Raw genomic sequence first — 55,742 nt, 5'->3', positions numbered from 1 at the left:
ACATCACCGCGCAAAAGGAGCAGGAAGAGCAGCAGCGTCTGGCGGCCACGGTGTTCGAAGCGGCCAGTGAAGGGATCGCGATCCTCGATGCGGGCTTCCAGCTGCTGGCTGTCAACCAGGCCTTTTGCCAAATCACAGGCTTCGACCGGGAAGAGCTATTGCAGCGCAATGCCCTGGAGTTGCCCTGCAGCCGTGACGCCCGGCGTCACAGCCAGGCGATCGGCCAGGCGCTGGAGCAGCAGGGGCGCTGGCAGGGCGAGCTGGTCGAGGCGCGACGCAACGGCGAGCTGTATCCCCAGTGGTTGCAGCTCAATGGCGTACGTGACGCGCGGGGCAACATCAGCAATATCGTAGGCTTCTTCACCGACCTGTCGGCCCGACGGGAGTCGGAGGAGCGCCTGCGCTACCTGGCCCACTACGACGACCTCACCGGGCTGGCCAACCGCGCCTTGTTCCGCCTGCGTTTGCATGAGGCCGGGCAACGGGTTCGGGTGAACGGGCGCAGCCTGGCGTTGCTGCACATCGACTTGGACCGCTTCAAGCTGCTCAACGAAAGCTTGGGCCACGAACTGGCCGACCAGCTGTTGAAAAAAATGGCCCTGCGCATCGCCAATGCGGTACCTGAAGCAGACACTGTCGCGCGCTTGTCTGGCGATGAGTTCGTCGTGCTGTTCGATGGCTACAGCAACCTTTCCAGCCTGGTGCGAGTGACGACCCGCCTGCTCGACAAGCTGCGCGTCCCGCAACGTCTGGGTGGGCATGAGCTGGTGATCAGTGCCTCGGTCGGCATCAGTGTGTTGTCGGACCCCAGTTTCGACCTCAACGCATTGCTCAGCCAGGCGGACATGGCCAAGCAGCATGCCAAGCATCTGGGCGGCGACAACTTCCAGTTCTATACCGAAAGCCTGCGCGCCAGCACCCTGGAGCGCCTGCAGCTGGAAAACCACTTGCGCAAAGCCATCGACGAAGGCCAATTGCTGGTCTACTACCAACCCAAGCTTTGCCTGCGCAGCGGCCGCCTGCTCGCCGCCGAAGCGCTGGTGCGCTGGCAGCATCCGCAGTGGGGCATGGTGCCGCCGGGCGACTTCATCGGCCTTGCCGAAGAAACCGGACTGATCGGGCCGATGGGCGAGTTCGTGCTGCGCGAAGCGTGCTGGCAGGCTTTTGAATGGCGGCGTCAGGGCATGAGCGTGCGGGTTTCGGTGAACCTCTCCGGCTATCAACTACGCCAAGGCAAGATCGTCAGCCTGGTGCGTCAGGTGCTGGCAGAAACGGGCCTTGCGCCGCAGTTGCTGGAGCTGGAACTGACCGAGAGCCAATTGCTGGACAGCGTCGAGCACATCATCTCGACGTTCCAGCAACTGCACCAGCTGGGGGTCAAGTTGGCGATCGACGACTTCGGTACCGGCTACTCCTCGCTGAGCTATCTCAAGCGCTTCCCGGTGGACTACGTGAAGATCGACCAGGCGTTCATTCGCGGTCTGCAGGAGGGCAGCCAGGATGCGGCGATCATCCGCGCGATCATCGCCATGGCCAAGAGTCTGGGCTTGAAGGTCGTGGCTGAAGGGGTGGAAACCCAGGAGCAGCTTGCCTTCCTGCATGATCACGGGTGCGATGAGGCGCAGGGGTATCTGATCAGCAGGCCGCTGGATGCCCAGGCGTTCAAGGCTTTGCTGGATAAATCCCCGAGCATCCTGATGAGCTGATCGATTTCAGCTGTGCCAATGCCGGCCCTGATGGGCCAGCAGGCTGTTGGCCTGCTCCGGGCCGTTGCTACCGGCAGGGTAGGGGCGAGGCGCCTGGAAGTGCTCTTCCCAGCCTTGCAGGATCGGGTCGATCCAGGCCCAGGCGGCTTCGACCTCATCGCGACGCATGAACAAGGTCGAATCGCCCGCGAGCACATCCAGCAGCAGCCGCTCGTAGGCTTCCCAGCGACGGGTCTGGCCGAACACTTGAGCCAGGTTCAGGTCCAGCTCCACCGGCTCCAGACGCATGCCTTTGCCCGGGCTCTTGGTCATCATGCGCAGGCTGATGCGTTCATCGGGTTGCAGCTGGATCAGCAACTGGTTGACCTGCCCGCCACTGAATAGCTCATGGGGCACTGGTTTGAACTGGATGACGATCTGCGAGGAGCGTCGTGCCATGCGTTTGCCGGTACGCAAGTAGAAGGGCACGCCAGCCCAGCGCCAGTTATCGATGTGCGCCTGGACCGCGACGAAGGTCTCGGTGTCGCTGTCGTTGTCCACGTCCTTTTCGAAGTAGTAGGCCGGCACTTCCTGGCCGCCGATCCGGCCGGCGCCGTATTGCCCGCGCACGGTCTTGTCCTGCACATCCTGACCGGTGATCGGTTTGAGGGCACGCAGGATCTTCACTTTCTCGTCACGCACCGCTTCGGCTTCGAACTGTGCCGGCGGCTCCATGGCCACCAGGCACAGAAGCTGAAGCAGATGGTTCTGCAGCATGTCACGGGTTGCGCCTGCGCGGTCGTAGTAGGCGCCGCGGTTCTCCACGCCCAATGTCTCGCAGACGCTGATTTGCACGTGGTCGACCTGGCCATTGCGCCAGACCGGCTCCAGGAGGGCGTTGGCAAAACGTAGCGCCATGAGGTTCTGCACGGTCTCCTTGCCCAAGTAGTGATCGATGCGAAACACCTGGGACTCGTCGAACACCGCGCCGATCGCTTCGTTGATGGCCGTGGCTGACTCAAGGGAGTGGCCGATGGGTTTTTCCAGCACGATACGCGCCTCGCTGTCGGCAAGGCCTGCGATGCGCAAATGGTTGGCGATGGGCACGAACAGGTTGGGTGCGGTCGCCAGGTAGTAGATGCGCGCCAAGCCGCCAGGCTCGCCCAGGTAGCGTGCCAGGCGAACGAAATCGGCACTTTGCGAGGCATCCATGGCGATGTAGTCCAGGCGTGCGCAAAAACGTCGCCAGACCTCTTCGTCGAAATCCTGGCGGGCGATCTGCGCCCTGCAATTGCGTTCGGCGAGCTTGAGGTATTCATCCCGGGGCAGGTTGCGCCGCGCCAGGGCGATGATCCTCACGGCATTGTGCAGGCGGGCCTCGCGGTACAGGTGGTAGAGCGCCGGCAGTAGTTTGTGCAGGGCCAGATCGCCCGTACCGCCGAAGACCAGGATGTCGCAAGGAATAGTCAAAACCACCACTCTCCACATTGGTTTAGCTGGGCGGGTCGCTGGTCATGTAGTATAACTACAAGAAAGCTACATCCCGGCCAGCCGATCATAACCGAGTCCAGCCTGTGAATCTGTTGCAACATATCGCCCAATCGCGCCATTTGCTGCGCAAATCGGAACTGAAAGTGGCCGACCATGTGCTGCTCGATCCGGCTGCCGTCATGCACAGCTCGATGGCCGACCTTGCCCACAGCGTGGGCATCAGCGAGCCGACCATCGTACGTTTCTGCCGCGCGATTGGTTGTTCGGGCTTCCAGGATCTCAAGCTCAAGCTGGCCCAGAGCCTGGCGGCAGGCGCCAGTTTCGGCCAGTTCGCCATCCACGAAGATGACTCGGTCGCCGACTATAGCCTGAAGATCTTCGATACCACCCTGCACACCCTGATGGAAGTGCGTGAGCACCTCAATCCCCAGGCTCTGCAGCAGGCGGTGACCGCCATGGCCCAGGCCCAGCGCGTAGAGTTCTATGGTTTCGGTGCCTCCGGCGCGGTGGCCGCCGATGCCCAGCACAAGTTCTTCCGCCTATTGCTCAGCGCTGCGGCGTACTCCGACCCGCACATGCAAGCCATGTCGGCGGTGACCCTCAAACCTGGCGATGTAGCGGTGTGCATTTCCCAGTCGGGTCGCTCCAAGGATCTGTTGATCACCGCCAATCTGGTGCGTGAAAGCGGCGCCAACCTGATCACCCTTTGTCCGAGCCAGACGCCGTTGGCCGAGTTGTCCACCGTCAATCTGGCCATCGACGTGCACGAAGACACCGAGATCTACACCCCGCTGACTTCGCGAATCGCTCACCTGGTAGTGATCGACGTACTGGCCATGGGCGTGGCCATGGCCCGCGGACCGAGCCTGGTGAATCACCTCAAGAGCGTGAAACGCAGTTTGCGTAGCCTGCGACTGTCGCCCAAGTCGATCAAGGCGACCGACGACTGAGCCTGCTGCCGATGCAGGCTGTTCGCGGGTAAACCGCGAAGGGCCAGAACAGGCAAAGCAAATTTCACGGTTTTGTCACCAATCCACAGCCAAACCGTAAACCTGCAAGGCCAACCTGAAGCTCCCCGCATCCTAACTGGGAGACAGGCAATGGCACGTGATCATGACGGTTCGTTCCAACCCACCGCCAAAGCTCGCAAGCAGCAGGAAAAGGACCAGCGTCGCATGGAGTTCCGCCGCGCGATCGAAAGCTACTGCGACCAGCGTCAGTTGCTGCGCGACATTACCGATTACCCCGACCTGCGAGACATCACGGTTTGGCAGGTATCGGCGGCATCTTCCCCGAAAATCGCTCCACAAGCCCGCTGATTTTCGCTCGTTCATTACGTATGAATGCAAGAAAGGCCAAGGCCACCGGTGATTGCCGCTTGGCCTTGGACTGCACCACGCACCAACTGCGATACAGCGGCAGCTCCTCTACCGGCAGTTCTTTCAGCACCCCGGTGGCCAACTCCAGGTTCAGCGCATGGCGGGTGAGCAGGGCGATTCCCAGGCCTGCGATCACGCACTCGCGCTGGGCATCGGCCGAGGCGACTTCCAGCGTCTGAGTGAAGTGCACGCGTTTGTCCTTGAAGTATTCCTCGCAGGCCTTGCGGGTGCCCGAACCCTGCTCGCGAATCAGCAAGGTATGAGGCTCGAGGTCCTGCAGGCGCAGCTTCTCCAGCTTGCACAGTGGATGGTCCGGCGGTGCCACGGCCACGATCGGGTTGTTCAGGAACGGCATGAACTCAAGCCCCATGTCCTGGGGCACCATCGACATGATGATCAGGTCGTCGCGGTTGTCCGAAAGCCGGCGGATCGCCTGTGCCCGATTGACCACCGTCAGGGTCAGGTTGACCTCTGGATGGCGTTGCTTGAACGCGGCGAATAGGTGGGGTACGAAGTACTTGGCGCTGGATTCGATCGCAAGTTTCAGCTGGCCCTGCAGTGAGCCCTGCATGTCCGAGAGCTGCATGTCGAGGTTTTCCAGGCGACCGAAGATGTCCCGGCTGGCGCGCTGCAGGGCCTCGGCCGCTTCGGTCAGGTAGAGCTTCTTGCCCACGTACTCGAACAGCGGCTGGCCAATCAGCTCCTCGAGCTGGCGGATCTGTAGACTTACGGCGGGTTGCGTCAACGCCATTTCCTCTGCCGCACGGCTGTAGGAACGCAGATCGCACACCTCGTTGAAGATCTGCAGTTGACGCAATGTCATACGCATCAAGGACTTACGCATTTTTCCCCAGTCTCCCGCAAAACCTTGTTACGGCACTATAAGCTTTTGCTTATGTCGACCCTAACAAATATTGATTTTTGTTTATCAACCTACAGCGATAGGGTTGGTTTGCGACTGGCCAGCAACCTCTGGCCACGCGCCGACCGGGGAATCCGGCTCGTGTGTTCCATCGGCTTTGGGAAGACTCCAGTGATAAAAAAAATCCTGATCGCCAACCGGGGTGAAATCGCAGTTCGGATCGTGCGTGCCTGCGCCGAGATGGGCATTCGCTCTGTGGCGATCTATTCCGACGCCGACCGTCATGCCTTGCACGTCAAGCGCGCCGACGAGGCCTACAGCATCGGAGCCGAGCCCCTGGCCGGCTATCTGAACCCGCGCAAGCTGGTCAACCTTGCCGTGGAAACCGGCTGTGATGCCTTGCATCCAGGTTACGGTTTCCTGTCGGAAAACGCCGAGCTCGCGGAAATCTGCGCAGAGCGTGGCATCAAGTTCATCGGCCCTGCCGCCGACGTCATTCGCCGCATGGGCGACAAGACTGAAGCGCGCCGCACCATGATCCAGGCCGGTGTACCGGTAACGCCCGGTACCGAAGGCAACGTCGCCGACATCCACGAAGCCCTGGCCGAAGGTGATCGCATCGGTTACCCGGTCATGCTCAAGGCCACCTCGGGTGGTGGCGGTCGTGGCATCCGTCGTTGCAACAGCCGCGAAGAGCTCGAGCAAGCTTTCCCCCGCGTGATCTCCGAGGCCACCAAGGCCTTCGGCTCGGCGGAAGTGTTCCTGGAAAAATGCATCGTCAACCCCAAGCACATCGAGGCGCAGATCCTGGGTGACAGCTTCGGCAACGTGGTGCATCTGTTCGAGCGCGATTGCTCGATCCAGCGCCGCAACCAGAAGCTCATCGAGATCGCCCCCAGCCCTCAGCTGACCCCGGAACAGCGCGCCTACATCGGCGACCTGGCGGTTCGCGCGGCCAAGGCCGTGAATTACGAGAACGCCGGTACCGTGGAGTTCCTGCTCGCCGATGGCGAGGTGTACTTCATGGAAATGAACACTCGCGTGCAGGTGGAACACACCATCACCGAAGAAATCACCGGCATCGACATCGTGCGCGAGCAAATCCGCATCGCCTCGGGCCTGCCGCTGTCGGTCAAGCAGGAAGACATCCAGCACCGTGGCTACGCGTTGCAGTTTCGCATCAACGCCGAAGACCCGAAGAACAACTTCCTGCCCAGCTTCGGCAAGATCACCCGTTATTACGCGCCCGGTGGCCCAGGTGTGCGTACCGACACCGCGATCTACACCGGCTACACCATTCCGCCGTTCTATGACTCCATGTGCCTGAAACTGGTGGTCTGGGCATTGACCTGGGAAGAAGCCATGGACCGTGGCCTGCGGGCCCTGGACGACATGCGTGTGCAAGGCGTGAAGACCACCGCCGCGTATTACCAGGAGATCCTGCGCAATCCGGAATTCCGTAGCGGCCAGTTCAACACTAGCTTCGTGGAAAGCCACCCGGAACTGACCAATTACTCGATCAAGCGCAAACCCGAAGAGCTGGCCCTGGCCATCGCCGCCGCCATTGCTGCACACGCAGGCCTGTGAGGAACCGAATAATGTCCAAGAAAATCTTTGTCACCGACACAATCCTGCGCGACGCCCACCAGTCCCTGCTGGCCACCCGCATGCGCACCGAAGACATGCTGCCGATCTGCGACAAGCTCGACAAGGTGGGCTACTGGTCCCTGGAAGTCTGGGGTGGCGCGACCTTCGATGCCTGCGTGCGCTTCCTCAAGGAAGACCCGTGGGAGCGTCTGCGCAAGCTGCGCGCCGCTCTGCCCAACACCCGCCTGCAGATGCTGCTGCGTGGCCAGAACCTGCTGGGCTACCGCCACTACAGCGACGATGTGGTCAAGGCCTTCGTCGCCAAGGCTGCGGTCAATGGCATCGACGTGTTCCGCATCTTCGACGCCATGAACGACGTGCGTAACCTGCGTGTGGCCATCGAAGCGGTCAAGGCTGCCGGCAAGCACGCCCAGGGCACCATCGCCTACACCACCAGCCCCGTGCACACCATCGACGCCTTCGTCGCCCAGGCCAAGCAGATGGAAGCCATGGGCTGCGACTCGGTCGCGATCAAGGACATGGCCGGCCTGCTGACCCCATACGCCACCGGCGAGCTGGTCAAGGCGCTCAAAGCTGAGCAATCGCTGCCGGTGTTCATCCACTCCCACGATACCGCTGGCCTGGCCGCCATGTGCCAGCTCAAGGCCGTGGAAAACGGTGCCGACCACATCGATACCGCGATCTCCAGCTTCGCCTGGGGCACCAGCCACCCAGGGACAGAGTCGATGGTCGCCGCGCTCAAGGGCACCGAGTTCGATACCGGCCTGGATCTGGAACTGCTGCAGGAAATCGGTCTGTACTTCTATGCCGTGCGCAAGAAGTACCACCAGTTCGAGAGCGAGTTCACCGCCGTGGACACCCGCGTGCAGGTCAACCAGGTGCCAGGCGGCATGATTTCCAACCTGGCCAACCAGCTCAAGGAGCAAGGCGCCCTGAGCCGCATGAACGAAGTGCTGGCGGAGATCCCACGCGTACGTGAAGACCTCGGCTTCCCGCCGCTGGTGACGCCGACCTCGCAGATCGTCGGCACCCAGGCCTTCTTCAACGTGCTGGCCGGCGAGCGCTACAAGACCATCACCAACGAGGTGAAGCTTTACCTGCAAGGCGGCTATGGCAAGGCGCCGGGTGTGGTCAACGAACAACTGCGTCGCCAGGCGATCGGCAGCGAAGAAGTGATCGACGTGCGCCCGGCTGACCTGCTCAAGCCGGAGATGGCCAAGCTGCGTGCCGATATCGGCAACCTGGCTCGCTGCGAGGAAGACGTGCTGACCTACGCGATGTTCCCGGACATCGGTCGCAAGTTCCTCGAGGAGCGTGAAGCCGGCACCCTGACTCCAGAAGCCCTGCTGCCGATTCCGGAAGCCGGTGCCGTGGCAGGCCCGGGCGGCGAAGGTGTACCAACCGAGTTCGTCATCGACGTGCACGGCGAGACTTACCGCGTCGATATCACCGGCGTGGGCGTCAAGGCCGAAGGCAAGCGTCACTTCTACCTGTCCATCGACGGCATGCCGGAAGAGGTGGTGTTCGAGCCGCTCAACGAGTTCGTCAGCGGCGGTGGCAGCAAGCGCAAGCAGGCCACTGGCCCGGGTCACGTGAGCACCACCATGCCGGGCAACATCGTCGATGTGCTGGTCAAGGAAGGTGACACCGTCAAGGCCGGCCAACCGGTGCTGATCACTGAAGCCATGAAGATGGAGACCGAAGTCCAGGCCCCGATTGCCGGCAAGGTCACCGCCATCCACGTGGCCAAGGGCGATCGCGTCACGCCGGGCGAGATCCTGATCGAGATCGAAGGCTGATCCAAGCCTTCGACTGCAAGCGGTTTACCTCATGGGGAGCGATATGCTCCCCTTTTTTTGTGCCGAATTTGTCGGTCTCTTTCACCAGCAGGCCCGCTCCCAGAGGGATAACGTATCCCCGTGGGAGTGGGTGTACCGCCGGCATTCTCAGCCTTTACGGCAGGCCTCCAAGGTCTTCACTTGCCCCTCGGGCTGCTGGTTCTCTGCGCTCAACCAGCGCTCGAAGCCTGCCGCCACGCTTGGCCACTCATCATCGGTGATCGAGTACCAGGCCGTGTCCCGGTTGTGATCCTTGACCACCATGTGCTTGCGGAACACCCCTTCGAAGACAAAGCCGAAGCGCTCGGCGGCGCGTTTGGAGCGGGCATTGGCGTTGTTGCACTTCCACTCTAGGCGCCGGTTGCCCAAGGCAAAGCCGAGCTGGCTCAGCAAGTAGACGGCCTCAGTGCCGCGAGGGGTGCGCTGCATGGCGGCGCCGAAGGCGATGTGGCCGATTTCGAAGCGGCCCTGTTCGGGGACGATCGACATGTAGCTCAGGATGCCCTGGGCCTGGCCGGTGGCGCGGTCAATGACGCTGTAGAACAGCGGGTCGCGACTGGCGGCGTTGCCTTCGAGCCAGCGGTCGAAGCTCGCGCGCTCATTGAAGGGCCCGTAGGGCAAGTAGTCCCACAGCACTGGGTCCGAGCCAGGGCCCTGCAACACGTCCCAAAGGTCATTGCCGTGGCGGGCCGGGTCGAGTTTTTCCAGGCGGACGAAGCGTCCTTCGAGAGGCTCGGCGTTGGGCGTTGCCGCGGGTTTCCAGTTCAGTGCTTCTGTCATGGGCCTACAAGCCTTTACGAAATTGAATGAAGCCCGGCCGCTCTGCGACTTGCTCGTACAGGCGGATGGCGGTGGCGTTGGTCTCGTGGGTGAGCCAGTGCACCTTGATGCAGCCGGCTGCCTTGGCGGTTGCGTAGACATGCTCGATCAGCTGGCGACCAATGCCCAGGCCGCGCTGGTCGGCGTTGACGTACAAGTCTTGCAGGTAGCACGAATTCTCGATGCTCCAGTTGGAGCGATGATAGATCCAGTTGACCATCCCCACGGCTTTGCCATCGACCCAGGCCAACGCTGAATAGGTGGGCTCGTTCTCATCGAGCAAACGCTGCCAGGTGCTGGCGCTGACCTCATCGGACAATTCGGTTTCGTAGAAGCGCAGATAGGCGTGCCAGAGGGCGAGCCAGGCGGCATGGTCGTTGGCGCTCACTGGGCGCAGGGTAACGCTGGGCATGGTCTTTTCCTTCAGAGTTGGCGCATCTGCGCTGCGAGTTGGTTGTCCAGGTAATCGGAACTGCTGCCCAGACCGTCACGTACGCCGGCGATGTCTTGCGCCGAGCGGTTCTGGCTGAGCTTGCGCGCGCCTTGCAGGCGGGCGATGGGCATGCGCAGGCCGACGATGGCGCGCAGCATGCCGTCGATGTAATCGCTGGGTGCGTCGCTCACCTTCCAGGGTTCGGCGCGGTCTTGTTCGTGCCGATCGCTCAGGCGGCTGACGATCTCCAGCAGGCGAGGGGCGTCGTGGATCACTTGCACCGCGCCATAGGCGTGCACGGCCAGATAATTCCAGGTGGGCACGACCCTGGGGTTTTCGGCCTTGCTCGGGTAGTAGCTCGGGCTGACATAGGCATCTGCGCCTGGGAAAACCAGCAACGCTTCGCCGCCTTGCTCCAGGTCCCGCCATTGAGGGTTGGCCCGGGCCAGGTGAGCATAGACAGTGCCGTACTCGCCTTGAGCTGTATCGAGCAGCACGGGTAGATGGGTCGCGAGCAAGCCGTTTTCGCCGTGGCTGACCAGAACGGCGAGGCGGGTGTCGCACATTTGCTGGTGCAGGCGTGCGAGGTCATGTTCTTGGTGGGGCTTGGCGTTGTACATGCGAGATTCCTTGTCCAATGGCTTCATCCTAGGCAGGCTATTGGTACTCTGTAAGAGCCAATACAGCCTGTTTTTATAGGTCCAATGCCATGAACGAATGTCCTCTCGCGCTGCCCTTCGACCCCACGGGTATCGTGCTCGACCGCCGGCGCGGGCTCAGTCAGCAGCTGTACCAGGCATTGCGGGCGCGGGTGCTGGATGGACGCCTGGGCAGTGGCACGCGTTTGCCCGCCACCCGCGACCTGGCGGCCATGTTGTCGCTCTCGCGCAACAGTGTGGTGCGGGCCTACGACCAGCTGTATGCCGAGGGTTACATTGAAAGTCGGGTTGGCGATGGGACTTATGTGAGCCAGCTGCCCAAACTATCCACACAGGTATCCACAGGGTTATCCCTGGGGTTATCAACAGACTTATCCACATTTTTGCCTTCTGGTACTGAAGATTTATCCAGTTCAGGGCGCTCCAGCGAGCCTTTGCAGCGTCTTAAAAACAACCATCTTCCACCACCCAAGGCTGGTGCGCCGAGGGCTTTTCGCGTCGGTGTGCCGGCGTTCGATTTGTTTCCCTTTGAGGTCTGGGCCAGGCTGCAAGCGGGTTTCTGGCGAAATCCCGATCCTTCATCGCTCGGCTATGGCGACCCGGCGGGTGAACCGCAACTGCGCGAACTCATCGCCGCCTACCTGCGACGCTCACGTGGGCTGTCGTGTGGCGCTGAACAAATTGTGATCACCAGTGGTGCCCAGCAGGCTATCAGCCTTTGTGCACAGTTGCTGTTGCAGCCAGGCGATGGAGTGGCTGTGGAAAACCCTGGGTACCGGGCGGCCGGCCACACTTTTGCGTTGGCAGGGGCGACAGTCAGGGGCGTGCCGGTGGACGATGAAGGCCTGGATTGTGCGCAGCTGGCGCAACTTCCAGATTGCCGGATGGCCTATGTGACCCCGGCGCACCAGTACCCCACTGGCGTCACCATGAGCCTGGCCCGGCGCCTGTCATTGCTGGATTGGGCCCAGCGTCAGGATGGCTGGATCATCGAGGACGACTACGACGGGGAGTATCGCTACAGCGGTGCGCCACTGGCGCCCTTGGCCTCCTTGGACCGGCAGGGACGGGTGCTGTACGTAGGCACGTTCGGCAAGATCGCCTTTCCGGCCCTGCGCCTGGGCTATCTGGTGCTGCCTCGACCGTTGGTGGAGGCATTCAGTCAGGGGCGGGCGTTGGCGGTGCGCCATTCGGAGGTCGGCACCCAGTGCGTAATGGCGCAATTCATGGCCCAGGGGCACTTTCAACGGCATATCCGGCGCATGCGCAAGGCGGCGCTGGCGCGTAGAAACGTGCTGAAAGCCGGGTGGCCGGAGGATGTGCCAGGGCTGGGCGCCATGCCGGAAGTGGCGGCTGGGCTGCATGTGAAAGTGGCTGTGGATAACCTTGCCCGTGAGCAAGAGTTGGTGGCCAGAGCAGAGGCGGTGGGGGTGGAGGTCAACCCGCTGAGCAGTTACTGGCGCGAAGACGGCAATGTCCCTGTGGATAAGCGCGCCGGACTGGTGCTGGGGTTCGCGGCGGTGCCTGAAGCGCAGATTGCGGATGCAGTGATGCGATTGCGCAGGGCGTGGCGACCTGTTCGCGGATGAACCCGTTCTCACAGACACAGCGCTGTACTTACAGGCAGCGCTGTACCTGTGGAAGCGGGTTCAACCGCGAAGCATCCAACTCAAGTCCCGGACTTGATGCGTGTCCAGGCCCGGGTGCGCGCCCGTTCGGCCTCGCGTGGCAGTGGCTTGAGGGTATACAGCTTGGCCATCGCTTCGGCGGTCGGGTACAGGTTGGGGTTGTTGCGGATCGCCGGGCTGACTTTGTCGGTGGCGTCCTTGTTGGGGTTGGGGTAGCCAACGAAGTCACTGATCGGCGCGATCACTTCAGGGCGCAACAGGTAGTTGATGAACGTGTGTGCATCCTCAGGATTGGCGGCATTCTTGGGAATCGCCAGCATGTCGAACCAGATCGGTGCACCTTCCTTGGGCAGGCGCATGTCCACCACCACGCCATTCTTGGCGTCGCGCGCGCGGTTGGCAGCCTGGGAGAAGCTACCCGAATACCCCACCGCCACGCAGATATCGCCGTTGGCGATGTCAGCCATGTACTTCGAGGAATGGAAGTAGGTGATGTGCGGGCGGATCTTCAGCATCAGCTCTTCGGCTTTCTTGTAGTCGGCCGGCTTCTCGCTATTGGGTGGCAGCCCCAGGTATTGCAGCGCCAAGGGCAGGATCTCCGACGGTGAGTCGAGCAGGGCGACGCCGCACTGCTTGAGCTTGGCGATGTTCTCTTCCTTGAAGATCAGATCCCAGCTGTCCACAGGCGCCTTGTCGCCGAGTACCGCCTTGACCTTGTCCGGGTTGAAGCCGATCAGCACGGTGCCATACATGTACGGCACGGCGAACTTGTTGCCCGGATCGTTGGCCTCGATCAGCTTCATCAGCGCCGGATCCAGGTGCTGCCAGTTGGGGAGCTTGGATCGGTCCAGAGGCTGGAACACACCGGCTTCGATCTGCTTGGCGAGGAACACGTTGGACGGCACCACCACGTCGTAGCCGGAGTTGCCGGTGAGCAGCTTGGCTTCCAGGGCTTCGTTGGTGTCGAAGATGTCGTAGATCAGCTTGACGCCGCTGTCCTTCTGGAAGTCCGTCAAGGTCTGCGGCGTGATGTAGTCGAACCAGTTGTACACGCGCAGGGTGCGCTGTTCGGCCTGGGCCTGAAGGGCTCCGGTGAACAGAGTGGCAGCGATGAACGGGGCGAGCAGACGCTTGAGTCGGACCATTACCGGGCTCCTGGCTGGGCATGCTGGAAGCCTTCCAGCACGTTGACTGCGTTGATACCGATTTCTTCCACAGCGTAGCCACCTTCCATCACGAACAAGGTCGGCTTGCCGAGCTGGCCGATACGCTTGCCCATCTCCAGGTAGTCTGGGCTGTCCAGCTTGAACTGGGAGATCGGATCGTCCTTGAAGGTATCCACGCCTAGGGACACCACCACCACGTCCGGCGCGTAGGCGGCGATACGCTGGCAGGCGTCCTCCAGGGCAGCGCTCCAGGCGGCCCAGTCACTGCCGGCGGGCAGCGGGTAATTGATATTGCAACCTTCGCCTGCACCTTCGCCGGTTTCGTCGGCATAGCCGAGGAAGAACGGAAACTCGTCCTGCGGGTCGCCGTGGATCGAGGCGAAGAACACATCGCCGCGCTGGTAGAAGATGTCCTGGGTGCCATTGCCGTGGTGGTAGTCGACATCAAGGATGGCGACCTTGCGGTGGCCTTGGTCAAGGAAGGCCTGGGCTGCGATGGCGGCGTTGTTGAGGTAGCAGTAGCCCCCCATCACTTCGGCCGCGGCATGGTGCCCTGGTGGACGGCACAGGGCGAATGCCGAATGGGCGCCTTGTTGGATCGCCGCCTGGGCAGTGAGGGCAACCTGGGCTGCGCTGTAGGCAGCTTGCCAGGTACCGGCAGTGATCGGCGCGCCGGCATCGAAGCTGTAGTAGCCAAGCTCACCATGCAGGCCAGTCGGTTTGACCTTACGCAGGGTGCGGGCTGGCCAGGTGAAGGGCAGCAGGTCACCTTCCTGGCCCATCTGCGCCCAGCGCGCCCAGGCCCCTTCGAAGAAATCCAGGTAGTCGGCGCCATGCACTCGCAGCAAGGGCGCGCGGCCGAAATCACGCGGTCCTTCGACAGGACCCAGGTTGCGCTTCTTGACCTGCTCCAGGACGTGGTCGGCGCGCGAAGGCATCTCGAAGCAGGGCATCAGCTTGCCGTCGATCAGCTCGCAGCGGCCGTGGTGCAGGCGGTGATCATCAGAATAGATCGTCAGCATTTTTATTCTCCGGGTTTACTGGCGTGGCCTCATTGTGTGAGTCGGCGCGCGGGGGGAGAACGTTGCAAACGGCCAAAAGGGGATCGATGTGGCCAAAGACAGTGTCCGGTGTGGGGGCTTGTTCGCGGTTAAATCCGCTCACACAGGCCTCCTGCTGATTTTGAATTCAGCGCACTACCGCTGGGAGCGGGTTTACCCGCGAAAAGGCCGGCACCGATCAGCCGCGAAAATGACTGGGCGCCACGCCGCTCCAGCGCTGGAAGGCATGGCGAAAGCTCGCAGTCTCGCTGAAGCCGAGCGTCTCGGCGATACGGTAGATCGGCATCTGGTCCTCGGCCAGCAACTGCTTGGCCCGCTCGAAGCGCAGCTCATCGAGCAACTGCTGGTAGCTGCAGCCCAGGGCTTGCAGGTGCCGACGCAGGGTGCGCGAGGAGCAGTTCATCTGGCGCGCCAGGCCTTCGAGCCCGGGGGCGGCATCGAGCTGGTTGATCAGCAGTTGGCGGATGCGCCCCAGCCACGCCTGGCGCCCCGTGAACTCCAGGTTCAGCTGGCGGCAACGCTCGGCCATGGCCTTATGGGTAATGGGATCGGCCAGGGGCAGGGGCATGTCCAGCCAGCGGCGCTCGAAGGCAAAGGCATTGTCATTGGCCTCGAAGCCCAGGGGGCACGGGAACGCATCGGCATAGAGCGCGTGATAGTCCGGTCGTGGATGCTCGAAGCGCGCCGCGAGCAGCGGCAGGGGGCGCCCCAGCAGGTCGTCGCAGATGACTTTCAGCGACACCAAGCAGAATTCGGCATTGAAGGCCGCCAGCGCAGGGCTGTCCTGATAATCGCTGGCACTGAACCAGATCCGCTGGCCGTCGTCCTCCAGGCGCAGGTGAAAGGCTGTGCCCAGCAGCGCGGGATAGCGCAGCGCCAAGCGCAGGGCGTCACCCAAAGTGGCACTGGAGAGCAGGGCGTAACCGAGCATCCCGTAGCATGACACATGCATGCGCCGGCCCAGTTCCAGACCGATCTCCTCGCGCAGGGCTACGGCATTGGCGCATACCTGCAGTTCTTGCTGGGTGGTGATGCGGGCATCGGCATGGCCCAGGTCCGCCGCGCCGATGCCGCTGCCGCAAAGCAGCCGCTCGGCATCGCAGCCTTCTTCCTGGAAGACCTTGAGAATCAGCGAAACTGCGTTGAGGGTGGTCAGGTGGCTGTGCAGCATGCTCGGTATCCCGTGGGGCTGGGAGGCATTATGGAGCAAGTTGTGTGCCGGACGGCTACGTGGCGCTGTTTTGCAGCCCATCACGGCCCTTGTACCGCGCGCATAAAAAAAGGGCCCGTAGCGTGCGCTCGGGCCCTTGAAAGGTTGAGAGGTGTCTAGTCCCTCGACCTGGTGAGACGTTTTACAGCGGCCTGGTTACGCCTTCAGCGGAACCAGACGTGGAGCGATCATGTTTTCCGGACGCAGGATGTCGTCGAGCATCGCGTCGTCCAGCAGCTTCTCTTCACGCACCAGTTCCAGAACACCGCGGCCGGTTTCCAGGGCGACGCGGGCGATACGGGTGGCGTTTTCGTAGCCGATGTACGGGTTCAGGGCGGTGACCAGGCCGATCGAGTGCTCGACCAGTTCACGGCAGCGCTGTTCGTTGGCGGTGATGCCGACGATGCAGTGCTCGCGCAGCATGTCCATGGCGCGCTGGAGCAGACGGATGGAGTCGAAGATCTTGTAGGCGATCAGCGGTTCCATGACGTTCAGCTGCAGCTGGCCACCTTCGGCGGCGACGGTCAGGGCCAGGTCGTTGCCCATGATGGCGAAGGCCACCTGGTTGACGGCCTCCGGAATAACCGGGTTGACCTTGCCTGGCATGATCGAGCTGCCTGGCTGGCGCGCCGGCAGGTTGATCTCGTTGATGCCGGTGCGCGGGCCGCTGGACAGCAGGCGCAGGTCGTTACAGATTTTCGACAGCTTGACCGCGGTGCGCTTGAGCATGCCGGAGAACAGTACGAAGGCGCCCATGTCGGAGGTGGCTTCGATCAGGTCGGCAGCCGGGACCAGCGGCTGGCCGCTGATGGTCGCCAGGCGCTGCACGGCCAGGGCCTGGTAGCCAGGGTCGGCGTTGATGCCGGTGCCGATGGCGGTACCGCCCAGGTTGATTTCGGTCAGCAGCTCCGGAGCCAGCGAGCGCAGGCGCTGCAGATCTTCGGTCATGGTAGTGGCGAAGGCGCGGAATTCCTGGCCAAGGGTCATCGGCACGGCGTCCTGCAGCTGGGTACGGCCCATCTTCAGTACGTGGTCGAATTCCTTGCCTTTGGCCGCGAAGGCCTGGATCAGGCTGTCGAGGCTGGCCAGCAGGGCGTCATGACCCAGCAGCAGACCCAGGCGGATCGCGGTCGGGTAGGCGTCGTTGGTCGACTGCGCCATGTTCACATCGTTGTTCGGGTGCAGGTACTGGTACTCACCCTTCTGGTGGCCCATGACCTCCAGCGCGACGTTGGCGATGACTTCGTTGGCGTTCATGTTGGTGGAGGTACCTGCACCACCTTGGATCATGTCCACAACGAACTGGTCGTGGAACTCACCGCGGATCAGGCGGGCGCAGGCCTCGCTGATGGCGGCGTGCTTGGCATCGCTCAGGTGGCCCAGCTCACGGTTGGCGTCGGCAGCGGCCTGCTTGACCATGGCCAGGGCCACGACCAGCTTCGGGTAGTGCGACAGCGGAACACCGGAGAGGTGGAAGTTGTTGGCAGCGCGCAGAGTCTGGATGCCGTAGTAGGCATCGGCAGGGACTTCAAGGGTACCAAGCAGGTCTTTTTCGACGCGGAACGATGCAGCGGAGGACATGACGGATATCATCTCGATTTAAACCCGGCACCTGCCGGAATGCCGCCAATCCTAGGCCTGCCCGGATTTTGCGGCCAATGCTGTTGCACGCTAACCTATGCACAAACGGCATACCGATTCATGTGACGCCAATTGACAAACGAGCGTGTTCCATTTTGGTGCGCGCTGGGAGACCGCTTCATGAACCTCGAAAGCAAGTGGCTGGAAGACTTCAGCGCCCTGGCCGCCACCCGCAGTTTTTCCCAGGCGGCGGAGCGTCGTTTCGTCACCCAGCCGGCCTTCAGTCGGCGTATCCGTAGCCTGGAAGCGGCGCTGGGGCTGACTTTGGTGAATCGTTCCCGCACACCGATCGAACTGACCGAGGCCGGGCAGTTGTTTCTCGTAACGGCGCGCACGGTTGTCGACCAATTGAGCGAAGTTCTGCGCCACTTGCACCATCTAGAAGGCGGGCAGGGTGAGGTGGTCCAGGTGGCTGCCGCGCACTCGCTGGCATCGGGCTTCTTCCCACGCTGGGTGGCCCAGTTGCGCAACGACGGCCTAAACATCGCCACCCGTCTGGTGGCCACCAACGTGGGCGATGCCGTGCATGCGTTGCGTGAAGGTGGTTGCGACCTGATGCTGGCGTTCTATGACCCGGATGCGGCCTTGCAGATGGATGCGGAAATCTTCCCCTCGCTGCACATGGGCACTACCGAGATGCTGCCGGTATGCGCCGTGGGCGCCGACGGCAAGCCGTTGTTCGACCTTGAAGGCGAGAGCAGCGTGCCGCTGCTGGCTTACAGCGCTGGGGCTTTCCTCGGTCGATCGGTCAACCTGCTGCTGCGTCAGCGCAACCTGCGCTATACCACTGTCTATGAAACCGCCATGGCCGACAGTCTGAAGAGCATGGCCCTTGAAGGTATGGGCATCGCCTGGGTGCCACGGCTGTCGATGCGCGGCGAGCTGGAGCGTGGCGAACTGGCGATCTGCGGGGGCAGCCAGTGGCACGTGCCGTTGGAAATACGCCTCTATCGCTGCGCCTTGGTCCGCAAGGCCAACGTGCGTCTGCTCTGGCGCAAGCTGGAGGGTGGCACGACGACCGCACCTGTTGACCCAAAAGTCAGCCAAAGCCCCGAAAAATAAGGCCGACAGTTGGTCGCCGGGGGTGCCTGGATGGCTTCGCGTTACGTTATACTTCGCGGCCCCCAGGCCGGATCGATCCGGCCATGATCAGCAAACAAGCCACGCCGGTCGTCCCGCGTGGCTTGTTGTTTTTTGACGCGCCCAAGGGCGCACAAGCGAAGAGGCTCGACGATGAGTGCACTGGTTGGCGTGATCATGGGCTCCAAGTCCGATTGGTCCACCCTTAGCCACACCGCCGATATGCTGGAAAAACTCGGCATTCCCTACGAGGTGAAGGTGGTTTCCGCCCACCGTACGCCGGATCTGCTGTTCCAGTATGCCGAAGAGGCCGAAGGCCGCGGCATCGAGGTGATCATCGCCGGTGCTGGCGGTGCTGCCCACCTGCCGGGCATGTGCGCCGCCAAGACCCACCTGCCGGTGCTGGGCGTGCCGGTGCAGTCGTCGATGCTCTCGGGTGTCGACTCGCTGCTGTCGATCGTGCAGATGCCCGCAGGCGTACCTGTCGCCACCCTGGCCATCGGCAAGGCCGGTGCCATCAACGCGGCGCTGCTCTCGGCGAGCATCCTGGGTGCCAAGTACCCGCAGTATCACGCGGCACTCAAGCAGTTCCGCACGGAGCAGACCGAAACCGTCCTGGACAATCCGGACCCGCGTCAGGCCTGAGGCTATCAACATGAAGATCGGTGTAATCGGTGGTGGCCAGCTCGGCCGCATGCTGGCCCTGGCGGGGACTCCGCTGGGCATGAACTTCGCTTTCCTCGACCCGGCCCCGGACGCCTGCGCGGCTGCCCTGGGTGAGCACCTGCGCGCCGACTACGGCGATCAGGACCACCTGCGCCAGCTGGCCGACGAAGTCGACCTGGTGACGTTCGAGTTCGAAAGCGTTCCGGCCGAAACCGTGGCCTTCCTCTCGCAGTTCGTTCCGGTCTATCCAAGCGCCGAAGCCCTGCGCATCGCCCGTGACCGTCTGTTCGAAAAGAGCATGTTCCGCGATCTGGGCATCCCGACGCCGGCATTCGCCGACATCCTGTCCCAGGAAGACCTGGACGCGGCGGTAGCCAGCATCGGCCTGCCGGCAGTCCTCAAGACCCGTACCCTGGGCTATGACGGCAAGGGCCAGAAGGTCCTGCGCAGTGCCGAGGATGTGGTCGGCACCTTCGCCGAGCTCGGCAGCGTCCCATGCCTGCTCGAAGGCTTCGTGCCGTTCACCGGTGAGGTGTCGCTGGTGGCCGTGCGTGGCCGCGATGGCGAAACCCGCTTCTACCCGCTGGTGCATAACACCCATGAGAGCGGCATCCTGCGCCTGTCGGTCGCAAGCGATGCGCATCCGCTGCAGGCGCTGGCCGAAGACTACGTGGGTCGCGTGCTGCAGAAGCTGGACTACGTGGGTGTGATGGCTTTCGAGTTCTTCGAGGTTGACGGTGGCCTGAAGGCCAACGAAATCGCCCCGCGGGTCCACAACTCAGGGCACTGGACCATCGAAGGGGCCGAGTGCAGCCAGTTCGAAAACCATCTGCGCGCCGTGGCCGGCCTGCCGCTGGGCTCGACCGCCAAGGTCGGCGAGAGCGCTATGCTCAACTTCATCGGTGAAGTGCCGGCTGTGGATAAGGTCGTGGCCATCGACGACTGCCACCTGCACCACTACGGCAAAGCCTTCAAGGCCGGCCGCAAGGTTGGTCACGCCACCCTGCGCTGCGCCGACATGGCCACTCTCAAGGCCAAGATCGCCGAAGTCGAAGCGTTGATTGCCGGCTGATTGAACCTCTGCCCTGCGCAGGCCCTCTGAAATGGCAACAAGCCAAAGTGCTGTCTAGGCTTTGGCTTGTTCCATCTTCAAAGCAGAGGGATTGCCATGGGTATCATTGGAACCATTTTCATCGGCCTGATCGTCGGCCTGCTGGCCCGTTTTCTGAAACCAGGGGACGACAGCATGGGCTGGATCATGACCATTCTTCTCGGTATCGCCGGGTCCCTGGCCGCGACTTATGGCGGGCAGGCGCTGGGTATCTACCAGGCGGGGCAGGCCGCAGGTTTCTTTGGCGCCCTGGTGGGTGCCATCATCCTTCTGGTGATCTACGGATTCATCAAGAAACGTGGGTGACTGGTTTAGAATGCTCGGCAATTGACTGAGTTGCCGAGCATTTTCATGCGTGCGTTTTTCCTTGTTCCCCTACTACTGGCCAGTGCACTGGCCCATGCCGAGTTGCCTGAGACCGACTGGCTGGAACTGATGCCCAAGTCGGACCAGAAGGCACTCGAGCAGATGCCCGAAATCGACCACGACTCTCCCGAAGCCATGGGCACCTTCACCGACAAGGGTGGGCTCAAGCAGGCCAAGGGTCTGCCGGCGGTGATGTACTCCACCAAGACCGTGGCCGCCATGAATGGCAAACAGATCCGCCTGGGCGGTTATCCGGTACCGCTGGAAAGCGACGCCAAGGGCAACAGCACCTTGTTCTTCCTCGTGCCGTATCCCGGCGCCTGTATCCACGTGCCGCCGCCGCCACCCAACCAGCTGGTGCTGGTGCGTTATCCCAAGGGGATGAAGATCGATGACATCTACACACCGCTTTGGGTCAGTGGCACGTTGAAGGTGGAGAAGGTCAGCAACGACCTGGCCGATGCGGCCTATGCGCTGGAGGCAGGGAAGGTGAGAGTGGTGGAGGACGCTGACCTCTGATTCGATCTCTTCCGAGCTGCTCCCACAGGTCATGCCCGAACACTGTGGGAGCGGGTCTGGTCAGAGTGCTTCGCTGGTGATCGTAACGCTCAGCGAATGGCTCGCCCCCGGGGCCAGGGTCACCACGTCGTCCCACACATTCGCTGTCTCGATGCACAGCATTCGTTGCCAGCCATCATCCGCCATGTCCGCCAACTCCCGGGCGCGATCGGTCCATGGGTTCCAGATCACCGCCGAGCGTGAGCCCGTAGCGTGCAAAGTGATGCGGCGGTTCCATTGCGGGTCGACGATCTTCAGCAGATCAGGTGTCTGCAGGTAGATGCGGTCGGTCTCGCCGGCAAAGCCCAGGGTGCCGTGCTGCTGGCGCAGTTCCCAGTCGGCCAGGGTCTCGATGTAGCCAAGGTTCTCCACGCCCTCGACCCGAGCCTGTCGCACATCGCTGACTGCGAAGTAGCTGTGCAGGGCTTGGCTGATGGTGACGCTGTCATTACCCAGGTTGAGGCTGCTCAAGGTCATCTTCAGTTGCGTGCCCATTTCGATCAGCAGCTTGAGCTCGACCTCATGGGGCCAGCCAGCCAGGTCGCCCAGCGCTTCCGGCAGGCTGAACTCGATGCGAAGGCCTTCTGCGGCCTCCTCGATGCCCAGCAGCTGCCAGTCACGGGTGCGCGCCAACCCATGGGCAGGTGCCTGTTCGCCTTGGTACATGGCCTGCACGGCCTGGGGGTTGCGCTGCAGATTACCGAACCAGGGCCAGCACACCGGTACGCCGGCGCGCACGGACTTGCCCTGGCGGAAGATGGCTTGGTCGCTCAACCACAGTAGAGGGGGCTCACCCAGCCGTTGGTAGCTCAAGACCTGGGCGCCCTGTTGGGCGATCAGCAGTTCGGCGTGATTGCTGGTGATGCGCCAGCAGTTGAGTTCGCCGTGTTGTTCCGTTTCGACCTGGAAAGTAGCCATGCGCTCGTCTCGTCGTGATGCATATCAGGCCTTGGACCTCATGCCATGCAACGAGTTTACCGCGCCCCTGGCTCAGCGACGAGGGACGGAACGGGTGCGGCCACTGCCGTCAATGGCGACGAAAACGAACACAGCTTCAGTGACCTTGCGCCATTCACTGGACAGCGGGTCGTCGCTCCACACTTCCACCATCATCTGGATGGAGCTGCGGCCGATTTCCAGGGTCTGGGTATAGAAGGAAAGCTGTGCACCCACCGCCACCGGGACCAGGAAGGCCATGCGGTCGATGGCGACGGTGGCAACCCGGCCACCGGCGACGCGGCTGGCCATGGCGGTGCCTGCCAAGTCCATCTGGGCGACCAGCCAGCCGCCGAAGATATCGCCGAAACCGTTGGTTTCGCGGGGCAGGGCAGTGATCTGAAGGGCTAGGTCGCCCTGTGGGATAGGATCTTCTTGTTCGAGCTCAATCATGCGATGGGGCCTCGGACCCGTGACGCTTCGTTGGTTGGCGCAAATGACGCACGCCGGGAAAACGATTCAGCTTGAAACATACTACGCTGATTTCGCTCCGGCGGGCGGCCAAAGGGAGACTCTGCGAAACCGCCTGCAACATTGACCGGCGTTTTCGCGCAGCATCCCACGCAAGGCTCAGCCTTTTCCTACGAGCGGCCAGTATATAGACCTGAACAGCCAGCGACGACCGCGCATTCGTGAATATCTGTATGGATTTTGTACCGCTATGAGGCGGATGCGGCAATTTGTTATCTTCGCTGGCTACCGAGCCAGAAGCCGCATGACAAACGGCCTGCAAGACCAATAAGAGACCATTCCATGACCTCCGTGCCGAGCAGTATCGAGCAGCCCTCGCGGCCGCTGACCCGCAGTGACTACAAGACCCTTTCACTGTCCGCCCTTGGTGGAGCGCTGGAATTCTACGACTTCATCATCTTCGTGTTCTTTGCCACGGTAGTCGGCAAGTTGTTCTTCCCCGCCGAAATGCCCGAGTGGCTGCGCTTGATGCAGACCTTCGGCATCTTCGCGGCTGGCTACCTGGCGCGGCCGTTGGGCGGCATCATCATGGCCCACTTCGGCGACCTGCTCGGTCGCAAGAAGATGTTCACGCTGAGCATCTTCATGATGGCCTTGCCGACCCTGGTCATGGGCCTGCTGCCAACCTACGCGCAGATCGGCCTGTGGGCCCCGGTCCTGCTGCTCTTGATGCGTGTCGTGCAAGGTGCGGCCATCGGTGGCGAGGTTCCGGGCGCCTGGGTGTTCGTTTCCGAGCATGTGCCGGCGCGTAATACCGGTTATGCCTGCGGCACGCTCACGGCGGGCCTGACTTCGGGCATCCTGCTCGGCTCGCTCGTGGCCACCTTGATCAATACGGTCTACAGCGCCGACGAAGTGGCGGACTATGCCTGGCGCATTCCGTTCCTGCTCGGGGGCGTGTTCGGCCTGTTCGCGGTGTACCTGCGCCGCTGGCTGCACGAGACGCCGGTATTCGCCGAGATGCAGCAGCGAAAGGCCCTGGCCGAAGAGCTGCCGCTGCGTGCGGTGCTGCGCGACCATCGTGGTGCGATCATCCTGTCGATGCTACTGACCTGGCTGTTGTCGGCGGGCATCGTGGTGGTGATCCTCATGACCCCGGCGCTGCTGCAAAGCCTCTATCACATAAGCCCCACCGACTCGCTGAAGGCCAACAGTCTGGCTATCGTCCTGCTCAGCGTTGGCTGTGTGGGTGCCGGCAGCCTGGCCGATCGTTTCGGCGCCGGGCGTGTGTTCATCGTCGGCAGCCTGGCTCTGCTGGCATCGTCCTGGACCTTCTACCACAGCCTGCCGACGCGATCGGACCTACTGTTCCCGCTGTACGCGTTGACCGGTCTGTTCGTCGGCATCGTCGGTGCGGTGCCTTATGTGATGGTCAAGGCCTTCCCGCCGGTGGTGCGTTTCAGTGGGCTCTCGTTCTCCTACAACCTGGCCTACGCCATCTTCGGCGGCCTGACGCCAATGGTGGTCACCGCGCTGCTCAAGTTCAGTCCCATGGCGCCGGCCTATTACGTGGCCTGCCTGTGCGCCGTGGGTCTGCTGGTGGGTGTCTACCTGCTCGCGACCAAGCGCTGACCAAGGGCGGTCGTATCCGCGAAGACGGCATGGCGATGTTTATCCTCCAGTGCCGCAACATCCTGTAAAGGCCATCCCGGGCGACCGTGATGGCCTTTCATCCAATTGTCACATTCAAGTCATAGAGTGTTCATGCGGCCTGCAGATACTTGGGCCCGATCCATCTCACACCCCAAATATTCCTGCTAGGAGTTAGGCATGAAACTGAAGCGTTTGATGGCGGCCCTCACGTTCGCCGCCGCTGGCGTCGCTACCGCCAATGCGGTTGCCGCCGTCGATCCTGCAATCCCGACCTACACCAAGACCACTGGCGTATCGGGCAACCTCTCCAGCGTCGGTTCCGATACCCTGGCGAACCTGATGACTCTGTGGGCCGAGGCCTACAAGAAGGAATACCCGAACGTAAACATCCAGATCCAGGCTGCCGGCTCCTCCACCGCGCCACCCGCGCTGACTGAAGGCACCGCCAACCTCGGCCCGATGAGCCGCAAGATGAAGGACGTCGAGCTGCAGGCCTTCGAGCAGAAGTACGGCTACAAGCCGACCGCCATTCCGGTCGCCGTCGACGCCCTGGCAGTCTTCGTCCACAAGGACAACCCGATCAAGGGCCTGACCATGGCTCAGGTCGATGCCATCTTCTCCTCCACCCGTCTGTGTGGCGGCAAAGCCGACGTCAAGACTTGGGGTGATGTGGGCGTGACCGGCGATCTGGCCAACAAGCCGATCCAGCTGTTCGGCCGCAACTCGGTATCCGGTACCTATGGCTACTTCAAGGAAGAAGCGCTGTGCAAAGGCGACTTCAAGCCTAACGTCAACGAGCAGCCAGGCTCGGCATCGGTCGTGCAGTCGATCAGCAGCTCGCTGAACGGCATCGGCTACTCGGGCATCGGCTACAAGACCGCCAGCGTCAAGACCGTGCCTCTGGCCAAGAAAGAAGGCGGTGCCTTCGTCGAGGACAACGAAGCCAACGCCCTGAACGGCACCTACCCGCTGTCGCGCTTCCTGTACGTCTACGTCAACAAGGCCCCGAATAAGCCTCTGGCCCCGTTGGAAGCTGAGTTCGTGAAACTGATCCTGTCCCAGGCGGGCCAGCAGGTTGTGGTGAAGGACGGCTACATCCCGCTGCCGGCCAAAGTGGTCGACAAGACCCTGGCTGACCTGGGTTTGTCCCACGCCGGTAACGTTGCAAAGAAGTAAGTAACTGAGGAAGGGGTCGGCGCCGAACGCCGGCCTCCTCCACGAATTCCTCGTCCGAAGCCAGGATTCCTGAGCGGCGGGCTTTTTTGCGTCACTGCATTGTCATGTTTTTGTCATACGGGACCGCTAGGGTGTGCGCATGAATGATCTGGCCAACTCCACCATGACCCAAAATTCTCCCCCCGTGCGGATTGACTTCAATACGCCCGAGCTGCAACGCAAGCGCCGCCTGCGTGCGCTGAAGGATCGCCTGACTCGCTGGTATGTACTGGTGGGCGGGCTTGCCGTGCTGGCAGCCATCACCCTGATCTTCTTCTACCTGGCCTACGTGGTCCTGCCGCTGTTCCAGGGCGCCGAGCTGACCAGCAAGAAAGCGCTGGAGCCGACGTGGCTGCAACAGGATGCCGGCAAGCCGCTGATGATCGCCCTCGAGGAGCAGAACCTCGTGGGCATGCGCGTTTCCGATAAGGGCCAGGCGCTGTTCTTCGATACCAAGACCGGCAGCGAAGTCGAGCATGTCGACCTGCCGTTGCCGGCAGGCACTCAAGTCACGTCGATCAGCGCCGACCAGCCGGGCAGCCCGCTGGTGGTGCTTGGTCTGTCCAACGGCCAGGCGCTGGTGTTCCACCACACCTACAAGATCACCTATCCGGACAACAAGAAGACCATCGATGCGGGTATCGACTACCCCTATGGTCAGGCGCCGTTCGTGCTCGACCCACAGGGCCGCGCGCTGGAGCATGTAAGTGTCAACGTCAACGGCGATACCTTGCTGCTGGCTGGCTCCACCGGTTCGCAACTGCACGTGACCGAGCTGACCCGTCAGGAAAATATGATGACCGGCGAAGTCACCACCGAGCAGAACCGCATCGAGCTGCCGCAGATGACCGAGCCGGTGAAGGCCATCTTCGTCGATCCGCGTCAGCAGTGGTTGTACGTGGTCAACGGTCGTGCCATCGCTGACGTCTTCAGCCTGCGCGACAAGAGCCTCAATGGTCGCTACAAACTGTCTGAAGATGGCGACACCGAAATCACTGCCAGTGCTCAACTGGTCGGCGGCATCTCGCTGATCTTCGGTGATTCCAAGGGCGGCCTGAGCCAGTGGTTCATGGCTCGCGACCCGGACGGCGAGTCGCGCTTCAAGCTGATCCGTAGCTTCCAGCTGGGCAAGGCGCCGGTCGTGCAGATCGATGCCGAAGAGCGTCGCAAGGGCTTCGTCGCGCTGGACAGCGAAGGCAAGCTGGGCGTGTTCCACAGCACTGCCCACCGCACCCTGCTGGTCGAGCCGGTCGCAGAAGGCGCCGGCGTGCTGGCCCTGTCGCCACGCGCCAACCGCATCATCATCGAGCAAGGCGGCAAGCTGTTGCCCCTGAGCCTTAAGAACCCGCACCCAGAAGTGTCTTTCAGTGCGCTGTGGGGCAAGGTCTGGTACGAGAACTATGACGAGCCGAAGTACGTCTGGCAGTCCACGGCCTCCAACACCGATTTCGAGCCCAAGCTGAGCCTGTCGCCGCTGACCTTCGGCACTCTGAAGGCCGCCTTCTACGCGATGATCCTGGCCGCGCCTCTGGCCATCGCCGCCGCTATCTACACCGCCTACTTCATGGCCCCGGGCATGCGCCGCAAGGTCAAGCCGGTCATCGAGTTGATGGAAGCGATGCCGACGGTGATCCTCGGCTTCTTCGCCGGCCTGTTCCTGGCACCGTACCTGGAAGGTCACCTGCCAGGTGTGTTCAGCCTGCTGCTGATCCTGCCGATCGGCATCCTCGCCGCCGGCTTTGCCTGGAGCCGCCTGCCAGAGTCGATCCGCCTGCGTATCCCGGACGGTTGGGAAGCGGCGATCCTGATCCCGGTAATCCTGGTGATCGGTTGGTTCGCCCTGTTCATGAGCCCGTTCATGGAGAACTGGTTCTTCGGCGGCGACATGCGTCTGTGGATCACCAATGACCTGGGCATCACCTATGACCAGCGCAACGCCCTGGTAGTGGGTATCGCCATGGGCTTCGCCGTCATCCCGAACATCTACTCCATCGCCGAAGACGCTGTATTCAGTGTGCCACGCAGCCTGACCCTGGGCTCCCTGGCCCTGGGTGCGACACCCTGGCAGACCCTGACCCGCGTGGTCATCCTCACCGCAAGCCCGGGTATTTTCTCGGCGCTGATGATCGGCATGGGCCGTGCGGTGGGCGAGACCATGATCGTGCTCATGGCCACCGGTAACACCCCGGTCATGGAGCTGAACCTGTTCGAAGGCATGCGCACCCTCGCCGCCAACGTGGCGGTGGAAATGCCCGAATCCGAAGTCGGCGGCAGCCACTACCGTGTGCTGTTCCTCGCTGCCCTCGTGCTGCTGATGTTCACATTCATCATGAACACCTTGGCCGAGCTGATTCGCCAGCGTCTGCGCAAGAAATACTCGTCGCTTTGATAGAAAGGTAGAGATCCGTGAAAAAGGATTCCCTCAAAGGCTGGTTCAAGAGCGGCGCCCCTGGCGTCTGGATCAGCGGTGGCGCGGTCGCCATGGCGGTGATCATGACCGTCGGCCTGCTCGCCGTGATCGCCGTCCGCGGCCTGGGCCACTTCTGGCCAGCCGACCTGATCCAGGCCACCTACAAGGTGCCGGGCCAGGGCGATCATGTGATCATCGGAGAGGTGGTGCAGAAAGAAGAAGTGCCACGTGCCCGCCTCAAGGGCGCCGGCTTGCCGGTGCCGGACGAAGGCCCGGAGTTCATGACCCGCGAGCTGGTCAAGGTGGGTAACCGCGACCTCAACGGCAGCGACTTCACCTGGTTGGTAGGCGACTGGCTGGTCGACCAGCAGAAACCGGCCGACTTGATTGCCTTGGAGCGCCGCGAGTGGGGCAACTTCTATGGCTACCTGGCGAGCGTCAAGGAAGAAGGCCGTGTGGTCGCCGAAGGCCCTGCCGCCTGGGCTGAGCTGCAGAGTCGCCTCAAGCGCGCCGACCAGCTGGCCCGAGAGCTGCAGACCCTTGAGAAGAAAGACATCGGTGCCATCAACCATGGTCTTGAGCGTCTGCGCCTGCAGGCTCGCAAGCTCGAGCTGGACGGCAAGCTGGACGCTGCCGCCCAGGCGGACATGGACGCCGAGCGCGCCGAGCTCAACGCTCGCTACAAGGCCATCGAAGAGCGCCTGACCGGCCTGCACCAGGCATTCGCCCGCGACAGCCTGGTGGCCCGCGACGGCAATGGCCGCGAAGTGGAGATCAACCTGAGCAAGGTGGTCCACGCCTACCAGCCCAACGGCATGTCTGTCATGACCAAGCTGGGTGTGTACTTCAGCAAGGTGTGGGAGTTCCTGAGCGACGACCCGCGTGAAGCCAACACCGAGGGCGGTATCTTCCCGGCGATCTTCGGCACCGTGATGATGACCCTGATCATGGCCGTGATCGTTACCCCGTTCGGTGTACTGGCGGCGGTCTACCTGCGTGAATATGCCAAGCAGGGCCCGGTGACTCGACTGATCCGTATTGCGGTGAACAACCTGGCGGGTGTTCCGGCGATCGTCTACGGCGTGTTCGGCCTGGGCTTCTTCGTCTATGTGCTGGGTGGCTCGATCGACCGCCTGTTCTTCCCCGAAGCCCTGCCGGCGCCGACCCTCGGTACCCCGGGCCTGCTGTGGGCCTCGCTGACCCTGGCGCTGCTGGCGGTGCCGGTGGTGATCGTGGCCACCGAGGAAGGCCTGGCGCGCATCCCGCGTACCGTGCGTGAAGGCTCCCTGGCGCTCGGTGCGACCAAGGCCGAGACCCTGTGGAAGATCGTCCTGCCAATGGCCAGCCCGGCCATGATGACCGGCATGATCCTCGCCGTGGCCCGTGCCGCGGGCGAAGTGGCGCCGCTGATGCTGGTCGGTGTGGTGAAACTGGCGCCGTCGCTGCCGGTGGACGGTAACTACCCGTACCTGCACCTGGACCAGAAGATCATGCACCTGGGCTTCCACATCTACGACGTCGGTTTCCAGAGCCCCAACGTCGAGGCCGCGCGGCCGCTGGTGTACGCCACCGCGCTGCTGCTGGTGCTGGTGATCGCGACCCTCAACCTCTCGGCGGTGTGGATCCGTAACCACCTGCGCGAGAAGTACAAGGCCCTCGACAGCTGATTTCAGCTTTAAGCTTCAAGCGGCAAGCTCCAAGCAGATTGCCGCTTTGACCCAACTTGCAGCTTGCAGCTCGAAGCTTGCAGCTACGAACGGAGTGAGAACATGCAGCATGAATCCCACGCCCACGGCATCGACATGTCCGCCCTGGGCCGCGACAAGCAGAGCCTGCGCCTGGCCGAAGAAACCGTGGCCATCGAAGTCCCGGGTCTGTCCCTGTTTTACGGCGACAAGCAAGCGCTGTACGACGTGAAGATGAACATTCCCAAGCAGCGCGTGACCGCCTTCATCGGCCCGTCTGGCTGCGGCAAGTCGACCTTGCTGCGCACCTTCAACCGCATGAACGACCTGGTCGACGGTTGCCGCGTGGAAGGCGCGATCAACCTGTACGGCAACAACATCTACCGCAAGGGCGAGGACGTGGCCGAGCTGCGCCGCCGCGTCGGCATGGTGTTCCAGAAGCCCAACCCGTTCCCCAAGACCATCTATGAAAACGTGGTCTACGGCCTGCGCATCCAGGGCATCAACAAAAAGCGCGTGCTCGACGAAGCCGTCGAGTGGGCCCTCAAGGGCGCGGCTCTGTGGGATGAGGTCAAGGACCGCCTGCACGACTCGGCACTGGGCCTGTCCGGTGGTCAACAGCAGCGTCTGGTCATTGCCCGTACCATCGCCGTTGAGCCGGAGGTGCTGCTGCTCGACGAACCTTGTTCGGCCCTGGACCCGATCTCGACGCTGAAGGTCGAAGAACTGATCTACGAACTGAAATCCAAGTACACCATCGTCATCGTGACCCACAACATGCAGCAGGCGGCCCGCGTATCGGACTACACCGCCTTCATGTACATGGGCAAACTGGTCGAATTCGGGGATACCGACACGCTGTTCACCAATCCGGCGAAGAAGCAGACCGAAGACTACATCACCGGTCGTTACGGCTAAGGGCGCCTTTGGCGCAGCTGCAAGCTTCAAGCTGCCAGCTGCCAGAAAAAGCGGTTAGCGCGGCGCCAGGGAACGACACGAACCACTTGAAGCTTGCAGCTTGAGGCTTGCAACTTCGCGGAGCGAAAGCATGATCAACAAAGAGAGCCTTACCCACCACATCTCCCAGCAGTTCAACGCCGAGCTCGAGGAGGTTCGCAGCCACCTCCTGGCGATGGGTGGCCTGGTCGAGAAGCAGGTCAACGACGCCGTCACCGCGTTGATCGAGGCCGACTCGGGCCTGGCCCAGCAGGTGCGTGAAGTCGACGAGCAGATCAACCAGATGGAGCGCAACATCGACGAGGAGTGCGTGCGCATCCTCGCCCGTCGTCAGCCGGCGGCTTCTGACCTGCGTCTGATCATCAGCATCTCCAAGTCGGTGATCGACCTGGAGCGCATCGGCGACGAATCGACCAAGATCGCCCGCCGCGCCATTCAGCTGTGCGAGGAAGGCGAGTCGCCACGCGGCTACGTCGAAGTGCGCCACATCGGTGACCAGGTCCGCAACATGGTGCGTGACGCGCTGGACGCCTTCGCCCGTTTCGATGCGGATCTCGCCCTCTCGGTGGCCCAGTACGACAAGACCATTGACCGCGAGTACAAGACCGCCCTGCGTGAACTGGTCACCTACATGATGGAAGATCCGCGCTCGATCTCCCGCGTGCTGAGCGTAATCTGGGCCCTGCGTTCGCTGGAGCGCATCGGCGACCATGCGCGCAATATCTCGGAACTGGTGATCTACCTGGTGCGCGGCACCGACGTGCGTCACATGGGCCTCAAACGCATGAAGGCCGAAGTGCTGGGCGAAGCGGCCGACGATGGCGAAATCGCTAATGTTCCGGCCGAATCGGACGATAAGTAGGATTGCTCCCGAGCATCGACGCCCGGCCTAGGCCGGGCGTTTTCGTTTGCGGTCGAGCAGCCAGCAGGCACCCGCGAATGACCAGAGGAGTCCCGGCGTGACCAGTGGTTTGGCAAATGGCCATCAGTCGGCGGTATGCTAGTCGGGGTTCAAGAGGAGTATCGATGAGTAAGGTCAATGTGCTGGTCGTGGATGATGCGCCATTCATCCGGGACTTGGTGAGGAAGTGTCTGCGCAATGCCTTCCCAGGCATCGTCATCGAAGATGCGGTCAACGGCCGCAAGGCCATGGCCATGCTGGGCAAGGAGCGGTTCGACCTGGTCCTGTGCGATTGGGAAATGCCGGAGATGTCTGGCTTGGAACTGCTCACCTGGTGCCGGCAGCAGCCGGAGTACAAGGACTTGCAGTTCATCATGGTGACCAGCCGTGGCGACAAGGAAAACGTGATCCAGGCCATCCAGGCCGGTGTTTCCGACTTTGTGGGCAAGCCGTTCACCAACGAGCAACTGCTGACCAAGGTGAAGAAGTCCCTGACCAAACTCGGCAAGCTCGACAGCCTGATGGCCAGCGCGCCGGCGCGGGTCAACTCGGCATTTGCCAATGACTCGCTCAGTGCCCTGACCGGCGGTCGCCCCGAGACGGTCAAGGCCCCGGTGGCTGCTGCCGCTGCGCCGGCACCTGCGCCTGGCAAACCACTGATCAACGCCCCGACCCCGAAGACGGCCGCCGCCGCAGCCCAGAGTGGACGTGGCCAGGGGCAGTTGCGCTTGTCCAGCGGTACCCAGCCCTGCGTGATCAAGGCCCTGAGCCTCAAGGAAGCCTTGCTGGTGGTTCGTCGCAGCGCCACCCTGCCGCAGGTGCTCGAAGGGGCGGTGTTGGACCTGGAGCAAGGCGAGAATGCCGAAGTCGCGCGGCTCAATGGCTACCTGCACGCCATCGCCGCCCTGGAGCCCAAGCCTGAAAGCGACTGGCTGCAACTGACGTTCAAGTTCGTCGACCAGGATGCGCAGAAGCTCGACTACCTGTCGCGCCTGATCGCCCGCGGAACCGCGCAGAAGCACTTCACCCCCGGCGCCTAGATCGTCAATCCGGAGCGCGGCTGCGCGCAGGTAAACCCGCCCACAGGTATCCGCGGAGCACGTGTGGGAGCGGGTTTACCTGTGAAGCAGCCACCGTCCATGGATACCACGGCTTTGCCCGTTTTCACGGGTGAAGCGGGGCGCCAGTGATGGCCAATTGCTCAATTCCCGACCAACTGCAATACCCCTTTGAAATCCGACTGCTAGGCTTCCAGACACAATAACTGTCAAAAAGCCACCGCCATGCCAACTCGTCTGCTGCTGTTCTGTGCCTTGCTCACGGTCTCGGCGTCGAGCGTGGGCATGACCCTGTACAAGACCACCGATGCCTACGGCGTGGTCTCCTACTCTGAACACCCAAGCCCTGGTGCCAAAGCGTTCGTGCTGCGCGAGCCGATGTTCGAGCGGCTGGAACGCCAGGTGCGTTTGCGTACAGTCGATTTTGCGGGCGGTACGCGCTTTTTCGTGCGTAACGATCTGTTCGCGCCGGTGGAGGTCGAGCTGCGTTTGCAGCGCCTGGCCAATGTCCAGGGCGGCAATGCGCCCCGGATCGTCCGACGCGTGGTGCCGCCGCGCTCGACCCAGGTGCTGACGGTACTGGCGGCTTTGCCCGGCGAGCAGGTGAAGTACGAGTCGAAACTGCGCTATGCCCTGGGTGACCCCGCCCGACGCCCGCAGGCGTTCCGCTATCCGTTCCCCTGGCAAGGAGGGCCGTTCCGGCTGAGCCAGGGCCCGAACGGGCGCTTCAGCCACTTCGGCCCCAAAGGGCGCTACGCCATGGACATCGCCATGCCCGAAGGCACACCGATCGTCGCGGCACGGGGCGGGGTGGTGGTGAAGATCGAGAACAGCCAGACGGGCCGTGGCAACAACCCGGCGGGCAACTTCGTCAGGATCCTGCACCCGGATGGCACCATGGGTGTCTATCTGCACCTGATGCGCGGGTCGGTGGTGGTCAGCGAAGGGCAGCGGGTGTTGCAGGGGGCGCCATTGGCGAAGTCGGGCAATACCGGCAACAGCAGCGGGCCGCACCTGCATTTCGTGGTGCAGCGCAACGTGGGGTTGGCGTTGGAGTCCATTCCCTACCAGTTCGACCGACCGATCGGAGGGATGCCAGACTTCACCGCTGGCAACCCTTGAGCTTGCAGGGGGCGCTGTGGATGCTGGTGCCAGCCAGCGATGGGGCGCAAAGCGCCCCCAGGGCAGTCAGATGAGCTTCAGTACCTTGGCCAGCACGATCTTCGGCCCTTTCATCTTCTTGATGATGATGCGCAGGCCTTCGACCTCCAGCACTTCCTCTTCCTCCGGCACGCGCTTGAGCGTTTCATAGACCAGACCTGCCAGGGTCTCGGCCTCGATGTGGTCCAGATCCACCCCCAGCAGCCGTTCGACCTTGAACAATGGCGTGTCGCCACGTACCAGCAGCTTGCCTGGCTGGTAGGCGAGGATGCCGCGTTCGGTCTTGCGGTGCTCGTCCTGGATGTCGCCGACCAGCACTTCCAGCACGTCCTCCATGGTGAGGTAGCCGATCACCTTGCCGTCGGCTTCCTCGACCAGCACGAAGTGCGCGCCGCCCTTGCGGAATTGCTCCAGCAGCTGGGACAGCGGCATGTGCCGCGAGACGCGCTCCAGCGGGCGAGCCAGGTCGTCCAAGTCCAAGGTTTCTGGGAAGTGGTCCATCTCGGCCAGTTCCAGCAGCAGGTCCTTGATGTGCAACAGCCCCACGAACTCTTCGCGCTCGGCGTCGTAGACCGGGTAGCGGCTGAACTTGTGGCGACGGAACATCGCCAGGATTTCCTTGAGCGGTGCCTTGGCATCGAGGCTGACCATGTCCTCGCGGGAGTTGGCCCAGTCGACCACTTCCAGTTCGCCCATCTCCACCGCCGAAGCCAGTACACGCATGCCTTGGTCGCTTGGGTCCTGGCCACGGCTCGAATGCAGGATCAGCTTGAGTTCTTCGCGGCTGTAATGATGCTCGTGGTGCGGTCCAGGCTCGCCCTGGCCGGCGATACGCAAAATGGTGTTGGCGCTGGCGTTGAGCAGGTAGATCGCCGGGTACATCAACCAGTAGAACAGGTACAGCGGCACCGCCGTCCACAGCGACAGCAGCTCGGGTTTGCGGATCGCCCAGGACTTGGGCGCCAGCTCGCCGACCACGATGTGCAGGTAGGAGATCACAAAGAAGGCGACGAAGAACGAGATCGCTTTGACCAGCTCCGGCGTATCGACGCCAACGGCGGCTAGCAGCGGCTCGAGCAGGTGCGCGAAGGCCGGCTCACCGACCCAGCCCAGGCCCAGGGAGGCCAGGGTGATGCCCAGCTGGCAGGCCGACAGGTAGGCGTCCAGTTGGTTGTGAACCTTGCGCAGGATGCTGCCGCGCCAGCCGTGCAGTTCGGCGATCGACTCGACGCGGGTCGCGCGCAACTTGACCATGGCGAACTCGGCGGCAACGAAGAAGCCGTTGAGCAGCACCAGAAGGAAGGCAAAGAGAATCATGCCGAAGTCGGCGAAGAGGGAGATGAAGCTGAAACCAGGGGAAGGGTCCATGATGGAGTTTTTACAGGGTCCGTCTTTGAATTAGGGAGAAAAAAAGTGCCAGCGTTGGCTGGCACAGGGGATCCAATGTAGCGGCTGAAGCTGCAAAAGCAAAGGGCGCGCTACCACCCCGTTGGTGGCAACGCCGCCTGCACGGCTGGCACGCACCTCGTGGGAGCGGGTTCAGCCGCTAACCAGACACCTGGGTGTCATGCACCGGCTGTGCCGGCGTCGGCGGATAAAATCGCGCCTGCGGTGCCGTGGTTTCAGGCTTTGTTCGTCACCACCTGGGCAGGTGCGAAATGGCAGGTGAAGGTGCTGCCGTGGCCTGGCACGCTGCTGATCTCCAGACGTGCACGATGGCGCAGCAGCACGTGCTTGACAATCGCTAGGCCAAGCCCTGTGCCGCCCGTATTGGAGGCGCGGCTGGAGTCGACCCGGTAGAAGCGCTCGGTCAGGCGGGGCAGGTGCTTGGCATCGATGCCGATGCCGGAGTCTTGCACGGAGAGGTGAGCACCTTGCTCGTCCGCCCACCAGCGAATGCGGATGTTGCCTTCGTCCTGGGTGTACTTCACGGCGTTGAACACCAGGTTGGAGAAGGCGCTGCGCAGTTCCGACTCGCTGCCCTTGAGGCGCACGCCAGGCGCCGCCTCCAGCGTGATGCGCTGGTTGCGTGGTCCGGACAGCGCTTGAGCGTCGCCCTTGATCGATTGCAGCAGGGCCTCGACGGCCACGGGCTGATTGTCCGAGGGATAGTCGGTGGCTTCGAGCTTGGCCAGCAGCAGCAGGTCGTTGAGCAGTGCCTGCATCCGTGCGCCTTGCTGGCTCATCTGCTGGAGCGCCCGGCCCCAGCGTGGGTTCACGTCGTCGACGTTGTCCAGCAGGGTTTCCAAGTACCCTGTGATGACCGTCAGGGGGGTGCGCAGCTCGTGGGAGACGTTGGCGACGAAATCCTTGCGCATCTGCTCGAGCTGATGGATGCGGGTGACGTCGCGTACCAGCATCAGGTGCTCGTTGTTGCCATAGCGGGTGATATGAAGCTGGACCCGCATCCGGTCGTTGATCGGGGAAGGGATCTCCAGCGGCTCGACGTAGTTCTCCGATTCGAAGTACTCCTTGAAGCGCGGGTGGCGCACCAGGTTGGTCACCGGCTGGCCGCCATCCTGTGGAGTCTTGAAGCCCAGCAGGGTTTCGGCGGCGCGGTTCCACCATTCGAGGTTGCCTTCGCTGTCGAGCATGATCACCGCATCGCGCAGCGCCGCGGTGGATTCCTGCACCCGGTCGATCACTGCCTGCAGGCGGCCGCGCACCCGCTGATCGCGACGTTGCAGGTGGTAGATGCTGTCGAACACCTCGCCCCATAGGCCGTAGCCATCGGGCGGGGCTTCGTCGGGCTGATGATTGCGCAGCCAGTCGTGCAGGCGCAGCAGTTGCTTGAGGGTCCAACCCAGGTAGAGCGCAAGGCCGATGGCCAGGCTCCAGCCGTAGTAGCCGCTGACCAGCCCGCCGATCAGGCAGACGGTGATCAGCAGCAGCATGTGGCGAATCAAGGTCGCGTGCCAGTTCTGGTTCAATTGAGGGGATCCTTCGGATCCAGCTTCGAGCTGCAAGCTGTGTGCTTCAAGCTGCAAGAAGAAGCGGATCGGTGGTGCTGTTCAGTCCTTTTTTCCAAGCCTGGCGGCAAGCTGTTCGGTGCTGCCGGCGCGTGCCGCCTGAAGCTTGGCGCTTGCAGCTAGCTCTTGGTCGAGAAGCGGTAGCCGGTGCCTCGGACGGTTTGTACCAGATTTTCGTAGGCTTCTCCCAATGCCTTGCGCAGGCGACGGATATGCACGTCGACGGTGCGTTCCTCGACATAGACATTGCCGCCCCAGACTTGGTCGAGCAACTGGCCCCGGGTGTAGGCGCGCTCTTGGTGGGTCATGAAGAACTGCAGCAGGCGGTATTCGGTGGGGCCCATCTCGGCGGGCTTGCCGTCGATGGTCACGCGGTGGCTGATCGGATCGAGCAGCAGACCACCCACTTCGATCGGCGCCTCGCTGTCGCTGGGGCCGGTGCGGCGCAGTACGGCTTTGAGACGCGCGACCAGCTCACGAGGCGAGAACGGCTTGGTGATGTAGTCGTCGGCGCCGACTTCCAGGCCCTGGATCTTGTTGTCCTCTTCACCCTTGGCGGTGAGCATGATGATCGGGATGTCGCCGGTCAGCTCGTCGCGCTTAAGGCGCCGGGCCAACTCGATGCCCGAGGTGCCGGGCAGCATCCAGTCGAGCAGGATCAGGTCCGGCTTGCGGTCGACGATGATGGCATGGGCTTGCTGGGAGTTTTCCGCTTCCAGGCAGTCATAGCCGGCCATTTCCAATGCAACGGCGATCATCTCGCGAATGGGCGCTTCGTCGTCGACGATCAGAATGTTTCTGCCAACCATTGCGTAAAACCTCTCCCAGGAACTGTGTCTTGGCCCGCATTAGATAACGGAATTATTGCAGCTGTGTGACAGGACATTGGCGATTCTGGCGACATTCCATGACTGGACTAGGCTTGAAGGGGCCGCCACGGCGGTGGCGAAACCTCATTTACACCCCCCGAAACCATGGTGATTCCAATGACACGACATACGCTGAGCTGGATGGCCCTTTTCGCTGCGCTGGCGCTACCGGGGGTGGCATCGGCCCACCACGCGATGGAAAAGGATGGCATGTGGGTCGATCATGCTGGCATGACCCTCTACACCTTCGACAAGGATGCCGACGGCAAGTCCATGTGCAACGGCGAGTGCGCCAAGAACTGGCCACCGTTGATGGTCAAGGCCGAAGACGAGCCCGCCAAAGACAAGTGGACCCAGGTCACCCGCGATGACGGGACAAAGCAGTGGGCCTATGACGGCAAGCCGCTGTATACCTTCATCAAGGACAAGAAAGCCGGGGACAAGACCGGTGACGGCGTGAAGGACGTCTGGCATATCGCCAAGCCTTGAACCTTACAGAGCGGGTTTACCCGCGAATGCGAAGGTGCAATTACCATCGATTCGCGGCTAAACCCGTCCCACAGCGATGGTGCAGGGCTCAGCGCAATGCGTAGTCCACCACCACACCGATGAAGATCAGCATCCCTGCCCAGTGATTGTGCAGGAAGGCCTTGAAGCACGATTCTCGGTCCAGCTTGCGCGTAGACCAGTATTCCCAGGCAAAACACCCAGCTGCCGCAAGCAGGCCCAGGTGGAACCATCCCCCCATGTCGAAGCGATGGCCCGCCAGCAACAGGCAGCCCAGCGACAGCATTTGCAGAGTCAGGATGATGGTCCGGTCGGCCTCGCCGAAGAGGATTGCCGTGGATTTCACGCCGATCTTCAGGTCGTCGTCGCGGTCCACCATTGCGTAATAGGTGTCATAGCCCACGGTCCACAGCAAATTGGCGATGTACAACAGCCAGGCGCTGGCCGGCAGCTCGCCCCCTGCGGCGGTGAACGCCATGGGGATACCCCACGAGTAAGCCGCACCCAGCACCACCTGGGGGTAGTAGGTGTAGCGCTTCATGAATGGGTAGCAGAATGCCAATGCCACCGCGCCGAACGACAGCCATACCGTGCGGGCATTGGTGCACAGTACCAGCAGGAAACTCACTCCCACCAGGATCGCGAACAGCATCAGCGCTTCGCGAGGCCTTACCCGGCCGCTGGCCAGCGGCCTGTCGGCGGTGCGTTTGACATGGCCATCGACCTTGCGGTCGGCGAAGTCGTTGATGCAGCAGCCGGCGGCACGCATCAGTACCACGCCCAGGCCGAAGATCAGCACATTGGCCAGCGTCGGCGAGCCGTTGCCGGCGATCCACACTGCAGAAAGGGTGGGCCACAGCAGCAGGTAGATGCCGATCGGGCGGTCCATGCGGCTGAGCTGGATGAAGTCCCAGGCCCGGGGATGCAGGCGGTTGAACGACTTGAGCAGTTGCAGGTACATCAGCGGATTTCCTCCTTGGCCGCTTGCCACAGGGCCGGCAGGAACACCTCGGCCACCAGCAGGTCAAGGCCATCGCGGGCAAACCGCGAACGCCGCCCCCACAGGTTGGCATGGCGCGCTTCGGGCGGCAGCCAAGCCTGTGGATAACTGCACACTTCGATGGGGTGACGGGTGAAGGCCTGGTCGCAGAACAATAGCTCGCCCAGCGAGCGGCTGCCCAACGTCTCGAGGTCCAGGCCACCGCGCTCCAGGGCGCTGCGCCCGGCCACGCTGCGGGCGAACACCCAGGGTTGGCCATGGCCGCGCAAGTAGACTTCGCGCACCCAGCCTTCTTCGCCAGGAGCCAGGCCCAAGGCTTGGCATTCGTCATCGCGCAGGGGCTGCCAGCCCTCGAACAGGGGGGTGACGGCGAAGTGGTCACGGGAGAGGTGGGTCAGGCGGCGAGTCAGGGAGCCTTGATCGAAGAGCCAGTCGAGAATCGACGGTTCGATGCCGGCAGCCAGCTGTGAATACGGCAGCCACGCGACAGCGGCTGCTTGCGGGGTTTCGTACGGCACGTCGGTATGCTTGTTACAGCCAGAGAGGCGGCGAGCTTAGCATGTTTGCCGCTGTTGCTTGCATACTGCTGGAAGGGCCAGTACAAAGCCCCTGCGGTACCGCCGCGCCTGATCCAGATGAGGAAGAACGAGATGAAGAAGTGGCAATGCATAGTCTGTGGCCTGATCTACGACGAGGCCGAAGGCTGGCCGGATGACGGCATCGCCCCGGGCACCCGCTGGGAAGACGTGCCGGAAGACTGGCTGTGCCCCGACTGTGGTGTCGGCAAGAGTGATTTCGAAATGATCGCCATCGGCTGATCACACCTGTTCAACGAGAGGAGCATGACATGACGTCCCCCGTGGTGATCATCGGTACCGGCCTTGCGGGCTACAATCTGGCCCGGGAGTTTCGCAAGCTCGACAGCGATACGCCGCTGTTGCTGATCACTGCCGACGATGGCCGTTCCTACTCCAAGCCCATGCTTTCCACCGGCTTTGCCAAGCAGAAGGATGCCGACGACCTGTGCATGGCCGAGCCGGGCGCCATGGCTGAACAGCTCAAGGCCGAGATCCGTACCCATACTCCCATCAGTGGCATCGATCCTGGCCACAAGCGTCTGTGGATCGGTGAAGAGGCGGTCGAGTACCGCGATCTCATCCTGGCGTGGGGCGCACAGACGGTCCAAGTGCCGATCGAGGGCGATGCGGCTGACCTGGTCTTCCCCATCAATGATCTTGAAGACTATGGGCGCTTTCGGGCCGCGGCGGCAGGCAAACACCGGGTGCTGATCCTCGGCGCTGGCCTGATCGGGTGCGAGTTCGCCAACGACATGAGCCTTGGCGGCTTCGAAGTCGATGTGGTCGCCCCTTGTGAGCAAGTGATGCCAACCCTACTGCACCCCGCTGCGGCCAGTGCGGTACAGGCGGGCCTGGAGGGGCTTGGGGTCCGCTTTCATCTGGGGCCGGTGCTGACCCGCCTGCAGCGCGATGAACAAGGCCTGGAGGCACACCTGTCCGATGGCCGCGTGATCGCCTGTGACCTGGTGGTCTCGGCCATCGGCCTGCGCCCGCGCACGGACCTTGCCGCTGCCGCGGGCTTGCAGACAAACCGGGGTGTGGTGGTGGACCGGCAGTTGCGCACCTCCCACGCTAATATCTTCGCCCTTGGCGATTGCGCCGAGGTCGACGGAATCAACCTGCTCTATGTCATGCCGCTGATGACCTGCGCCCGGGCCTTGGCCCAGACGCTCGCTGGCAACCCTACCGCTGTCGCCTATGGGCCGATGCCGGTGACCGTTAAAACCCCAGCGTGCCCGCTGGTGGTTTCCCCGCCCCCACCTGGGCGCGAAGGTGTCTGGCAGGTCGAGGGGCAGGGCGCCGACCTCAAGGTGCTCTGCCACGATGCCTCTGGCCAACTGCTGGGCTATGCGTTGACCGGCACGGCGGTAATGGAAAAGCTGGCGCTCAATCGGCAGTTGCCACCCCTGATGGCGTAAATAGCGGGCGCTCTGTCGGGTATGTCCTGTTCTTGAAGCGACAATGGCCACCCAAGTACTGGCGCGGCTTCGGTGAGCGTGCCATTCTCACTCCCGTCTGCCGCAGATTAGAGCCTGCGGTGCCTTGAACGCTGCTTCGCGAAGCAGCACGGCAATAACAACAAGAAATCCCGTATAAGAGGCTTCACTATGCGTAAACCAGAACTCGCCGCTGTTATCGCCGAAAAGGCCGACTTGACCAAGGAAAAGGCCAACCAGGTCTTGAATGCGATCCTCGACAGCATCACCGGTGCGCTGGACAAGGACACGGTCACCCTGGTCGGTTTCGGTACTTTTGAAAAACGTCATCGTGGCGCCCGCACCGGCAAGAACCCGCAGACCGGCCAGCCCGTCAAGATCAAAGCCAGCAACACTGTTGCCTTCAAGCCCGGCAAGAACCTGCGCGACAGCGTCAACCAACCCGCCAAGCCTGCGAAAAAAGGCAAATGACCCTTCATCGATAACAGTGGTTATCCAAACGGGCGCCCTGGGCGCCCGTTGTGCATTCAGGTACCTGGAAAATCGTCGAAACAGCAGATTTGCATTGAGCGACCAATAAAAGGATAAACTGCGCCGCTCAGTCATTTTTTAGTCGAGGCGTGTTGATGAAGTTTCGCTTCCTGCTCTGGGCCATGGGCCTATTGATGGCCAGGGCCAGCCGCAACAATCCGGCGTTCCAGCAACAATTGCGTGACAAGGATCTGGTGTTCCAGATGCAGACCCTCGATGGCCGGATCGGCCGGCATTTCATCGTCAGCGGCGAGCGCATCAGCAGTAAAGGGGGCCTGCACCCGCAGCCGGCCTTCGCCATTGCCTTCAAGGACGCAGCCTTTGGCTTCGCCACGCTCCAGGCCAGCAACAAGCAGCTGGCCTTCATGCAAGGCATTCAGGACAAGAGTATCCAGATCAAGGGCAATCCGGCGCTGGTCATCTGGTTCCAGGGCCTGATGAAATACCTCAAGCCCAAGAAGAAGGGCTGATAAGGGGAGCGGCTTTTCCTGTTGTCTTCTCGGCGGGTAAGCCCGACCCCCTAGGGGTCACGGGTTTACCTGAGCAGGCCGGTGCACAAGGCGGTTGCTCCCAAAGCTGCTCACCGCTTAATGCGGGGCATGGAACTGCGAGGCCAGTTCGCGCAGCAACGCCTCGGCCTCCAGCACCTTGTTCACGACATCATCGGCCTTTTCCCGGGTCAGGCTCAGCCGTTCCAGCAGGGCCTCGGGAATCTCCTCCTGAGGCCCTGAGCCGATACCGCGGGCCCGCAACAGGCGAATCGCCAGGCACACCAGGTTGGGGAACGCCGAATTCTCCCCCTCATAGCTCGGGTCGTGCTGGAAGCGCAGCGCGGTGCACAGCTCTTCAGGCATGTCCCACAGCTTCATCAGCCAGGCGCCGATCTGTTCGCGGCTGATGCCCAGCAGGTGTTGCTCCACGTAGGTGTGGCACAGGTGCGGATTGACCTCCAGATGGCGGCAGATCAGCGAGAAGTGCGGCGGAAACACGTGCGCCAGCAGCAGATACCCGAAATTGTGCAGAAGGCCCGCCAGGTAGGTCAGGCCGGCCTCAGGTCGCTCGGCTCGGGGCATGGCACGGGTCAGGCCTTCGATAACCGCAGCGGTGTAGATCGACTGCTGCCAGTAGGGCGTGGTTTGCTGAGGGTGGTCCTTGGGCAGGCTCAAGGTCTTGCCTAGCGCCAGGCCCAAGGCCAGGTTGATCACCAGGTCGAAGCCCAGTACGCGCACGATGGCATCCTCCACCGAACGGATCTTGCCGGGCGAGGCGTAGTAAGGCGAGGCTGCCCAACTGACCACCTGAGCGGCCAGGGCCGGGTCGGTTTCCACGACACCGGTGATGTCATCGATGCTGGCATTGGGGTCGACGCGCAGTTTGATGATTTTCTGTGCGGTGTCCGCCAGCGGAGGAATCTCGATGGTCTGCTCGAGGCGTTGCTGGATGCGTCGTGCGGTGAAGGCCTGGACGGCGCGGGTGATTTCCTGGGGGTCATCGTGCGGGCGGTCGAGGTTGGGCCGGATGTCGTGGGTCTGTTCGCCGAAGTTACCCGCGCTGGCTTTGCTCAACATGCCTTTGAATGCCTCACGTGGGATCTCAAGCAGCAAGCCGGGTTCACCGGACTGGATCAGCAGATTGTCGACTTTCAGCAGGCTGGCTTCGTAGAGGCAGGGGTAGCTGGTCAATGCCGGGATCCCCGGCAGGGTCTTGAGGGCATGCTTGTCGAGCATGTGCGCAAGGCGTGCGACCGGCACGGCCACCAGCTTGCGACCGGTAAGCTCGGTCAGGCGGTTCAAGTCCAGCAACTGGCTCTGCGGGAACAGCACCATCAAAGCGCCGACTTCGTCGTCGAGAAGGATCGCCTGGACTCGAGCGTTGACCGGTAGCTGCGCATGTTCGGGCACTTCGCGGTAGGGCACGCCGAGCTTGTCGAGCAACAGCCGAATGACAGAGGGTGCGTGTGGGGTCGAAGTATCCAGGGCAACTTCAGTCATGGTCTGAGTCCAAGGTTTTCTTTTAAACGCGAAGTATAACCACCCGGCGCGATAACTGGATCCATTATGCTTCGATGGTGGCCCAGGCAGCGTGAGGCTGCAAAACAGGCCTCTAGGTTTGGGTGCATTTCGTGATCGGTATCACACCTGTCCGTACTGTTGGCCATGGCGCAGCCAGCGGTCCAACAGTGGGCTGACATGGTCGGGCCAACGGGCCAGCAGCGCCTGGGCTGCATCACGCACGGCAGGGAGCAGGTCTGCGTCACGCATCAGATCCGCTACCTTGAACTGCAGCAGACCGGTCTGGCGGGTGCCGAGCATTTCGCCGGGGCCGCGCAGCTCCAGGTCTTTCTCGGCGATGACGAAGCCGTCATTGGTTTCGCGCATGATACCCAGGCGTTCACGGCCGATCTGCGACAGGGGCGGATGATAGAGCAGCACGCAATGGCTGACCGCGCTGCCCCGGCCCACCCGGCCGCGCAGCTGGTGCAACTGGGCAAGGCCCAGGCGCTCGGGGTTCTCGATGATCATCAGGCTGGCGTTGGGGACATCCACGCCCACCTCGATCACGGTGGTCGCCACCAGCAACTGGAGATTGCCGGCCTTGAACTCGGCCATCACCGCGGCTTTTTCCGCCGGTTTCATGCGTCCGTGGATCAGGCCCACACGCAGTTCGCCCAGGGCGCTGCCCAGCTCCTCGAAGGTGCTTTCTGCCGCCTGGCAGGTCAGTTCTTCCGACTCTTCGATCAGGGTACAGACCCAATACGCCTGGCGCCCTTCGGCGCAGGCCGCGCGTACCCGCTCGACCACTTCGAAGCGCCGGCTGTCGGCCACCAGCACGGTGTTCACCGGGGTACGGCCAGGGGGCAGCTCGTCGAGGATGGAGGTGTCCAGGTCGGCGTAGGCGCTCATGGCAAGCGTGCGCGGAATCGGGGTGGCGGTCATGATCAACTGGTGCGGGCACAGTTCGCCGTTCACGCCTTTCTGGCGCAGGGCCAGGCGCTGCTGGACGCCGAACCGGTGTTGCTCGTCGATGATCGCCAGGGCCAGGCGACGGAATTTCACTTCCTCCTGGAACAGCGCATGGGTGCCGACCACCATCGGCACGCCGCTGGCGATCTGCTCCAAGGCGCTGGCGCGCGCCTTGCCTTTGAGCTTGCCGGCCAGCCAGGCCACCTCGAGGCCCAAGGGCTCGAGCCAGCGTTTGAAGGTCAGGTAATGCTGTTCGGCGAGGATCTCGGTAGGCGCCATGAGGGCCACCTGGTAGCCGGCTTCCAGGGCCTGCAAGGCGGCAAGGGCCGCGACTACCGTCTTGCCTGCGCCGACATCGCCCTGCACCAGACGCATCATCGGCTCGGGCTGGCTGAGGTCGTAGGCGATTTCGTTGCCGACCCGCTGCTGGGCGCCGGTGGGGCTGAAGCCCAGGTTGGCCAGGTACTGCGCTGGCAGGCGGCTGGCCTTGGGCAATACCGGGGCTCGCAGGGCGCGCAGGCTTTCACGCAGGCGCTGTTGGGAGAGCTGATGGGTCAGCAGCTCCTCGAAGGCCAGGCGATGCTGGGCCCAGTGCTGGCCTTCGGCGAGTTCGTCGAGGTCGGCGTCGGCCGGTGGGTTGTGCAGGTAGCGGATCGCATCGTCCAGCGGCGCCAGGTGGTAATCCCGGGCCAGTTCTTCGGGCAGCCAGTCCGGCAGGCTGCGCGGGCCGAGCATGGCTAGGCTCTGCTGGCACAACAGGCGCAGGCGTTGCTGTGTCAGGCCTTCGGTACTCGGATAGATGGGCGTCAGGGTCTGTTCGACTGGTGGCGCCGGTTCGCTGCCATTGAGCGCGCGGTACTCCGGGTGATAGATCTCAAGCCCCGACGCACCGGGGCGGGCCTCACCGTAGCAGCGCAGATGGGTGCCACGCTTGAGGCCTTCTTTCTGGGCATTGCTGAAATGATAGAAACGTAGGCTCAGCACGCCGGTGCCGTCTCCCAGGCGCACCACCAGGCTGCGGCGTTTGCCCATGGTCACGTCGGCGCCGCTGACCACACCTTCGATCACCGCGTCCTGACCGGGACGCAAAGCCCCGATGGGCACCACGCGGGTGCGATCCTGATAGCGCAGCGGCAGGTGAAACAGCAGGTCTTGCAGGTTCTCCAAGCCGACCTTGGCCAGTTTCTCGGCCATGGCTTCGCCCACACCCTTGAGGGCGGTCACCGGGACAGTCGACAGCTCGGTCATGGGTCAGGCCGATTTTTCCGCAGGCGGCTTGGCGACCGAGCAGAGGCGGATCGAGTCGGCGAGGATCTCGATGGCCTTGGGCCGCGGGAAGCTGGCGCGCCAGGCGATGGCGACTGTACGGAAAGGCGAAGGCGCCGTGAGTGGGCGCACCTCGATCACGCCTGGGGCGTAATGGTGGCTGTGTACGGCCGACAGCGGCAGGATCGACACGCCAAGCCCTGAGGCGACCATGTGGCGGATGGTTTCCAGCGAGCTGGATTCGACCGTGGTGTGCTTGGAGCCTTCGCCGCCCTTGTTGATGGTCGGGCAGGCCTCCAGCACCTGGTCACGGAAGCAGTGACCCTCGCCGAGCAACAGCAGGCTCTTGTCATTGAGCATGGCGGTGTCGATGGTCTTCTTGGCGGTCCAAGGGTGATCGGCGGGCATCAGCGCGTAGAAGGGCTCGTCGTACAGCGGCAGCGTCAGTACGTCGGCCTCGTTGAACGGCAGGGCAATGATCACGGCGTCCAGCTCGCCGTTGCGCAGTTTTTCGCGCAGCACGTGGGTGAAGTTCTCTTCGATGTACAGCGGCATCTGCGGGGCGACCCGGTGCAGCTGCGGAATGAGGTGCGGGAAGAGATAGGGACCGACGGTATAGATGGCACCGACCTTGAGCGGCGCGGTGAGTTGGTTCTTGCCGGCCTGGGCCAGTTCGCGGATACCCTGGGCCTGCTCCAGGACCTTCTGCGCTTGGGCGACGATGCTTTCACCGACCGGGGTCAGACGCACCGCGCTCTTGCTGCGCTCGAAGATCAGCACGCCAAGCTCGTCCTCGAGTTTCTTCACACCGACCGACAGGGTCGGCTGGCTGACATGGCAACGCTCGGCGGCGTGGCCGAAATGCTGCTCCTGGGCGAGTGTGACGATGTAGCGTAATTCTGTGAGGGTCATAACGTGCGTCCATGAAGTTGCGGCCCCAGCATAGCGGCTGCAATCGATAGACGCACGTTATCAGACTTGCTGTTTTGTGACAGAAACAAAAGTATCAGCGACGGTCCAGCGAGTAGACGAACGGCGCCACGACTTCGATCTGACCATTGTTCAGCAATTCCTTCGGCGGTTTGGGTACTGGCTGCGCCCGGCGGATCATTTCCAGGGTTGCTCGGTCCAGCGCCGCACTGCCCGAACCACCGGCCAGCGAGAACGACAATACCTTGCCTTCGGCGTCGACCACGAAGCGCAGCCTGTTGATGCCTTGCAGACCACGGCGGCGAGCGTCTTCCGGATATCGCTTGTACTTGGCCAGGTGGCGCAGCAAGTCGCTCTGCCATGTCGGCAGCGCATTGCTGTTGGACGCGATGCTCGGCGCCGGTGCCGCCGATTTCTGCGGTGGTGTGTTGCTGGGCGGCGTGTCCGCGACCTGTTCCTTGGCCGGTGGCAAATCCTTCGGCGGCTCAGGTTTTTTCTCAGGCTTGGGCGGTTGAGGCTTGGCCTTGGGCTTGGGTGGTTTGGCGATGGCGATCTTCGGCTTGGGCGCCTCCACCAGCTTGGGCAGCGGAGGCTCTTCGACCGGTGCCGGAGGCTGCGGTGCGGCCTTGGGCGGTGGTGGCGGTGCCGGTGCGGGCAGCGGCGCCAGCTCGACCATCATGGCTGCCGGTGGCAGCTCGACGGCCTGGGGCACGGACCAGTTCAGGGTCAGTAGCACCGCCAGCACATGCACGCCCAGCACGATCGCCAGGCTGACGCCGTAGCGCGCCAGGTTGGACCGTGTCGTTGTCATTGCTTGGCTGCCGTTTCGAGACCGACCAGGCCGACCTTGAGGTAGCCGGCGGCGCGCATGGTGTTCATCACTTCCATCAGGTCGCCGTAATCAACCCCCTTGTCGGCCTGGAAGAAGATCGTGGTTTCCTTGTCACCCTTGGTCTTGGCATCGAGCATTGCGCCAAGCTGGTCGCGCTGGGCCACCTCGTCATCGCCGACATAGAGTTTCTTGTCGGTCTTGACGCTGACGAACACCGGCTTCTCGGGCCTCGGCGCCGGCTTGGCGGTCGAGGCTGGTAGGTCGACCTTGATGTCGACGGTAGCCAGCGGGGCGGCGACCATGAAGATGATCAGCAGCACCAGCATGACGTCGATGAAAGGCGTGACGTTGATTTCGTGGTTTTCGGCGAGGTCGTCGCCACCTTCGTTGAGATGCAGGCCCATGGCTTACCCCACTTTCACCATGTGCGGGGCAATGCGCTCGCCACCCTGGTGGTCCAGGTCACGGCTCACCAGCAGCAGTACTTGGGCCGAGGCGTCGGAGACCTGGGCCTTGTAGCCGGCGATCGAGCGGGCGAAGACGTTATAGATGACCACGGCCGGAATGGCCGCGACCAGGCCCAGGGCGGTGGCCAGCAGGGCTTCGGCGATGCCGGGGGCGACTACGGCCAGGTTGGTGGTCTGGGTCTTGGCGATGCCGATGAAGCTGTTCATGATGCCCCAGACGGTACCGAACAGTCCGACGAAAGGCGCAGTGGAACCGATGGTGGCAAGCATGCCGGTGCCGCTGCTCATGCTGCGGCCGCTGGCGGCGACCAGGCGCTCCAGGCGGAAGCTGACGCGCTCTTTGATGCCTTCCTTCTCACGGGCATTGACCGAGAGGCGCATTTCGTCCAGCGCATCATGGACCAAGGTGTGGGCCAGGGTGCCTGCCTTGTTGGCGGCGTCGCTCGCTTCCTTGAGGCTGGCTGCTTTCTTCAGCAAGGCGATTTCGCCACGCAGGCGGCGCTTGGCACCCATCAGCTCGAAGCCCTTGGCGATCCAGATGGTCCAGGTGATCAGCGAGGCGATGGCCAGGCCGATCATCACGGCTTTGACGACTACGTCGGCGTTCTTGTACATGCCCCAGGGAGAAAGATCGTGTGCCATGCCCAGAGACGTGTCTTCGACCAGGGCCTGGACGTTCTCGTCCGCAGGTGCCTGGGCATTGGGGGTAGCAGCGGGGGCCTGGGTTTCACCGGTTGGAGCCGGGGCGGCAGGTGCTGCAGCGGCAGCGGGGGCGCTGGTGGCTGCGGTGGCAGGCTCATCGGCCATAGCGGCCGGGGCCAGCACCAGGCTGAGGGTCAGCGCGGCGATGGCGCGCCATGCGCGCGACGTGGTTGGCGAAGCGGAGGATTGTGTACGTGTCATGCTGGCCGGACCTGATGAAGATAAAAAGGTGACGTTCTCCAAGGCCTCGAGGCGGGCCGAGAACAGATAGGGCGCCATTATTGCAAGTAATTCTTGTTAGCAGAAGTAATAAAGTTGCCTTTTTTAACCATCGTCTAGCCGCCTATCGATTAATCCGGGTAGCCTGAACCTTTGCCTGTGGAGCGATTGAAATGTCCGAACCCTGCGTGATGATCGTTGGCTGCGGTGATGTAGGCGGTCGTCTAGCTCGCCAGTTGCTGGCGCTGGGCTGGCAGGTCAGTGGCTTACGACGCTCGGTCGAGCACCTGCCTGCGGGCGTCTTGCCGATTGCCGCCGACCTGTCCGAGCCCGCGATACCGGCAGCCTGGCCCCAGCGATCGCCCGACTACCTGGTGTACTGCGTGGCCGCCAGCCAACACGATGAGGCGGGATACCAGGCTGCTTATGTCGACGGTCTGCGTCATGTGCTCGATTGGCTAAAGGCGCGTGGACAGCAGCCCCGACGGCTGCTGTTCGTGTCCAGCAGCAGTGTGTATGCGCAGGCGCAGGGCGAGTGGGTCGACGAGAACGCGGTGACTGAACCCCAAGGCTATTCGGGCCGCGTGATGCTGCAGGCCGAGCAGTTGGCGCTGCACAGCGGGCTGCCCGCAACGCTCGTGCGCCTGACCGGCATCTATGGCCCGGGTCGGGAGTGGCTGCTCAGCCAGGTGCGTCAGGGTTACCGGGTGGCCGAGGAGCCGCCGCTGTATGGCAACCGCATCCATGCCGAGGATGCGGCAGGTTTGCTGGCCTTCCTGCTCCAGGCCGACGCCCGTGGCGTGGCGCTGGACGCATGCTATATCGGCGTTGATGACGACCCTGCACCCTTGGCCGAGGTAGTGGGCTGGCTGCGCCAGTACATGGGCGTGAGCGAATGGTCGGACGAGCAACGCGTTCGGCGTACCGGCAGCAAGCGCTGCAGCAATGCACGAGCACGTGCGCTGGGATGGGCGCCGCAGTATCCAAGCTACAGGGAAGGGTACACCGCAATCTTGAAAGGGTAGACCGCAATCAAGGCTGCTTCTGGCAGGACAGCCTCGGGTGTTCGCAGCTAAACCCGTCCCACAGGCACCGTGGCGTTATTGAGGGTGCCGCGGTGCCTGTGGGAGCGAGGGATTTGCGAGGTCGAATCAGTCGCGCTCAAGCACCCACTGCCGGGCGCCGGGGGCCAGCTGCGGCTTTTCGTCTGGCTGGGCACGATTGACCGCTTGATGGATCTCCAGCGTGTCGCCGTCGCGCTTGAATATCCACGGCGCGCCTCGTTGGTTGCGCTCTAACCACAGGCTGTCGTTGTCGCCGCCCATGTCGGCGCAATCACCCGCCAGGCAGAGTGCGTAGCGATCCAGATTCGGCAGGCCAGTCACGCTGCCGTTGTCGGCGAAGCGCACCGTCGCACCTTTGCCCGGACCCTCGACGATCTTCCACTCGCCACCCAGATAGGCGGTATACAGGGCCTTTTCAAAACTGCCGCCAAGCGGTGTGTTGGCGGAGGCCGTCGGCACCTTCACGAAGGTCTGCTTGTTGCCGTTTTGCGAGGTGACGCGCAGTTTGTCGCCACTGAGGTCCAGTTGCTCGGTCTGGCCGCCGGTGAAGCTGGCCTGCCACTGGTCTTCCTTCGCGCTCAGGTAACCATCCACTGCCTCGAAGCCGTTGCTGTAGCTGGCTTGCTGGTTGGCGGTGTCGATTTTCCATTCGAGTACGGGCCCTTTTTTGCTCAGGGCCTGGTGCAGGCTGCTGCCGTCGGCGGCATCGATGGCGTCCTGGTTGATCCAGGTGCCGTTGTAGTCTTCAGGTTTGTGACTGGCACAGCCGCCCAGGAGCAGGGCTGCCAGTGCAAAGGGCAGGGCATGGCGCATGGCGTAAAACCTTGGGGCAGGAAAGGTGACGGGCAGGGCGCCCGTCACCGGAGGCATCACTCGATGACCAGGATCGCGTCCATCTCGACCTGGGAGCCTTTCGGCAGAGCGGCAACGCCGATAGCGGCGCGCGCTGGGTAAGGCTGCTCGAAGTAACGACCCATGATCTCGTTGACCTTGGCGAAGTGGCTCAGGTCGGTGAGGAAGATGTTCAGCTTGACGATGTCTTTGAACGAACCGCCAGCGGCCTCGGCAACGGCCTTGAGGTTTTCGAAGACCTGGACGGTCTGGGCTTCGAAGCCTTCGACCAGTTCCATGGTTTTCGGATCCAGCGGGATCTGGCCGGACATGTAGACGGTGTTGCCGGCCTTGATCGCCTGGGAGTAGGTGCCGATGGCGGCTGGGGCCTTGTCGCTGTTGATGACGGTCTTGGTCATGATGACTCCTTGGTTGACGGACTACGTACGCATGCGGGTGATGCGGACCACGCCGGTCAGGGTACGCAACTTCTTGATCACGCGGGCCAGGTGCACGCGATCATGCACGCTGACCACCAGTTGGACCACGCTGATACGGCCGTCGCGTTCGTCCATGCTGATTTTTTCGATATTGCCGTCGGCGGCATTGACGCTGCTGGCCAACAAGGCGATCAGGCCGCGCTGGTGCTCCAGCTCGACACGCAGTTCGACATTGAACTCACCGGTGATGTCCTTGGCCCAGGAGAGCTGCACGCATTTTTCCGGGTTGTGGCGGATTTCACTGATGTTGCGGCAGTTTTCCAGGTGCACGACCATGCCTTTGCCGGCCGATAGGTGCCCGACGATCGGGTCGCCGGGGATCGGGGTGCAGCACTTGGCGTAGCTGAGCACCAGGCCTTCGGTGCCGCGGATGGCCAGCGGGCCTTCCGGTGCGGGCAGTTGCTCGCCTTCGGCGGACAACAGGCGGCGAGCCACAACATAGGCCATGCGATTGCCCAGGCCGATGTCTTCGAGCAGATCCTCGAGCAGCTCCAGTCGGTATTCGCTGAGTATGGACTGGATGCGCTCCGGCGGGATTTTCTCCAGGCTGCTGTCGAAACCGGTGAGCACTTTGTTCAGCAGGCGTTCGCCCAGGCTGATCGACTCGGAGCGGCGTTGCTGCTTGAGTGCGTGACGAATGTGCGTACGCGCCTTGCCGGTGACCACGAAGTTGAGCCAGGCTGGGTTGGGGCGTGCGCCCGGCGCGCTGACGATTTCCACTGTCGAGCCGCTTTGCAGCGGTTCGGACAAGGGCGCCAGGCGGCGATTGATGCGGCAGGCGATGCAGCTGTTGCCGACGTCAGTATGCACTGCGTAGGCGAAGTCGACGGCGGTGGAGCCTTTGGGCAGCTCCATGATCCGGCCCTTGGGCGTGAAGACGTAGACTTCGTCCGGGAACAGATCGATCTTGACGCTCTCGATGAATTCCAGCGAGTTGCCGGCACGCTGCTGCAGTTCGAGGATGCCCTTGACCCATTGCCGGGCGCGGGCATGGTTGCCCTTGGGCTGTTCGTCCTCGTTGGACTTGTACAGCCAGTGGGCGGCGATCCCGTTGTTGGCCATCTCTTCCATTTCGCGAGTGCGGATCTGGATCTCGATGGGTACGCCGTGCATGCCGAATAGCGTCGTGTGCAGCGACTGGTAGCCGTTGGCCTTGGGAATCGCGATGTAGTCCTTGAAGCGACCGGGCAGCGGCTTGTACAGGTTGTGTACGGCGCCGAGCACGCGATAGCAGGTATCGACCTTGTCGACGATGATGCGGAAGGCATACACGTCCATGATCTCGTTGAAGGCGCGGCGCTTGCCGCGCATCTTCTTGTAGATGCCATAGAGGTGTTTTTGCCGGCCGCTGACCTCGCCCTCGATGCCGTCCGCGGCCAGGCAATTGGCCAGCGACTGTTCGATCTTGGCGACGATTTCCTTGCGGTTGCCACGGGCGCTCTTGACGGCGCGGTGGATGAGCGAGGAACGCATCGGGTGCATCGCTTTGAAGCCGAGGTCTTCGAATTCCACGCGCACATTATGCATGCCCAGGCGATTGGCTATGGGGGCGTAGATTTCGAGGGTTTCCTTGGCGATGCGTCGGCGTTTTTCGCCAGAGAGCACTTCCAGGGTGCGCATGTTGTGCAGGCGGTCGGCCAGCTTGACCAGGATCACACGGATGTCCCGGGCCATGGCCATAGCCATCTTCTGGAAGTTTTCGGCCTGGGCCTCGGCCTTGGTCTCGAAGTTCATCTGGGTCAGCTTGCTGACCCCGTCGACCAGCTCGGCGACAGTTTCGCCGAATTGCTGGCAGAGGGCTTCCTTGGCGATGCCGGTGTCTTCGATCACATCGTGCAGCATGGCGGCCATCAGGCTTTGATGGTCCATGTGCATGTCGGCCAGGATGCTGGCCACGGCCAGCGGATGGGTCACGTAGGGCTCGCCGCTGCGGCGGCGTTGGCCATCGTGCGCCTGTTCGGCGTAGAAGTAGGCCCGGCGGACCAGATTGACCTGGTCGGGGCCGAGGTAGGTCGACAGCCGTTCGGCGAGGGCTTCTATACCCGGCATGGGTTCACCTCCTGCCGAGGGAGAGGGCCTTGTGCCGCACGATGTCGACCGGGCATGGATCAGACAGCCTCGTTGTTCTCGTCCTCGAACGCAGCGAAGACCGGATCTTCAGTGACGATCTCTTCGGCGGCGATGAACTCAGGAGTGACGATACCTTCGGCGATTTCGCGCAGGGCGACGACGGTCGGCTTGTCGTTTTCCCATGCAACGCGCGGCTCTTTGCCGCCGGTGGCCAGCTGACGGGCGCGCTTGGTCGAGAGCATGACCAGCTCAAAGCGGTTATCCACGTGTTCCAGGCAGTCTTCAACAGTTACGCGGGCCATGGTCTTCCTCAGTAGCAAATGCGTTAGCGTGCAGCCCAGAGTGGGCAGGCGGACTCGATAGTTTAAAAAATCACCAGCCAATAGGGAAGCGCTGTTTTGTCAGGTGCTGGTCTGTCGGCCCTGTGTTGGCTGCTTCGCGGGTAAACCCACAGGCACGGCGTTGTGCATGTGGGAGCGGACTTGTTCGCGAAAGCACCGGAACAGACACCAGCACGCTCTACCCTGACGATAACGGGATGCATAGACGGCAGACAACCCTCCTTGGCGCGTTCTCACAACATGGCGTCGCGCAGGCGCGGGGTGAGCTCTTCGAACAAGGTCTGTACCGAGCGCAGCGCTCGGCAGTCCGGGCGGGTCAGCAGCCACAGCTGGGTGTCGCAACCGGGCAGGGGGCCGCTCAGGGCCTCGACCTCGGGCAGGGCATCGACCATGTAGTCCGGTAGTGCCGCGACGCCAAGGCCGGTGCTCACCAGCTGGGCGATGGTCGACATGCTGCTGCACTGGTAGCGTGGATTCAGGCCAGGGTACTGCTGGTTGCGCCAGACGACTGTGGGATGGTCCTGCATCGAGTCGTCCGGGGCGATCCACGGCACGCTGTGATGCGACTCGTCCAGGCGCTCGCGCCACTGCGCTTGGCCGCAGACCACGTAGGACGTGGAGCCCAGGCAGCGGCCGACAAGGTGCTCGGGCGGTGTGTTGGTCAGGCGCAGCGCGATGTCGGCATCGCGTCGACTGAGGTTGGCGAAGGTGTTGGAGGTGCCTAGCTCCAGCGACAGGGCAGGGTAGTTCGACATGAAATCGGCCAGCGCTGGCAGCAACAGGCTGTGCATGACTGCTTCGGTGCACGTCAGACGAACGGTACCGCTGACGACCTGTTCCCCGCTGGTCAGGGCGATGCGTGCGGCATCGAGCGCCTGCTCGGCGCGCTCGGCCTGCTCTGCCAGGGCCTGGGCGGTATCGGTGGGCAGGTAGCCTTTGCGACTCTTGACGAACAGTGCTGTGCCCAGTGCGGACTCCAGTCGGCGAATCGAGCGAAACACCGTCGAGACGTCTACTTTGAGCAGTTCGGCGGCTTTGGCCAGCGAGCGACCACGCTCTAGGGCCAGGACCAGGGAAAGGTCGGCATGGGTAATCTGATATTGCATTGTTGCACGCTCTGCTTGCCGAAATGCCAATGTCTGTTGCGTTGAGGCCATTTTATAGTGGAACGGCCCCCGGGAATCAATGCACACCGGGTCGCACCCTATCCCCAACGATGGGACAGTGAAAAGAACAACAGTAGCAACCATCGCCGCCCGCGAGGCGCCAGCAGTATCCCTCCACATCGCCGCCCCGAATCAAAGGATGTACAGCCATGACGTCGGTAATCCCGTGCGCCAGTTCTTCCAGCGAGATGAATGAATTCCTAGAGGCTCATCCGGACACGCAGTTCGTCGATCTGCTGATTTCCGACATGAACGGTGTGGTACGCGGCAAGCGCATCGAGCGCGCCAGCCTGCACAAGGTATACGAGAAAGGCATCAATCTGCCGGCGTCGTTGTTTGCCCTGGATATCAACGGCTCGACCGTCGAGAGCACCGGCCTTGGCCTGGACATCGGCGATGCCGACCGCATCTGCTATCCGATCCCCGGCACTTTGTCCGACGAGCCTTGGCAGAAGCGCCCCACTGCCCAACTGCTGATGACCATGCATGAGCTGGACGGCGCCCCATTCTTCGCCGACCCACGTGAAGTGCTGCGTCAAGTGGTCGCCAAATTCGACGAGCTGGGCCTGGATATCTGCGCAGCCTTCGAACTCGAGTTCTACCTGATCGACCAGGACAACCTCAATGGCCGTCCGCAGCCGCCGCGCTCACCGATCTCCGGCAAGCGCCCGCAGTCGACCCAGGTGTACCTGATCGATGATCTGGACGAGTACGCCGACTGCCTGCAGGACATGCTGGAAGCGGCGAAGGAGCAAGGCATCCCGGCCGACGCCATCGTCAAGGAAAGCGCCCC

Annotated in this window: 52 protein-coding genes and 1 pseudogene (1 of these 53 cut by a window edge); 26 read left to right on the top strand and 27 right to left on the bottom strand. The window is 62.6% G+C overall.

What is annotated here, in order from left to right; all coding sequences use genetic code 11:
- Positions 1–1,706, top strand: the 3' portion of a protein-coding gene (locus tag HMPREF3173_RS08060) for a putative bifunctional diguanylate cyclase/phosphodiesterase (RefSeq protein WP_070572215.1). Its footprint begins 1,171 nt before the window's first position; only the last 1,706 of its 2,877 coding nucleotides appear in the window; the start codon falls outside the window, past its left edge; the stop codon is at positions 1,704–1,706.
- 6 nt (positions 1,707–1,712) lie between these two features.
- On the opposite strand, the gene zwf is transcribed toward HMPREF3173_RS08060, so the two are convergent.
- Positions 1,713–3,155: a glucose-6-phosphate dehydrogenase gene (gene zwf / locus HMPREF3173_RS08055; protein WP_070572212.1), complete on the bottom strand. Its 1,443-nt coding sequence runs from the start codon at positions 3,153–3,155 to the stop codon at positions 1,713–1,715.
- A 104-nt stretch (positions 3,156–3,259) separates the two neighbouring features.
- Here zwf and hexR point away from each other — a divergent pair, with 104 nt between their 5' ends.
- Together hexR and HMPREF3173_RS23855 are read left to right on the top strand one after the other, a co-directional pair.
- Complete coding sequence (gene hexR / locus HMPREF3173_RS08050; RefSeq protein WP_043209971.1) at positions 3,260–4,126, top strand: transcriptional regulator HexR; 867 nt, start codon at positions 3,260–3,262, stop codon at positions 4,124–4,126.
- A 150-nt stretch (positions 4,127–4,276) separates the two neighbouring features.
- Positions 4,277–4,495, top strand: a complete 219-nt coding sequence (locus HMPREF3173_RS23855) for a PA3496 family putative envelope integrity protein (RefSeq protein WP_080642090.1) — start codon at positions 4,277–4,279, stop codon at positions 4,493–4,495.
- On the opposite strand, the gene HMPREF3173_RS08045 is transcribed toward HMPREF3173_RS23855, so the two are convergent.
- The gene (locus HMPREF3173_RS08045) at positions 4,437–5,399 is read right to left on the bottom strand and encodes a LysR family transcriptional regulator (protein ID WP_043209969.1); all 963 of its coding nucleotides are present in this window, start codon (positions 5,397–5,399) and stop codon (positions 4,437–4,439) included. The two genes, HMPREF3173_RS23855 and HMPREF3173_RS08045, sit on opposite strands and share 59 nt — an antisense overlap.
- 189 nt (positions 5,400–5,588) lie before the next feature.
- Here HMPREF3173_RS08045 and HMPREF3173_RS08040 point away from each other — a divergent pair, with 189 nt between their 5' ends.
- Positions 5,589–7,004: an acetyl-CoA carboxylase biotin carboxylase subunit gene (locus HMPREF3173_RS08040; RefSeq protein ID WP_070093419.1), complete on the top strand. Its 1,416-nt coding sequence runs from the start codon at positions 5,589–5,591 to the stop codon at positions 7,002–7,004.
- 11 nt (positions 7,005–7,015) lie between these two features.
- Positions 7,016–8,824 (top strand): sodium-extruding oxaloacetate decarboxylase subunit alpha, encoded by a 1,809-nt coding sequence (gene oadA / locus HMPREF3173_RS08035; RefSeq protein ID WP_070572209.1) that lies wholly within the window; start codon positions 7,016–7,018, stop codon positions 8,822–8,824.
- 147 nt (positions 8,825–8,971) lie between these two features.
- On the opposite strand, the gene HMPREF3173_RS08030 is transcribed toward oadA, so the two are convergent.
- The 3 genes from HMPREF3173_RS08030 to HMPREF3173_RS08020 are packed head-to-tail and all read right to left on the bottom strand — an operon-like array spanning position 8,972 to position 10,735.
- Entirely contained in the window at positions 8,972–9,643 is a 672-nt protein-coding gene (locus tag HMPREF3173_RS08030) for a GNAT family N-acetyltransferase (RefSeq protein WP_070572206.1), read from the bottom strand.
- A 4-nt stretch (positions 9,644–9,647) separates the two neighbouring features.
- Positions 9,648–10,094, bottom strand: a complete 447-nt coding sequence (locus HMPREF3173_RS08025; protein ID WP_070572203.1) for a GNAT family N-acetyltransferase — start codon at positions 10,092–10,094, stop codon at positions 9,648–9,650.
- A gap of 11 nt (positions 10,095–10,105) precedes the next feature.
- Complete coding sequence (locus tag HMPREF3173_RS08020; protein ID WP_070572200.1) at positions 10,106–10,735, bottom strand: FMN-binding negative transcriptional regulator; 630 nt, start codon at positions 10,733–10,735, stop codon at positions 10,106–10,108.
- 89 nt (positions 10,736–10,824) lie between these two features.
- Here HMPREF3173_RS08020 and HMPREF3173_RS08015 point away from each other — a divergent pair, with 89 nt between their 5' ends.
- Positions 10,825–12,363, top strand: coding sequence for a MocR-like pyridoxine biosynthesis transcription factor PdxR (locus HMPREF3173_RS08015; protein ID WP_070572197.1), 1,539 nt, complete (start codon positions 10,825–10,827; stop codon positions 12,361–12,363).
- A gap of 80 nt (positions 12,364–12,443) precedes the next feature.
- Here HMPREF3173_RS08015 and HMPREF3173_RS08010 read toward each other — a convergent pair whose 3' ends face one another.
- The 4 genes from HMPREF3173_RS08010 to aspA form a co-directional block, all read right to left on the bottom strand.
- Positions 12,444–13,547 carry a polyamine ABC transporter substrate-binding protein gene (locus tag HMPREF3173_RS08010; protein WP_070572194.1) on the bottom strand — a complete coding sequence of 368 codons (1,104 nt, stop codon included), beginning with the start codon at positions 13,545–13,547 and terminating at the stop codon, positions 12,444–12,446.
- Positions 13,547–14,590 (bottom strand): histone deacetylase family protein, encoded by a 1,044-nt coding sequence (locus tag HMPREF3173_RS08005; protein ID WP_070572191.1) that lies wholly within the window; start codon positions 14,588–14,590, stop codon positions 13,547–13,549. Before HMPREF3173_RS08005 ends, HMPREF3173_RS08010 begins: the two co-directional genes overlap by 1 nt.
- A 217-nt stretch (positions 14,591–14,807) precedes the next feature.
- Entirely contained in the window at positions 14,808–15,800 is a 993-nt protein-coding gene (locus HMPREF3173_RS08000; RefSeq protein ID WP_070572188.1) for an AraC family transcriptional regulator, read from the bottom strand.
- A gap of 195 nt (positions 15,801–15,995) precedes the next feature.
- A complete protein-coding gene (gene aspA, locus HMPREF3173_RS07995; protein WP_043209948.1) occupies positions 15,996–17,420 on the bottom strand; it encodes an aspartate ammonia-lyase in 1,425 nt (474 codons plus the stop codon).
- Positions 17,421–17,600: 180 nt separating this feature from the next.
- Here aspA and HMPREF3173_RS07990 point away from each other — a divergent pair, with 180 nt between their 5' ends.
- The 5 genes from HMPREF3173_RS07990 to HMPREF3173_RS07970 all read left to right on the top strand — a co-directional run bounded on the left by HMPREF3173_RS07990 (position 17,601) and on the right by HMPREF3173_RS07970 (position 21,222).
- The gene (locus HMPREF3173_RS07990) at positions 17,601–18,542 is read left to right on the top strand and encodes a LysR substrate-binding domain-containing protein (protein WP_070572186.1); all 942 of its coding nucleotides are present in this window, start codon (positions 17,601–17,603) and stop codon (positions 18,540–18,542) included.
- Positions 18,543–18,713: 171 nt separating this feature from the next.
- On the top strand, positions 18,714–19,205 hold the full coding sequence (purE, locus tag HMPREF3173_RS07985) for a 5-(carboxyamino)imidazole ribonucleotide mutase (protein WP_043209945.1): 492 nt from the start codon (positions 18,714–18,716) through the stop codon (positions 19,203–19,205).
- A gap of 10 nt (positions 19,206–19,215) precedes the next feature.
- On the top strand, positions 19,216–20,298 hold the full coding sequence (locus tag HMPREF3173_RS07980; protein WP_070572184.1) for a 5-(carboxyamino)imidazole ribonucleotide synthase: 1,083 nt from the start codon (positions 19,216–19,218) through the stop codon (positions 20,296–20,298).
- Positions 20,299–20,394: 96 nt separating this feature from the next.
- Positions 20,395–20,643 carry a GlsB/YeaQ/YmgE family stress response membrane protein gene (locus HMPREF3173_RS07975; protein WP_043209941.1) on the top strand — a complete coding sequence of 83 codons (249 nt, stop codon included), beginning with the start codon at positions 20,395–20,397 and terminating at the stop codon, positions 20,641–20,643.
- A 45-nt stretch (positions 20,644–20,688) separates the two neighbouring features.
- On the top strand, positions 20,689–21,222 hold the full coding sequence (locus HMPREF3173_RS07970) for a DUF3299 domain-containing protein (RefSeq protein WP_070572283.1): 534 nt from the start codon (positions 20,689–20,691) through the stop codon (positions 21,220–21,222).
- Positions 21,223–21,282: 60 nt separating this feature from the next.
- Here HMPREF3173_RS07970 and HMPREF3173_RS07965 read toward each other — a convergent pair whose 3' ends face one another.
- Entirely contained in the window at positions 21,283–22,179 is an 897-nt protein-coding gene (locus tag HMPREF3173_RS07965) for a D-hexose-6-phosphate mutarotase (protein ID WP_070572182.1), read from the bottom strand.
- 72 nt (positions 22,180–22,251) lie between these two features.
- Positions 22,252–22,650 carry an acyl-CoA thioesterase gene (locus HMPREF3173_RS07960; protein WP_003253317.1) on the bottom strand — a complete coding sequence of 133 codons (399 nt, stop codon included), beginning with the start codon at positions 22,648–22,650 and terminating at the stop codon, positions 22,252–22,254.
- 360 nt (positions 22,651–23,010) lie between these two features.
- Between HMPREF3173_RS07960 and HMPREF3173_RS07955 the strand changes: the two genes are divergently transcribed.
- From HMPREF3173_RS07955 to HMPREF3173_RS07920, 8 genes are all read left to right on the top strand, one after another.
- Positions 23,011–24,300 carry an MFS transporter gene (locus tag HMPREF3173_RS07955; protein ID WP_070572180.1) on the top strand — a complete coding sequence of 430 codons (1,290 nt, stop codon included), beginning with the start codon at positions 23,011–23,013 and terminating at the stop codon, positions 24,298–24,300.
- Positions 24,301–24,498: 198 nt separating this feature from the next.
- Positions 24,499–25,497 carry a phosphate ABC transporter substrate-binding protein PstS gene (locus tag HMPREF3173_RS07950; RefSeq protein ID WP_070572178.1) on the top strand — a complete coding sequence of 333 codons (999 nt, stop codon included), beginning with the start codon at positions 24,499–24,501 and terminating at the stop codon, positions 25,495–25,497.
- A gap of 139 nt (positions 25,498–25,636) precedes the next feature.
- On the top strand, positions 25,637–27,925 hold the full coding sequence (locus HMPREF3173_RS07945) for an ABC transporter permease subunit (RefSeq protein ID WP_070572176.1): 2,289 nt from the start codon (positions 25,637–25,639) through the stop codon (positions 27,923–27,925).
- 17 nt (positions 27,926–27,942) lie between these two features.
- Positions 27,943–29,613: a phosphate ABC transporter permease PstA gene (gene pstA, locus HMPREF3173_RS07940; RefSeq protein WP_070572174.1), complete on the top strand. Its 1,671-nt coding sequence runs from the start codon at positions 27,943–27,945 to the stop codon at positions 29,611–29,613.
- Between the two features lie 102 nt (positions 29,614–29,715).
- Complete coding sequence (pstB, locus tag HMPREF3173_RS07935) at positions 29,716–30,549, top strand: phosphate ABC transporter ATP-binding protein PstB (protein WP_043209930.1); 834 nt, start codon at positions 29,716–29,718, stop codon at positions 30,547–30,549.
- Between the two features lie 130 nt (positions 30,550–30,679).
- Entirely contained in the window at positions 30,680–31,450 is a 771-nt protein-coding gene (gene phoU, locus HMPREF3173_RS07930) for a phosphate signaling complex protein PhoU (RefSeq protein ID WP_043209928.1), read from the top strand.
- Between the two features lie 164 nt (positions 31,451–31,614).
- A complete protein-coding gene (locus tag HMPREF3173_RS07925; RefSeq protein WP_070572172.1) occupies positions 31,615–32,529 on the top strand; it encodes a response regulator in 915 nt (304 codons plus the stop codon).
- Between the two features lie 243 nt (positions 32,530–32,772).
- Positions 32,773–33,669, top strand: a complete 897-nt coding sequence (locus tag HMPREF3173_RS07920) for a peptidoglycan DD-metalloendopeptidase family protein (protein WP_070572170.1) — start codon at positions 32,773–32,775, stop codon at positions 33,667–33,669.
- 66 nt (positions 33,670–33,735) lie between these two features.
- Here the strand turns inward: HMPREF3173_RS07920 and HMPREF3173_RS07915 are convergent, their stop codons facing one another.
- From HMPREF3173_RS07915 to phoB, 3 genes are all read right to left on the bottom strand, one after another.
- Positions 33,736–35,076, bottom strand: coding sequence for a hemolysin family protein (locus HMPREF3173_RS07915; RefSeq protein ID WP_043209925.1), 1,341 nt, complete (start codon positions 35,074–35,076; stop codon positions 33,736–33,738).
- 254 nt (positions 35,077–35,330) lie between these two features.
- Positions 35,331–36,602 carry a phosphate regulon sensor histidine kinase PhoR gene (gene phoR, locus HMPREF3173_RS07910; protein ID WP_256544146.1) on the bottom strand — a complete coding sequence of 424 codons (1,272 nt, stop codon included), beginning with the start codon at positions 36,600–36,602 and terminating at the stop codon, positions 35,331–35,333.
- A 194-nt stretch (positions 36,603–36,796) separates the two neighbouring features.
- Entirely contained in the window at positions 36,797–37,486 is a 690-nt protein-coding gene (gene phoB, locus HMPREF3173_RS07905; RefSeq protein WP_003253341.1) for a phosphate regulon transcriptional regulator PhoB, read from the bottom strand.
- Positions 37,487–37,663: 177 nt separating this feature from the next.
- Between phoB and HMPREF3173_RS07900 the strand changes: the two genes are divergently transcribed.
- Positions 37,664–38,035: a COG4315 family predicted lipoprotein gene (locus HMPREF3173_RS07900; RefSeq protein WP_043209922.1), complete on the top strand. Its 372-nt coding sequence runs from the start codon at positions 37,664–37,666 to the stop codon at positions 38,033–38,035.
- An 88-nt stretch (positions 38,036–38,123) separates the two neighbouring features.
- Here HMPREF3173_RS07900 and ubiA read toward each other — a convergent pair whose 3' ends face one another.
- The gene (ubiA, locus tag HMPREF3173_RS07895; RefSeq protein ID WP_070572166.1) at positions 38,124–39,014 is read right to left on the bottom strand and encodes a 4-hydroxybenzoate octaprenyltransferase; all 891 of its coding nucleotides are present in this window, start codon (positions 39,012–39,014) and stop codon (positions 38,124–38,126) included.
- Positions 39,014–39,571, bottom strand: coding sequence for a chorismate--pyruvate lyase family protein (locus HMPREF3173_RS07890; RefSeq protein ID WP_070572164.1), 558 nt, complete (start codon positions 39,569–39,571; stop codon positions 39,014–39,016). The genes ubiA and HMPREF3173_RS07890 overlap by 1 nt, the downstream gene beginning before the upstream one ends.
- Before the next feature lie 132 nt (positions 39,572–39,703).
- Between HMPREF3173_RS07890 and HMPREF3173_RS07885 the strand changes: the two genes are divergently transcribed.
- From HMPREF3173_RS07885 to HMPREF3173_RS07870, 4 genes are all read left to right on the top strand, one after another.
- Positions 39,704–39,871: a rubredoxin gene (locus HMPREF3173_RS07885; RefSeq protein ID WP_011536423.1), complete on the top strand. Its 168-nt coding sequence runs from the start codon at positions 39,704–39,706 to the stop codon at positions 39,869–39,871.
- A gap of 29 nt (positions 39,872–39,900) precedes the next feature.
- A complete protein-coding gene (locus HMPREF3173_RS07880; protein WP_070572162.1) occupies positions 39,901–41,049 on the top strand; it encodes an NAD(P)/FAD-dependent oxidoreductase in 1,149 nt (382 codons plus the stop codon).
- Between the two features lie 189 nt (positions 41,050–41,238).
- Positions 41,239–41,538, top strand: coding sequence for an HU family DNA-binding protein (locus HMPREF3173_RS07875; protein WP_043209915.1), 300 nt, complete (start codon positions 41,239–41,241; stop codon positions 41,536–41,538).
- 155 nt (positions 41,539–41,693) lie between these two features.
- The gene (locus HMPREF3173_RS07870; protein WP_043209913.1) at positions 41,694–42,068 is read left to right on the top strand and encodes a hypothetical protein; all 375 of its coding nucleotides are present in this window, start codon (positions 41,694–41,696) and stop codon (positions 42,066–42,068) included.
- Between the two features lie 117 nt (positions 42,069–42,185).
- Here HMPREF3173_RS07870 and HMPREF3173_RS07865 read toward each other — a convergent pair whose 3' ends face one another.
- The 6 genes from HMPREF3173_RS07865 to exbB form a co-directional block, all read right to left on the bottom strand.
- Positions 42,186–43,589 carry an aminoacyl-tRNA deacylase and HDOD domain-containing protein gene (locus HMPREF3173_RS07865; protein ID WP_043209911.1) on the bottom strand — a complete coding sequence of 468 codons (1,404 nt, stop codon included), beginning with the start codon at positions 43,587–43,589 and terminating at the stop codon, positions 42,186–42,188.
- Positions 43,590–43,730: 141 nt separating this feature from the next.
- Complete coding sequence (gene recG, locus HMPREF3173_RS07860; RefSeq protein ID WP_070572161.1) at positions 43,731–45,809, bottom strand: ATP-dependent DNA helicase RecG; 2,079 nt, start codon at positions 45,807–45,809, stop codon at positions 43,731–43,733.
- 3 nt (positions 45,810–45,812) lie between these two features.
- Positions 45,813–46,739, bottom strand: coding sequence for a hydrogen peroxide-inducible genes activator (locus HMPREF3173_RS07855; protein WP_043209907.1), 927 nt, complete (start codon positions 46,737–46,739; stop codon positions 45,813–45,815).
- A 94-nt stretch (positions 46,740–46,833) separates the two neighbouring features.
- Positions 46,834–47,568 (bottom strand): energy transducer TonB, encoded by a 735-nt coding sequence (locus HMPREF3173_RS07850; protein WP_043209905.1) that lies wholly within the window; start codon positions 47,566–47,568, stop codon positions 46,834–46,836.
- On the bottom strand, positions 47,565–47,993 hold the full coding sequence (gene exbD, locus HMPREF3173_RS07845; RefSeq protein WP_043209902.1) for a TonB system transport protein ExbD: 429 nt from the start codon (positions 47,991–47,993) through the stop codon (positions 47,565–47,567). Before exbD ends, HMPREF3173_RS07850 begins: the two co-directional genes overlap by 4 nt.
- Before the next feature lie 3 nt (positions 47,994–47,996).
- Complete coding sequence (gene exbB, locus HMPREF3173_RS07840) at positions 47,997–48,959, bottom strand: tonB-system energizer ExbB (protein ID WP_070572281.1); 963 nt, start codon at positions 48,957–48,959, stop codon at positions 47,997–47,999.
- A 191-nt stretch (positions 48,960–49,150) separates the two neighbouring features.
- Here exbB and HMPREF3173_RS07835 point away from each other — a divergent pair, with 191 nt between their 5' ends.
- On the top strand, positions 49,151–50,002 hold the full coding sequence (locus HMPREF3173_RS07835; protein ID WP_070572159.1) for an SDR family oxidoreductase: 852 nt from the start codon (positions 49,151–49,153) through the stop codon (positions 50,000–50,002).
- A gap of 126 nt (positions 50,003–50,128) precedes the next feature.
- Here the strand turns inward: HMPREF3173_RS07835 and HMPREF3173_RS07830 are convergent, their stop codons facing one another.
- The 5 genes from HMPREF3173_RS07830 to HMPREF3173_RS07810 form a co-directional block, all read right to left on the bottom strand.
- Positions 50,129–50,854, bottom strand: coding sequence for a hypothetical protein (locus HMPREF3173_RS07830; protein WP_070572157.1), 726 nt, complete (start codon positions 50,852–50,854; stop codon positions 50,129–50,131).
- A 56-nt stretch (positions 50,855–50,910) separates the two neighbouring features.
- Positions 50,911–51,291, bottom strand: coding sequence for a RidA family protein (locus tag HMPREF3173_RS07825; protein ID WP_043209898.1), 381 nt, complete (start codon positions 51,289–51,291; stop codon positions 50,911–50,913).
- A gap of 21 nt (positions 51,292–51,312) precedes the next feature.
- A complete protein-coding gene (gene spoT, locus HMPREF3173_RS07820) occupies positions 51,313–53,421 on the bottom strand; it encodes a bifunctional GTP diphosphokinase/guanosine-3',5'-bis pyrophosphate 3'-pyrophosphohydrolase (protein ID WP_043209897.1) in 2,109 nt (702 codons plus the stop codon).
- 59 nt (positions 53,422–53,480) lie between these two features.
- A complete protein-coding gene (rpoZ, locus tag HMPREF3173_RS07815) occupies positions 53,481–53,744 on the bottom strand; it encodes a DNA-directed RNA polymerase subunit omega (protein WP_008091595.1) in 264 nt (87 codons plus the stop codon).
- Between the two features lie 272 nt (positions 53,745–54,016).
- Complete coding sequence (locus HMPREF3173_RS07810) at positions 54,017–54,889, bottom strand: LysR family transcriptional regulator (RefSeq protein ID WP_070572155.1); 873 nt, start codon at positions 54,887–54,889, stop codon at positions 54,017–54,019.
- A 209-nt stretch (positions 54,890–55,098) separates the two neighbouring features.
- Between HMPREF3173_RS07810 and HMPREF3173_RS24880 the strand changes: the two are divergent.
- Positions 55,099–55,742: pseudogene (locus tag HMPREF3173_RS24880) on the top strand (glutamine synthetase); the annotation flags it as partial.

Origin of the sequence: Pseudomonas sp. HMSC08G10 (genome assembly GCF_001808425.1) — a bacterium.
GTDB classification, from domain to species: Bacteria; Pseudomonadota; Gammaproteobacteria; order Pseudomonadales; family Pseudomonadaceae; genus Aquipseudomonas; species Aquipseudomonas guariconensis.
The sequence above is the reverse complement of the archived record's forward strand: the minus strand, read 5'-3'. Positions and strand labels throughout refer to the sequence as shown.

Excerpts from the sequence above, each read along its gene's own strand:
- phoB (WP_003253341.1), bottom strand. The coding sequence starts at position 37,486 with ATGGTTGGCAGAAACATTCTGATCGTCGACGACGAAGCGCCCATTCGC.
- HMPREF3173_RS07955 (WP_070572180.1), top strand. The coding sequence starts at position 23,011 with ATGACCTCCGTGCCGAGCAGTATCGAGCAGCCCTCGCGGCCGCTGACC.
- spoT (WP_043209897.1), bottom strand. The coding sequence starts at position 53,421 with ATGCCGGGTATAGAAGCCCTCGCCGAACGGCTGTCGACCTACCTCGGC.
- rpoZ (WP_008091595.1), bottom strand. The coding sequence starts at position 53,744 with ATGGCCCGCGTAACTGTTGAAGACTGCCTGGAACACGTGGATAACCGC.
- HMPREF3173_RS07980 (WP_070572184.1), top strand. The coding sequence starts at position 19,216 with ATGAAGATCGGTGTAATCGGTGGTGGCCAGCTCGGCCGCATGCTGGCC.
- HMPREF3173_RS07865 (WP_043209911.1), bottom strand. The coding sequence starts at position 43,589 with ATGACTGAAGTTGCCCTGGATACTTCGACCCCACACGCACCCTCTGTC.
- aspA (WP_043209948.1), bottom strand. The coding sequence starts at position 17,420 with ATGTCCTCCGCTGCATCGTTCCGCGTCGAAAAAGACCTGCTTGGTACC.
- HMPREF3173_RS07870 (WP_043209913.1), top strand. The coding sequence starts at position 41,694 with ATGAAGTTTCGCTTCCTGCTCTGGGCCATGGGCCTATTGATGGCCAGG.
- HMPREF3173_RS08015 (WP_070572197.1), top strand. The coding sequence starts at position 10,825 with ATGAACGAATGTCCTCTCGCGCTGCCCTTCGACCCCACGGGTATCGTG.
- HMPREF3173_RS07875 (WP_043209915.1), top strand. The coding sequence starts at position 41,239 with ATGCGTAAACCAGAACTCGCCGCTGTTATCGCCGAAAAGGCCGACTTG.
- HMPREF3173_RS23855 (WP_080642090.1), top strand. The coding sequence starts at position 4,277 with ATGGCACGTGATCATGACGGTTCGTTCCAACCCACCGCCAAAGCTCGC.
- HMPREF3173_RS08020 (WP_070572200.1), bottom strand. The coding sequence starts at position 10,735 with ATGTACAACGCCAAGCCCCACCAAGAACATGACCTCGCACGCCTGCAC.
- HMPREF3173_RS07960 (WP_003253317.1), bottom strand. The coding sequence starts at position 22,650 with ATGATTGAGCTCGAACAAGAAGATCCTATCCCACAGGGCGACCTAGCC.
- phoU (WP_043209928.1), top strand. The coding sequence starts at position 30,680 with ATGATCAACAAAGAGAGCCTTACCCACCACATCTCCCAGCAGTTCAAC.
- HMPREF3173_RS08010 (WP_070572194.1), bottom strand. The coding sequence starts at position 13,547 with ATGGTCCGACTCAAGCGTCTGCTCGCCCCGTTCATCGCTGCCACTCTG.
- HMPREF3173_RS07855 (WP_043209907.1), bottom strand. The coding sequence starts at position 46,739 with ATGACCCTCACAGAATTACGCTACATCGTCACACTCGCCCAGGAGCAG.
- exbB (WP_070572281.1), bottom strand. The coding sequence starts at position 48,959 with ATGACACGTACACAATCCTCCGCTTCGCCAACCACGTCGCGCGCATGG.
- HMPREF3173_RS07965 (WP_070572182.1), bottom strand. The coding sequence starts at position 22,179 with ATGGCTACTTTCCAGGTCGAAACGGAACAACACGGCGAACTCAACTGC.
- purE (WP_043209945.1), top strand. The coding sequence starts at position 18,714 with ATGAGTGCACTGGTTGGCGTGATCATGGGCTCCAAGTCCGATTGGTCC.
- HMPREF3173_RS08030 (WP_070572206.1), bottom strand. The coding sequence starts at position 9,643 with ATGACAGAAGCACTGAACTGGAAACCCGCGGCAACGCCCAACGCCGAG.
- ubiA (WP_070572166.1), bottom strand. The coding sequence starts at position 39,014 with ATGTACCTGCAACTGCTCAAGTCGTTCAACCGCCTGCATCCCCGGGCC.
- HMPREF3173_RS08025 (WP_070572203.1), bottom strand. The coding sequence starts at position 10,094 with ATGCCCAGCGTTACCCTGCGCCCAGTGAGCGCCAACGACCATGCCGCC.
- phoR (WP_256544146.1), bottom strand. The coding sequence starts at position 36,602 with ATGCTGCTGCTGATCACCGTCTGCCTGATCGGCGGGCTGGTCAGCGGC.
- HMPREF3173_RS07950 (WP_070572178.1), top strand. The coding sequence starts at position 24,499 with ATGAAACTGAAGCGTTTGATGGCGGCCCTCACGTTCGCCGCCGCTGGC.
- HMPREF3173_RS08000 (WP_070572188.1), bottom strand. The coding sequence starts at position 15,800 with ATGCTGCACAGCCACCTGACCACCCTCAACGCAGTTTCGCTGATTCTC.
- exbD (WP_043209902.1), bottom strand. The coding sequence starts at position 47,993 with ATGGGCCTGCATCTCAACGAAGGTGGCGACGACCTCGCCGAAAACCAC.
- HMPREF3173_RS08045 (WP_043209969.1), bottom strand. The coding sequence starts at position 5,399 with ATGCGTAAGTCCTTGATGCGTATGACATTGCGTCAACTGCAGATCTTC.
- pstB (WP_043209930.1), top strand. The coding sequence starts at position 29,716 with ATGCAGCATGAATCCCACGCCCACGGCATCGACATGTCCGCCCTGGGC.
- recG (WP_070572161.1), bottom strand. The coding sequence starts at position 45,809 with ATGACCGAGCTGTCGACTGTCCCGGTGACCGCCCTCAAGGGTGTGGGC.
- HMPREF3173_RS07900 (WP_043209922.1), top strand. The coding sequence starts at position 37,664 with ATGACACGACATACGCTGAGCTGGATGGCCCTTTTCGCTGCGCTGGCG.
- HMPREF3173_RS07975 (WP_043209941.1), top strand. The coding sequence starts at position 20,395 with ATGGGTATCATTGGAACCATTTTCATCGGCCTGATCGTCGGCCTGCTG.
- HMPREF3173_RS07850 (WP_043209905.1), bottom strand. The coding sequence starts at position 47,568 with ATGACAACGACACGGTCCAACCTGGCGCGCTACGGCGTCAGCCTGGCG.
- HMPREF3173_RS07915 (WP_043209925.1), bottom strand. The coding sequence starts at position 35,076 with ATGGACCCTTCCCCTGGTTTCAGCTTCATCTCCCTCTTCGCCGACTTC.
- HMPREF3173_RS07885 (WP_011536423.1), top strand. The coding sequence starts at position 39,704 with ATGAAGAAGTGGCAATGCATAGTCTGTGGCCTGATCTACGACGAGGCC.
- oadA (WP_070572209.1), top strand. The coding sequence starts at position 7,016 with ATGTCCAAGAAAATCTTTGTCACCGACACAATCCTGCGCGACGCCCAC.
- HMPREF3173_RS07835 (WP_070572159.1), top strand. The coding sequence starts at position 49,151 with ATGTCCGAACCCTGCGTGATGATCGTTGGCTGCGGTGATGTAGGCGGT.
- HMPREF3173_RS07970 (WP_070572283.1), top strand. The coding sequence starts at position 20,689 with ATGCGTGCGTTTTTCCTTGTTCCCCTACTACTGGCCAGTGCACTGGCC.
- HMPREF3173_RS07990 (WP_070572186.1), top strand. The coding sequence starts at position 17,601 with ATGAACCTCGAAAGCAAGTGGCTGGAAGACTTCAGCGCCCTGGCCGCC.
- HMPREF3173_RS08005 (WP_070572191.1), bottom strand. The coding sequence starts at position 14,590 with ATGCTGACGATCTATTCTGATGATCACCGCCTGCACCACGGCCGCTGC.
- HMPREF3173_RS07925 (WP_070572172.1), top strand. The coding sequence starts at position 31,615 with ATGAGTAAGGTCAATGTGCTGGTCGTGGATGATGCGCCATTCATCCGG.
- HMPREF3173_RS07945 (WP_070572176.1), top strand. The coding sequence starts at position 25,637 with ATGAATGATCTGGCCAACTCCACCATGACCCAAAATTCTCCCCCCGTG.
- HMPREF3173_RS07825 (WP_043209898.1), bottom strand. The coding sequence starts at position 51,291 with ATGACCAAGACCGTCATCAACAGCGACAAGGCCCCAGCCGCCATCGGC.
- HMPREF3173_RS07830 (WP_070572157.1), bottom strand. The coding sequence starts at position 50,854 with ATGCGCCATGCCCTGCCCTTTGCACTGGCAGCCCTGCTCCTGGGCGGC.
- HMPREF3173_RS07810 (WP_070572155.1), bottom strand. The coding sequence starts at position 54,889 with ATGCAATATCAGATTACCCATGCCGACCTTTCCCTGGTCCTGGCCCTA.
- HMPREF3173_RS07920 (WP_070572170.1), top strand. The coding sequence starts at position 32,773 with ATGCCAACTCGTCTGCTGCTGTTCTGTGCCTTGCTCACGGTCTCGGCG.
- HMPREF3173_RS07880 (WP_070572162.1), top strand. The coding sequence starts at position 39,901 with ATGACGTCCCCCGTGGTGATCATCGGTACCGGCCTTGCGGGCTACAAT.